The organism is Nostoc sp. CALU 1950 (assembly GCF_051172895.1).
GTDB lineage: Bacteria > Cyanobacteriota > Cyanobacteriia > Cyanobacteriales > Nostocaceae > Nostoc > Nostoc edaphicum_A.
The window spans coordinates 57,672-101,726 of sequence record NZ_JBDNJQ010000010.1; the positions used below are offsets into that span (position 1 = coordinate 57,672).

Annotated in this window: 43 protein-coding genes, 1 tRNA gene and 1 other annotated feature; of the genes, 17 read left to right on the forward strand and 27 right to left on the reverse strand. The window is 42.3% G+C overall.

The window, feature by feature from the left end; translation table 11 throughout:
* Positions 1-9 precede the first annotated feature (9 nt).
* Together ABF638_RS05135 and ABF638_RS05140 are read left to right on the forward strand one after the other, a co-directional pair.
* Positions 10-531 (forward strand): hypothetical protein, encoded by a 522-nt coding sequence (locus ABF638_RS05135; RefSeq protein WP_435020814.1) that lies wholly within the window; start codon positions 10-12, stop codon positions 529-531.
* A gap of 210 nt (positions 532-741) precedes the next feature.
* Positions 742-1,038, forward strand: coding sequence for a hypothetical protein (locus ABF638_RS05140; protein ID WP_435020816.1), 297 nt, complete (start codon positions 742-744; stop codon positions 1,036-1,038).
* Here the strand turns inward: ABF638_RS05140 and ABF638_RS05145 are convergent.
* From ABF638_RS05145 to ABF638_RS05160, 4 genes are all read right to left on the reverse strand, one after another.
* A complete protein-coding gene (locus ABF638_RS05145; protein WP_435020818.1) occupies positions 1,035-3,920 on the reverse strand; it encodes a DUF3769 domain-containing protein in 2,886 nt (961 codons plus the stop codon). The two genes, ABF638_RS05140 and ABF638_RS05145, sit on opposite strands and share 4 nt — an antisense overlap.
* A gap of 196 nt (positions 3,921-4,116) precedes the next feature.
* On the reverse strand, positions 4,117-4,233 hold the full coding sequence (locus ABF638_RS05150) for a photosystem II reaction center protein I (protein ID WP_041566417.1): 117 nt from the start codon (positions 4,231-4,233) through the stop codon (positions 4,117-4,119).
* 352 nt (positions 4,234-4,585) lie between these two features.
* Positions 4,586-5,287, reverse strand: coding sequence for an acyltransferase (locus ABF638_RS05155; RefSeq protein WP_435020820.1), 702 nt, complete (start codon positions 5,285-5,287; stop codon positions 4,586-4,588).
* A 645-nt stretch (positions 5,288-5,932) separates the two neighbouring features.
* Entirely contained in the window at positions 5,933-6,085 is a 153-nt protein-coding gene (locus tag ABF638_RS05160; RefSeq protein WP_435020890.1) for a hypothetical protein, read from the reverse strand.
* Positions 6,086-6,672: 587 nt separating this feature from the next.
* Here ABF638_RS05160 and ABF638_RS05165 point away from each other — a divergent pair.
* Both ABF638_RS05165 and glgP read left to right on the forward strand, forming a co-directional pair.
* A complete protein-coding gene (locus tag ABF638_RS05165) occupies positions 6,673-6,996 on the forward strand; it encodes a hypothetical protein (protein ID WP_435020822.1) in 324 nt (107 codons plus the stop codon).
* Between the two features lie 588 nt (positions 6,997-7,584).
* Entirely contained in the window at positions 7,585-10,149 is a 2,565-nt protein-coding gene (glgP, locus tag ABF638_RS05170; protein WP_435020824.1) for an alpha-glucan family phosphorylase, read from the forward strand.
* Positions 10,150-10,218: 69 nt separating this feature from the next.
* Here the strand turns inward: glgP and ABF638_RS05175 are convergent, their stop codons facing one another.
* The gene (locus ABF638_RS05175) at positions 10,219-10,686 is read right to left on the reverse strand and encodes a DUF29 domain-containing protein (protein ID WP_435020826.1); all 468 of its coding nucleotides are present in this window, start codon (positions 10,684-10,686) and stop codon (positions 10,219-10,221) included.
* Between the two features lie 37 nt (positions 10,687-10,723).
* Positions 10,724-11,455 carry a DUF429 domain-containing protein gene (locus ABF638_RS05180; RefSeq protein ID WP_435020886.1) on the reverse strand — a complete coding sequence of 244 codons (732 nt, stop codon included), beginning with the start codon at positions 11,453-11,455 and terminating at the stop codon, positions 10,724-10,726.
* 151 nt (positions 11,456-11,606) lie between these two features.
* Between ABF638_RS05180 and ABF638_RS05185 the strand changes: the two genes are divergently transcribed.
* The 3 genes from ABF638_RS05185 (at position 11,607) to ABF638_RS05195 (ending at position 14,176) form a co-directional block, all read left to right on the forward strand.
* On the forward strand, positions 11,607-12,869 hold the full coding sequence (locus ABF638_RS05185) for a glycosyltransferase family 4 protein (RefSeq protein WP_435020828.1): 1,263 nt from the start codon (positions 11,607-11,609) through the stop codon (positions 12,867-12,869).
* 257 nt (positions 12,870-13,126) lie between these two features.
* Complete coding sequence (locus ABF638_RS05190) at positions 13,127-13,993, forward strand: calcium-binding protein (RefSeq protein ID WP_435020830.1); 867 nt, start codon at positions 13,127-13,129, stop codon at positions 13,991-13,993.
* A gap of 24 nt (positions 13,994-14,017) precedes the next feature.
* On the forward strand, positions 14,018-14,176 hold the full coding sequence (locus ABF638_RS05195) for a hypothetical protein (RefSeq protein WP_435020832.1): 159 nt from the start codon (positions 14,018-14,020) through the stop codon (positions 14,174-14,176).
* Here the strand turns inward: ABF638_RS05195 and ABF638_RS05200 are convergent.
* Positions 14,166-15,746: a B12-binding domain-containing radical SAM protein gene (locus ABF638_RS05200; protein ID WP_435020834.1), complete on the reverse strand. Its 1,581-nt coding sequence runs from the start codon at positions 15,744-15,746 to the stop codon at positions 14,166-14,168. The genes ABF638_RS05195 and ABF638_RS05200 overlap by 11 nt on opposite strands.
* Before the next feature lie 804 nt (positions 15,747-16,550).
* On the opposite strand from ABF638_RS05200, the gene trpS reads away from it, so the two are divergent.
* The 3 genes from trpS to ABF638_RS05215 all read left to right on the forward strand — a co-directional run bounded on the left by trpS (position 16,551) and on the right by ABF638_RS05215 (position 19,487).
* A complete protein-coding gene (trpS, locus tag ABF638_RS05205) occupies positions 16,551-17,561 on the forward strand; it encodes a tryptophan--tRNA ligase (protein WP_435020836.1) in 1,011 nt (336 codons plus the stop codon).
* Positions 17,562-17,619: 58 nt separating this feature from the next.
* Positions 17,620-18,540 carry a methylenetetrahydrofolate reductase gene (locus ABF638_RS05210; RefSeq protein ID WP_435020838.1) on the forward strand — a complete coding sequence of 307 codons (921 nt, stop codon included), beginning with the start codon at positions 17,620-17,622 and terminating at the stop codon, positions 18,538-18,540.
* Between the two features lie 122 nt (positions 18,541-18,662).
* Positions 18,663-19,487 carry an Rpn family recombination-promoting nuclease/putative transposase gene (locus tag ABF638_RS05215; protein WP_435020840.1) on the forward strand — a complete coding sequence of 275 codons (825 nt, stop codon included), beginning with the start codon at positions 18,663-18,665 and terminating at the stop codon, positions 19,485-19,487.
* A gap of 38 nt (positions 19,488-19,525) precedes the next feature.
* Here ABF638_RS05215 and ABF638_RS05220 read toward each other — a convergent pair whose 3' ends face one another.
* From ABF638_RS05220 to ABF638_RS05230, 3 genes are all read right to left on the reverse strand, one after another.
* On the reverse strand, positions 19,526-19,771 hold the full coding sequence (locus ABF638_RS05220; RefSeq protein WP_069073686.1) for a hypothetical protein: 246 nt from the start codon (positions 19,769-19,771) through the stop codon (positions 19,526-19,528).
* 270 nt (positions 19,772-20,041) lie between these two features.
* Positions 20,042-20,599 carry a phosphate-starvation-inducible PsiE family protein gene (locus ABF638_RS05225; protein WP_181932268.1) on the reverse strand — a complete coding sequence of 186 codons (558 nt, stop codon included), beginning with the start codon at positions 20,597-20,599 and terminating at the stop codon, positions 20,042-20,044.
* Between the two features lie 82 nt (positions 20,600-20,681).
* Complete coding sequence (locus ABF638_RS05230; protein WP_435020843.1) at positions 20,682-21,605, reverse strand: tetratricopeptide repeat protein; 924 nt, start codon at positions 21,603-21,605, stop codon at positions 20,682-20,684.
* 266 nt (positions 21,606-21,871) lie between these two features.
* Here ABF638_RS05230 and ABF638_RS05235 point away from each other — a divergent pair, with 266 nt between their 5' ends.
* Both ABF638_RS05235 and ABF638_RS05240 read left to right on the forward strand, forming a co-directional pair.
* Positions 21,872-23,920 carry an elongation factor G gene (locus ABF638_RS05235; RefSeq protein WP_435020845.1) on the forward strand — a complete coding sequence of 683 codons (2,049 nt, stop codon included), beginning with the start codon at positions 21,872-21,874 and terminating at the stop codon, positions 23,918-23,920.
* A 218-nt stretch (positions 23,921-24,138) separates the two neighbouring features.
* The gene (locus ABF638_RS05240) at positions 24,139-25,014 is read left to right on the forward strand and encodes a prohibitin family protein (protein WP_435020847.1); all 876 of its coding nucleotides are present in this window, start codon (positions 24,139-24,141) and stop codon (positions 25,012-25,014) included.
* 301 nt (positions 25,015-25,315) lie between these two features.
* On the opposite strand, the gene ABF638_RS05245 is transcribed toward ABF638_RS05240, so the two are convergent.
* From ABF638_RS05245 to ABF638_RS05255, 3 genes are all read right to left on the reverse strand, one after another.
* Entirely contained in the window at positions 25,316-25,786 is a 471-nt protein-coding gene (locus ABF638_RS05245) for a hypothetical protein (RefSeq protein ID WP_435020849.1), read from the reverse strand.
* 257 nt (positions 25,787-26,043) lie between these two features.
* Positions 26,044-26,352: a PIN domain-containing protein gene (locus tag ABF638_RS05250; RefSeq protein WP_435020851.1), complete on the reverse strand. Its 309-nt coding sequence runs from the start codon at positions 26,350-26,352 to the stop codon at positions 26,044-26,046.
* A complete protein-coding gene (locus ABF638_RS05255) occupies positions 26,342-26,599 on the reverse strand; it encodes a hypothetical protein (RefSeq protein ID WP_435020853.1) in 258 nt (85 codons plus the stop codon). Before ABF638_RS05255 ends, ABF638_RS05250 begins: the two co-directional genes overlap by 11 nt.
* Positions 26,600-26,818: 219 nt before the next feature.
* On the opposite strand from ABF638_RS05255, the gene ABF638_RS05260 reads away from it, so the two are divergent.
* The gene (locus ABF638_RS05260; protein ID WP_435020855.1) at positions 26,819-27,556 is read left to right on the forward strand and encodes an SDR family oxidoreductase; all 738 of its coding nucleotides are present in this window, start codon (positions 26,819-26,821) and stop codon (positions 27,554-27,556) included.
* 226 nt (positions 27,557-27,782) lie between these two features.
* Here ABF638_RS05260 and rplL read toward each other — a convergent pair whose 3' ends face one another.
* The 8 genes from rplL to rplS all read right to left on the reverse strand — a co-directional run bounded on the left by rplL (position 27,783) and on the right by rplS (position 32,193).
* The gene (gene rplL / locus ABF638_RS05265) at positions 27,783-28,175 is read right to left on the reverse strand and encodes a 50S ribosomal protein L7/L12 (protein WP_181932255.1); all 393 of its coding nucleotides are present in this window, start codon (positions 28,173-28,175) and stop codon (positions 27,783-27,785) included.
* A gap of 94 nt (positions 28,176-28,269) precedes the next feature.
* Positions 28,270-28,884 (reverse strand): 50S ribosomal protein L10, encoded by a 615-nt coding sequence (rplJ, locus tag ABF638_RS05270; RefSeq protein WP_435020857.1) that lies wholly within the window; start codon positions 28,882-28,884, stop codon positions 28,270-28,272.
* A gap of 66 nt (positions 28,885-28,950) precedes the next feature.
* Positions 28,951-29,118, reverse strand: a sequence feature (ribosomal protein L10 leader region).
* 63 nt (positions 29,119-29,181) lie between these two features.
* Positions 29,182-29,895 (reverse strand): 50S ribosomal protein L1, encoded by a 714-nt coding sequence (gene rplA, locus ABF638_RS05275; protein ID WP_435020859.1) that lies wholly within the window; start codon positions 29,893-29,895, stop codon positions 29,182-29,184.
* Positions 29,896-30,011: 116 nt separating this feature from the next.
* Positions 30,012-30,437 (reverse strand): 50S ribosomal protein L11, encoded by a 426-nt coding sequence (rplK, locus tag ABF638_RS05280; protein WP_069071558.1) that lies wholly within the window; start codon positions 30,435-30,437, stop codon positions 30,012-30,014.
* A 6-nt stretch (positions 30,438-30,443) separates the two neighbouring features.
* Positions 30,444-31,085 (reverse strand): transcription termination/antitermination protein NusG, encoded by a 642-nt coding sequence (gene nusG, locus ABF638_RS05285; protein WP_069071557.1) that lies wholly within the window; start codon positions 31,083-31,085, stop codon positions 30,444-30,446.
* Positions 31,085-31,306, reverse strand: a complete 222-nt coding sequence (gene secE, locus ABF638_RS05290; protein WP_435020862.1) for a preprotein translocase subunit SecE — start codon at positions 31,304-31,306, stop codon at positions 31,085-31,087. The genes nusG and secE overlap by 1 nt, the downstream gene beginning before the upstream one ends.
* A gap of 299 nt (positions 31,307-31,605) precedes the next feature.
* Positions 31,606-31,678 (reverse strand) — tRNA-Trp (locus ABF638_RS05295).
* Between the two features lie 152 nt (positions 31,679-31,830).
* Positions 31,831-32,193: a 50S ribosomal protein L19 gene (gene rplS, locus ABF638_RS05300; protein WP_012412089.1), complete on the reverse strand. Its 363-nt coding sequence runs from the start codon at positions 32,191-32,193 to the stop codon at positions 31,831-31,833.
* A 153-nt stretch (positions 32,194-32,346) separates the two neighbouring features.
* Between rplS and ABF638_RS05305 the strand changes: the two genes are divergently transcribed.
* Both ABF638_RS05305 and ABF638_RS05310 read left to right on the forward strand, forming a co-directional pair.
* Entirely contained in the window at positions 32,347-33,291 is a 945-nt protein-coding gene (locus ABF638_RS05305) for a glycosyltransferase family 2 protein (RefSeq protein WP_435020864.1), read from the forward strand.
* A 285-nt stretch (positions 33,292-33,576) separates the two neighbouring features.
* Complete coding sequence (locus ABF638_RS05310; protein WP_435020866.1) at positions 33,577-34,635, forward strand: glycosyltransferase; 1,059 nt, start codon at positions 33,577-33,579, stop codon at positions 34,633-34,635.
* 51 nt (positions 34,636-34,686) lie between these two features.
* Here ABF638_RS05310 and ABF638_RS05315 read toward each other — a convergent pair whose 3' ends face one another.
* Positions 34,687-35,349 (reverse strand): hypothetical protein, encoded by a 663-nt coding sequence (locus ABF638_RS05315; RefSeq protein ID WP_435020868.1) that lies wholly within the window; start codon positions 35,347-35,349, stop codon positions 34,687-34,689.
* A 343-nt stretch (positions 35,350-35,692) separates the two neighbouring features.
* On the opposite strand from ABF638_RS05315, the gene ABF638_RS05320 reads away from it, so the two are divergent.
* Complete coding sequence (locus ABF638_RS05320) at positions 35,693-36,202, forward strand: hypothetical protein (protein ID WP_435020870.1); 510 nt, start codon at positions 35,693-35,695, stop codon at positions 36,200-36,202.
* A gap of 8 nt (positions 36,203-36,210) precedes the next feature.
* Here ABF638_RS05320 and ABF638_RS05325 read toward each other — a convergent pair whose 3' ends face one another.
* Positions 36,211-37,038 carry an ABC transporter permease gene (locus tag ABF638_RS05325; protein ID WP_435020872.1) on the reverse strand — a complete coding sequence of 276 codons (828 nt, stop codon included), beginning with the start codon at positions 37,036-37,038 and terminating at the stop codon, positions 36,211-36,213.
* A 641-nt stretch (positions 37,039-37,679) separates the two neighbouring features.
* Between ABF638_RS05325 and ABF638_RS05330 the strand changes: the two genes are divergently transcribed.
* Entirely contained in the window at positions 37,680-38,219 is a 540-nt protein-coding gene (locus tag ABF638_RS05330) for a DUF3172 domain-containing protein (protein ID WP_181932246.1), read from the forward strand.
* A gap of 64 nt (positions 38,220-38,283) precedes the next feature.
* Here ABF638_RS05330 and ABF638_RS05335 read toward each other — a convergent pair whose 3' ends face one another.
* The 4 genes from ABF638_RS05335 to ABF638_RS05350 form a co-directional block, all read right to left on the reverse strand.
* On the reverse strand, positions 38,284-39,105 hold the full coding sequence (locus ABF638_RS05335; protein WP_435020874.1) for an AMIN domain-containing protein: 822 nt from the start codon (positions 39,103-39,105) through the stop codon (positions 38,284-38,286).
* Positions 39,106-39,198: 93 nt separating this feature from the next.
* Positions 39,199-39,654, reverse strand: a complete 456-nt coding sequence (locus ABF638_RS05340; protein WP_435020876.1) for a hypothetical protein — start codon at positions 39,652-39,654, stop codon at positions 39,199-39,201.
* Between the two features lie 197 nt (positions 39,655-39,851).
* Positions 39,852-42,053, reverse strand: a complete 2,202-nt coding sequence (locus ABF638_RS05345) for a cation:proton antiporter (protein WP_435020878.1) — start codon at positions 42,051-42,053, stop codon at positions 39,852-39,854.
* Between the two features lie 326 nt (positions 42,054-42,379).
* On the reverse strand, positions 42,380-43,669 hold the full coding sequence (locus tag ABF638_RS05350; protein ID WP_435020880.1) for a cation:proton antiporter: 1,290 nt from the start codon (positions 43,667-43,669) through the stop codon (positions 42,380-42,382).
* Between the last annotated feature and the right edge of the window lie 386 nt (positions 43,670-44,055).

The following is a 44,055-nucleotide window of genomic DNA, read 5'->3' on the forward strand; positions in this document are numbered from 1 at the left end:
AAGAATCCTATGAAACTTACAAAATTAGCTGCCTCTGCACTTGCTGTTGCCTCCATTGTCCTTTCAGCCGGCATTGCATCCGCTCAAACAGCTGGTACTAACGGTACTAATGCTAACTACATCGGTGCTGGTGTTGCGGCTGGTGCAACCAGTGGCGGACAAGGAAACGATGAAGCACAACTTGGTGGCAATATCCAAGGACGTTACGCCATGCCCAATGCGCCTGTTTCACTACGGGGTTCTGTGCTGTATGGTGGTGATGCTGCTGCAATTATGCCCATAGTGACTTACGACGCGCCCATCGCCAGAAACACTAACGTTTACTTCGGTGGTGGTTATTCTTTTGTAACTGACGAAGGTCAAAGAACCCCATTGGGCAATCAGAATGCACCTGTAGTCACCCTTGGTATTGAATCAGAAGTTAGCAACAATGTCATAGCCTATGGCGATACTAAATGGGGCATTGACGCCTACAGAAATAGTGATGCTGATGCCGTCAGCTTCCAAGCCGGATTAGGCTATCGCTTCTAGTGATTACGAGCTAGAAAATAGCTGATTCGGAAACGAAAGCAATGATGTTTGCCAGCCGTAATAGTAATTCATTCTTTCATGCCTGAGTTTTTATACTCAGGCATGAATCATTTTTATTGATGATTTTGATAAAAAATTATATTGGCTATTCTCAATAGTTTTTCTTACAGTGAAATTACCAATTTTGAATATGTGTAAAAGATATTACTCATGGAAAAGATTAATCCCATTTCAGAAATACTTGGTGAAACAACTGACGTAGAATCTTGGCTGATTCGAGCGGGGCTAAGATTTTCAGACTTAGGTGACGATGCCGCCAGCAGAGCAATCCGCAAGCAATGGCGAGAGTACCAAGCCGCAGTTCAAAGATGCTGTGTAACCCTACACCAACCACCTTCACGTGTTCAACTAGGCGGCGACTATGCGAACCTGAGAATACCTGGTGGCACATCATCAACTAATTGTGAGATCGATCACCTGTCGAGTCGTCCCCAGTCCCTAGACTAATTATCCTGTTGCACGCCGCCCACTACTGGCTTAACTTCCGAAAATGGATCAGTGCCGCCACCCCAGTTAAAATCACTAATTCGGAAGCTGATGCCGCCTAACTCCAACACCGGATTGTAACGTAAGGTGATGCCATAGGTGCGACGGCTATATTCCAAAATGTAATCGGTGCTACTTTCTCTACCAGTATCCAAGTTCACAGATGTTTGAAAGCCTAAGCGAAAAGGGCCGTAGATTTGCTGTGATATTCCAGCGGTCAACACTTTGTTATCAACGGAGCGGTCAAACAAAAAGGGTGATAATCCGCTATTTAAGCCTTGAGAGAAACTGACATTAAAGGCGGTATAGTCGAAAAAAGGTCGAGAAAAATGACCAATTTGTCCTTGTAATCCAATTGTACCAGTTAGAGTGCTTTGGTTATCACCATTGGTATAAGAACTGGTAGTGCCTGTAAGGCTAGCGATCGCTAGCAAGTAAGGAACTACAGGGGTAGCTGTGTATCGTAATCCCTCAGTGGCAGTGGGTGGTAATGGTTTTCCCTGCCACAGTAACAACCCTCTACTCAGGGTAGCACTACCTTGTACACGACCAAGTGAAATGCGATTGTTTTCCCGTACTGGTTCTAGCAAGTCTAGGCGATCGGTGTTGGCATCAATATACTGGGCACTTGCCTGGTAGTTGAGGTTAATGCCACTTTTTCCTAAAGGAATCACAGGAGAGCTAATAATGCCGCCAAAACTGCTCTGGACAGTTTGAAAACCCAGAGTACCGTTGTAGAGGCGATCGCGGTAGTTATATTGCACATTCAATGTGTGGGGAAGAGAAGTGCCTAATGTTTGGCTCAGTCCTAAATTCACTCGCAAATTTTCTTCCACGTCATTCAAGTTAAAACTAGTTAACTCCCCAGTTCCCTGAATTATCGTCCGTGGACTCAAAACAGAATTTATCTTGGTCTTCACACCAAACAGTGCGCCTAAATCACCCGTGCCTTCTTGCACAGCTCTCTGTAATAAGAACTGGGGCGTGATCGTCCAACGTGTCTGCTCTGTATCGATTATTGGAAAGCCACGCTCAATATACAAACCTCCCCGATCTTCTCCATCGTAGCCGGGGGAGACTATTGCAGGTGAAACGTCCCGCTCTCGGCGGTCAATAGTACGCTCATTCAGGGGAATTGGTAAGGAGACTGTTTGATCCAATACCAAACGCTGCCCCTGTGTCCTGATCCGGTCTACCAAGGGTGATTCTCGCGTCAAAGTTACTGTATTTGCGCGTAATTCTAATTCAGGAGGCGAAAAAGGATCGTTGGTGATGCGGACATCCCTTGCTTGCCAGCCTTGTGGATAAAAGTCAATTTGTTCAGCTTCAAATCTGAGCCGATTGACTGCACCCCCAGCTTTCGGTGGCGGGATGTTGCTAGCGTCTGACTGACCACCAATTGTCACATCAATTCCTCCAGGGCTACTGACACCGGAAAGGGGTTGATTGGCTCTAATGCGATCGCTCGGCGGACGTTTTGAAACTCCACCAGCACTTATAGCTGTGGGTGAAAAAGCAAAATCTGTTTGTGCTGAGGGTACATAAATTTCTCCTCTACCATTTTCCAGTTCCCCACTATCTTGAACAAAGTTATAGGTAAAGCGTTGTCCGCGCAGTATTTGATCGCCCCGTGTTAACGTTACATTGCCTTCTCCCGCAGCAATCAAGTTGTCCAAATTAACTTGCAGGCGATCGGCATCTACCACTGCCCCATCAAATCGCACAATTACATTACCTACAGCTGTAATAATTCGCCGTTGCTCGTCATACTCTTGGCGATCTGAAGTGACTTCCACAATTCTCGGCCCGGTTGGCGGCGTGGTAGCTGGTGCAGTTGTACCAGATGGTTGACCTTGTGGCTGATTAGTGGTGTCGCCCTCTGGTGTCGGCGTTGGTGCTTGGCTTTGTTGCTGGACTTGCGACTTGAATTCTACAGTGATGGGCACTGAGAGTTGGTTTGTCGGGTTACGAGACGTGAATTTTATAAAATTTTGTACTGATTGAGAACTCGGTGCAAGATCAGCAGCGGATACAGAGATATTGTCTCTAACAGGAGACTGTTGTGCAGTAATATCAGTTTGCTGTTTTTGTGGCGTTAACTTCTCAGCTAAAATTTCCGCCTTGGACTCGACTAACTTGTTGTTTGTGGGAATTGGAGGAATTTGAAGAGGACGCGGAGATTGGGCAACAACAGGAATAAAGCTACCAGAGTCCAAAAAGGTTTGTTTTTTTCCACTAGAGTTGGAAATTGGCGTACACGCAAAGCGGCTTGTCGTTAGACATCGCTCACCGAGTTTTTCTGAAGGTTCACCTTTTGCGTCTAGATGGGAAGCCTCCGCTCCAACTTTTTTTGGCAAGTCAGTGGCTTCTCTTTCTATTTGCCGTTTACGCAGCGCCGACCTTAGAATTTCCGAGTGCCGAACGCCGACGCTCGAACCTATCTTTGTGTCTTCTTTCTCTTGGCGATTAGAGGTTTTAACCTCCTGCGTGGAATAACCAACGACGAGTGACTGCCTCAAAAGTGCGGCGGTTCCAGAATCGGTTAGTGGGGAAGTTTCTGGTGGTAAGGTTTCTGGTGAATGAGGTAAAGAGGGAGTTTGAGCAACTACCAAGTCATCCTGAGTTGAGTTGATCGGAGTTGGCAATTGCGGATCACTTTTGGTGTTATCCGCAATTGCCAACTGAGCCAAAAGCTTGGACTGCTTGGATTTGTCTGTCTTTTCGTGTATTCCAGTATCTACACCTGAAAGAAACTTTGTATGACTAGCAGATGAGGTGGGATTTACAGGTTGTAAAGATTCGACGATAGGAGGCGGATCGGGTGGCAGAACTGGATGAAGCATATTTGAGCAAAATCGGGCTAACAAACAGCCAAATGACGAAGGAAAGGTTTAAACATACATTTTGCCTTCCGACTGTCGCCTTCTGCTACCTACAGCAAGCTACCTGGAGGGAGAAACTTACTAGGCGTAAGTTAGTAAGTTTCCGTGGCGTTTAGTATTTTCCGCCTTCCAAAGTCGCGGATGATTTATCGCCCTTTTACTCTAAGTCCCGACGGCCGGGGTTACGAGCGGGATCGTTCGACAAAAATCCGAAGATGAAGATAGTTACGAAGAAGGCAACAACAATATAAACAGCGATTTTTAAAGTCAGCATAGAAATATCTCCAACGGGTAAAACAAAGAAAGCTTTTCTTTCAGTATCTGCCATGCAGAAAAGATAGCTACTTTATATTACCCAAATCTCGTCCCTTTTTTAGAAGACTCTGGGGACGGGGGACTGGGAATTGGAGACTGGTAGTGTCTATCCTATCCTACGCTTATTGAGAATAGTACAAGATACTCAGTTGTCTGACTTTTAGATGCCCTTAGGAAATAACTCAGAGACTTTTTACTCCTGTGACGTTGACTAACGGCAAAAGTTTCTAAAAAAAAGGGATAGGTTACAGAGGAAATAATTACTATCCCCATTCCCAGTCCCCAGTCCCCAATCCCCAATCCTCAATCCCCTATTTCTCAGCTTGAACCTTTGCTAGATCTTTGCCAATTCGGTTTTTGATTACTCGTGCAGGTATACCGACAGCAACGGAGAAAGGAGGAATATCTCTATTGACAACTGCTCCCGCACCAATAACACTGCCTTTGCCGATAGTAACGCCATCTAATACTGTTACCCCATGTCCTAGCCAACAATCATCCTCAATTACAATTCCCTTGCGAGTAACACCTTGGTATTTAATCGGCTTCATCGGATCGGCAAAATTATGATTATTGGCATATATTCCCGAATGGGCAGCAATCAAGCAGTGTTTACCAATTCTAATGTCTCCTGGTCCCTCAATACACACATTGGGAGCAATAAAGGTGTCTTCATCAATACGTATAGATGTATCTTCCAAAGACCCTATATCAACGTTACGCTCAATAGCGACTCTATTTCCTAAATGAATTCTATTATTTTTGTGTCCTCTAGCATCCATCCGCACACCCTTGAAAATATAGACTCCACTGCCTATCTCAATACAAGAAGTACCGTTAAATTCAACACCATTTTGAATATATACTGGGCTCCCTATCTGGGCAAAAATACTCCGATATCCCAAATTACGCAACTTTGGCCCCAGAATAAGTGTTGGAATATCTCCTAACACCGTAGTTACTAAAAGTTCTTGCACGCGCTGCAACTTTGAAAAATATTGCTCGTTATGCATGGCTACATATCTCTTAAATCAATTGTTGGTGACAGTGTTGAAAGTTGTTTTGGCTGTATTCTAATCTTCTGCCAACACCAACGGTATTAGTATTTACTAACACAGGAAATATGTTGGCAGTATTACCGAAATCCCCCAATATTTTTAGATGGTTTTCCAATATTTGAAAAACCAAATTCTGGCTTTGACTATGTGAGCAATTCTTGCACTTAGGTGTATAAAATCACTCAACTGATATGCACAATTGTGATAATTCGCTAGAAGCTTTTATACTATATGTACGAAAAGATTGGGCTTCTTCTCAAGCAGTTCAATTAACAAAACAATTTAAGTGCATTGCAGAGTCAAAACTCAGACTATTAAATTGTCTGATGGGAAAATTTGCTGGTTTAGATAGAGTACTTTTTTGGTTATCCGGCAAATTTGAAAAGCTTTTTACGTAACTAGGGATAGAGTTATTTACCTTGAGGCTATTTACTCTCAAGCGGTTTTAGTCTTTTAAAAAAAACTCAGTTCCACAAGCTATTTGCAACAAGAAATACATTTAACTAGACTATATTCAAAGTTTAGATAAAATTTATGCCTAGCATAACAATGTAATTATTGTTAGATTTCTCTGGGTATTTTTGCCCAAGTAAAACCCAATTAGGGTGGATTATCTCCCACATCGGCCATCACATTGAAGTTAACCATCGGTGCAAACAAGTAAGCGCTTCCCCGACTGCTATGACGGCTTTCTTGCAACGAATTTCTAGAGTATGCTGCTCCAATCATGTTGCACACGGATGATTTACACACTAGCCAATTCACGTTTGTAATTAAATGAATTGCTTTTAATAACAATTGTTTTTAACGATAACACATTTTATTTTTAGTGGAACACTCTCATGAAATAAGTTGATTTCTAGGCTGCTTGTTGATGAGAATACTGGAAACTAGTTAACTTTTTTACGGGAGTGATGCCTGCGGTGGGCAAAGTCTACGCTACTCTGAAATAATTGTATACACCTAGATACAATCTATTGAAGACGGTGAATTTAAAAAATGCTGTAAGTGGTTAATTAGCATTTTTGTCTATATTTCTACCGTTACTTGTGCAAGTAATTTTATGATTGAGTGTTAAATTAAGAATGATATCTACTATACTTATGACACTCTATTCTGAAAAAGCTCAAAATTTTCCTCTTCCCTATTACTGATATCTAAAAGTTTGTAAATCACCCATTCGGGTGAGCCAAGCGGGTGATGCGTCCTTGGTAGTACTTGTTATAAATTTTATTAAAAGAAAGCTGAAACGTAGCTTAGTTTCCAGGAGAAGCCCACAAAATAACATCAAATTGCTCGAATTGAGGTATCGGTTTTAACTCACACACTTGGTTCAAATTATGGCTTTAATTAAAGAAATTGTGCAACAAGCTCTAACTGTCGGCTATCTAAGTGTTGTAGCCGAAGACCAAATCCGATCGCAGCTTCAAAGTAATTATGACTCAGAAGACCTAGATGCCTGGATCATTTTACAGCGAGCTATTGTGGCGGGTGATGTCAAACAAGAGTCGCGCCGAAAAAAAGCTTCCCTCTCTCCTAAAGCCAAAGACGCTTCATCAAGTATCAAACTTGCTTATCAAATGGCAGCTGAGATTGCTTATGCAGCAGCTGTAGCTCTGACGATGACAAAGAATACTAAAGATCAGCCTTCATTAGGTGCATAAGATAACACCCTAATAGGTAGGTTATTTTCCTGGTTTAGTATCAATATTTAATACCAAGTAGTTAGCGTAGGCGTAGCCCGCCGCAGGCATCGCTTTTCCTGCTTAACTGCTTGGTACAGTTTTCAATCCGATTATTGATGGCATTTACGTTCTGCCTTATCTACAACACGCTGCGCGATCTGCCTATTGCCTTCTTACAGCGCTTCTTTATGAGTGCAATTTTATTAAGAAATAATTAAAAATTTAACTTTCCTGGACACAGTTATGAGGAATTTTCACCCTCAGCTAAGACCCAATAATTGATCCCCGGAAGCAATACTAAAATAAATATAAATTATTTATTCCAAACTAGATTTTTTTTAAGTGATATATGCCACTAAATGATTAAATTTTAATATACCAAGTACATGGCTGAGAGTAGGACACAGAATTAGAAACACCTTGGTGTAAACTTTAGCAACGAGGTTAAAAAAATTCTCAATGCTTAACAAAGTCATCGCTTTTTCACAAACTACAGTATAAAGAATTGGCAACATTGGTAAAGAGAGTAAACAATAACCATAGCTAAACTTGGAGTTTTGCCAACCTATGCAGCCAATTCGCACATTTAACGTATCCCCCTCACTACCACCGCGACTCGAACCACTGCGGCGGCTAGCATATAATTTGCACTGGGATTGGAACGTTGAGAGTAAAGATTTATTTCGTCGCTTAGACTCTGACCTATGGGAGTCTAGCCATCATAACCCGGTGTTAATGCTGGGTACCATATCTCAATCGCGGCTTCTGGAAGTTGTTGAAGATGAAGGCTTTCTAGCGCAAATGGATCGAGCTGACCGTCAGTTAGACGATTATTTGCAAGAGCGCACTTGGTATCAGAAACAACGGGAGCAAAAACCCAAAGAATGCTACGCCTATTTTTCGGCGGAATTTGGACTTGTAGATTGTTTGCCGGTCTATTCTGGGGGCTTGGGCGTTCTGGCGGGGGATCACCTCAAATCTGCCAGTGACCTGGGGTTACCACTTGTCGGTGTAGGTTTACTGTATCAGCAAGGCTACTTTGCTCAGTATCTCAATGCTGATGGCTGGCAGCAAGAACGCTACCTGCTCAACGATTTCTATAATATGCCCTTGCATTTAGAGCGCAATGCCGATGGTTCGGAACTGCGGATTGCGGTAGATTATCCAGGACGCAAGGTGTATGCCAGAGTTTGGCGCGTACAGGTAGGAACGGTTCCCCTGTATCTGCTGGACACCAATATTGAACCGAACAACACTTACGACCACGACATTACAGATCAGTTGTACGGTGGCGACATCGATATGCGTATCCACCAGGAAATCATGCTGGGGATCGGTGGCGTGCAAATGCTCAAAGCTTTGGGACTGAAAGTCACCGCCTACCACATGAATGAAGGTCACGCCGCCTTCTCCGCCCTAGAGCGCATCCGCTTGCTGATTCAGGAAGAAGGACTGAATTATGCTCAAGCTAGACAAGTGGTAGCTTCCAGCAATATCTTTACCACCCACACGCCAGTACCCGCGGGAATTGACTTGTTCGCTCCCGACAAAATGCTGTACTACCTGGGGTACTATGCAGAGATATTTGGGTTGCCCAAAGAGCAATTTTTAGGACTGGGGCGCGAGAATACAGGCGATTTATCTGGGCCTTTCAGTATGGCGGTGCTGGCACTGAAAATGGCAACATTTTCTAACGGTGTCGCACAACTCCACGGTGTGGTGTCACGGCAAATGTTCCAGGGCTTGTGGCAGAAAGTGCCAGTAGAAGAAGTGCCGATCGCAGCAATTACTAACGGTGTCCATGCTCGCAGTTGTGTAGCGAAATCGACCCAAGAATTGTACGATCGCTATCTCGGCCCAAATTGGTCATCAGCACCACCAGATAGCCCATTGTGGGAGCGGATGGATGCCATACCCGATGAGGAATTGTGGCGCAATCATGAACGTTGCCGTTTGGATATGATTTTGTATGTGCGGGAACATTTGGTCAAGCATTTGACCGATCGCGGCGCTTCCGCCTCCGAAATTGTCCAAGCCCAAGAAGTTTTAGATCCTTACGCTTTCACCATTGGCTTTGCTCGTCGCTTTGCCACCTACAAACGCGCCACTCTCTGGATGCGTGATTTGGAACGCATTAAGCGGCTTCTGCTGGCTAACAAAGACCGGAAAGTACAGTTTGTGATTGCTGGTAAGGCACATCCCAAGGATATTCCCGGTAAAGAACTCATCCGCGATATCAATCACTTTATCCGCGAACAACATTTAGAAAAACAGGTAGTGTTTGTTCCTAATTACGACATTCACATCTCCCGATTGATGGTTGCGGGTTGCGATATCTGGTTAAACACACCGCGTCGTCCACGGGAAGCCTCTGGTACAAGTGGTATGAAAGCCGCAATGAATGGCTTGCCGAATTTAAGTGTACTAGATGGCTGGTGGGATGAAGCTGATTACGTCCGTACAGGTTGGGCGATTGGACATGGAGAGAATTACGACGATCCTAACTACCAAGATGAAGTAGAAGCAAATGCTCTCTACGAGTTGTTAGAGAAGGAAGTTGTACCACTATTTTACGAACATCGTGATAGTGATGGCTTACCCCGTCCGTGGGTTGCCAAAATGAAGGATGCAATTCGGTTGAATTGTCCCTTCTTTAATACAGCGCGGATGGTAGGAGAATATGCACAAAGGGCTTATTTCCCGGCTAGCGATCGCTATCATACCCTGACTGTTGATAACTATGCCCCAGCCAAAGAACTGGCTGCTTGGAAAGAAAAACTCAGCGAACACTGGTTCAACATCAGAATCAAAGATGTTGACGTATCAGCAGCTTCAGACATTGAAGTTAATCAAACCGTTGCTGTCAAAGCCAAGGTTGACTTAGCAACTTTGACCAATGATGATGTGCAGGTGGAGCTATATCAAGGTGCGATCGATGCCAATGGTGAAATTGTCAACGCCATACCAGTGGTGATGGATTACCAAGGGGAAGATGCACAGCAATTGAGCATTTACACGGGTAATATTACCTATACCGCTTCTGGTTTGCAAGGCTTGTCTTTGCGTGTCTTGCCGAAAAATCCACACCTAGCTAATCCCTATGAACCAAGGTTAATTGCTTGGGCAGAATAAGAGTGCTGAGTAGTTATTGAATACTTAAGATTAGGCGTTGCTGATTTAAGTTTAGCAACGCCTTTTATTTTACAAGTTTTCAGGTAGATAATTAATATCTAGTAGCTGTTCTAAGGTATAAGTACAATATTGAGGCAAATTATCTAGTTTTCCCTCGGTTTTCTCAATTACATATCCTAAAGCATCATCATAAATTGATACTAGTTCATTTTCTAAAAATTGATATAAGTTTGTTGTCAAATTACGTTTTAATTGATTCCTAAAACTTCTAATTTCTGCTTTCCAATGTCCAGAATTATATTGAGTTTCTTCTGTCCAATATTGCAGCAATAAAAGATGTCTAATAATTTGTTCTAATAAACTAGCAACCTTGGCTTTGTCTCTACGACCCAAATTTTCTAGCTCCTCGATTAAATTTTCTAAATCTAATTCTTCTAAATGGTTAGCTTTCAATAGCTTGATTGTTTCCTCTAACCAGAGATGATCATCAATTTCATAAAGCTCTTTTAAATTCAAGTTAGAACTAACTCCTTGCATAAAACCTCTTTGAGTTAAATCTTACGATATTACAATTTTAGGCTAATATTCTTTGAGGGATGACAATGTAGCCAGTGGTGCGATCGCCTAATACGAGATTACGCTGTTCTCCCCAGTACCACCAGTATGCAGCAACATAAGCGCAAATTAAGCTATCTAGTTTATCTTCAGTTGCTTTGAGGGCTGCGCCTGTGGTGGGCATTTCAAGAACGAAGGAACCGCAGAGGCGCAGAGGAGGAGAGAAGGAGGGGAGGATATCGAGAAGATAATTTTGGAGTTTAATTAGTTCTAGGCGACGTTCACTGAGGCGTCCTTTTTTGTATTTGAGGATGCGTTCTAAGTTGAATAGGTTAACAATTGCTGGGTGGGGAAAGACTTCTATTTGATATCTGCTAAGTTTTTGCGGTTCAATGGTGGGTGCATGTGCAAAACCGCGTGATTCTAATTCTAAGCCAAAGTTGATGGTGCGCTCTGCAAAGGGTAAGTTTTGATTAGCTGGGTAGCATCCCGCATGATATTTGCCAAAGTACTTGTGGCTGAGTTTATCGGGGAGGCGGCTCCCGGTGGCGTTGGGTATGAGGGTAGGTGCGTCTACGGCGATGATGGCTGGTTCCTCTGGTTGTACACTTTCATCGATCCAGATGAGGATGTCTGCAATGGCTTCTTTGCGGTCTAGATCGAGTAATTGTAGTTGTCCATCTATCAATTCTAAACAGCATAGTCCACTTGGTTGCGATCGCCAGCCTAAATCAATGCCAATAAATTTCATGGTCATAACACGAATTTGCGATTATTTTCGCATTTTCGGGCAACCATTTACCTAAATTTACTTGCTAAAAGTTGTGATAAATAATCTTATAATCTTAAGCAGTTTGTCTTAATTTATTTTATCTGGCAATAATTTAATCAAGATTATTCCAATGAAAGTTTTATTTTTACATCCCAATTTTCCTTCACAATTTCGCAACCTAGCGACAGTTTTAGGTAAAGATCCTAATTGCCAAGTTGTCTTTGGGACAAATCGTCGGGAAGGCGAAATACCTGGCGTTTTCAAAGCTATTTATACCCCTTCTCGTGAAGCGGCTCCCCAAACCCATCATTACGTTCGCAGCCTGGAAAACGCTGTTCTGACTGCTCAGGCTGTCTATCGCGTGGCAGAAAAATTAAAAGCTGAGGGTTTCGTACCAGATATAGTTTATGGTCATTCTGGTTGGGGACCAACTTTATTTATGAAAGATGTTTTCCCCAAAGCAGAATTATTATGTTATTTCGAGTGGTTTTACCATGCTCACGGTTCGGATGCTGATTTTGATCCCAATGAACCACTGAATGCTGATGATGAATGCCGCATCCGCGTAAAAAATACGCCGATTTTGACTGATTTATATAGCTGCGATCGCGGTCTTTCTCCAACGAATTGGCAGCGGCAGCAGTTTCCCAAAGAATATCATAGCAAACTCACTGTAATTCATGATGGTGTTGATACCAATTATTTTGTTCCCAAACCAGGCGCAAAGTTAGTTTTACCAAGAATAAATCTTGACCTTTCTCATGTGGAAGAATTGGTAACTTACGTGGGACGGGGAATGGAACCTTATAGAGGTTTTCCGCAGTTTATGGAAACGGTGGCGCTACTTCAACAGCGAAGGCCGAAATGCCATGTAGTCGTTGTGGGAGAAGATCGGGTGGCTTATGGGAAGAATCTCCCCGATGGTCAGACTTATAAACAATTAATGTTGGAAAAATTATCTTTGGATTTATCGAGATTGCACTTTACAGATAGGCTTCCTTATAATGAGTACCTTCAAGTTTTGCAAGCTTCTTCTGCTCATATTTATTTAACCCGTCCTTTTGTTTTATCCTGGTCAATGTTGGAAGTAATGGCAGCAGGATGTTTACTAGTAGCTTCTAAGACTCAGCCAGTATTGGAAGTCGTACAGGATGGTGTAAATGGATTGCTGGTAGATTTCTTTTCTCCTCAAGATATTGCTAATAGAGTTGAAGAGGCGCTGAATCATCCTCAAGAGATGAATGCAATTCGGGTGAATGCACGAGAGACAATTCTGAAGCGTTATGATTTGGCGAAACTGTTACCACAGCATTTGCAATGGATGTTTGCTGGTAAAAGTTCTGAGAGTTTAAAAAAGCGCCCAAGTTCTAAAGGTTTTGGTAGGAGTCATTAGTCATTTGTCATTGGTCATTTGTCATTGGTCAATTGCATAAACATTTTCGCCTGAAGTAAAGGTGCAAATAAAAGCCTGAAAAGAAATATTTTTGCAACAAGTATATTAATCATTAATTATTGATTGAGAACAAATGAAAAACGACAAATGACCAATAAAACTTTTGGAGAGGCTGCACCAAATCTAAGCTTAGTACAAATGACCAATAACAAATGACACATGACAAATGACAAATAAATACAAAAGCGATATTTAAAATGCGAATTATTTTTACTATTGCCCATTTTTTTAAACCTAGTAGTGAAGGTCGTCATGCTTCCCAACACAAAGACCCGCAACCGCGTTTGCAGGCGTTAACTAAAAGCCTTACTGCTTTACACCAATTATTTGGCAAATCTCAAAGTATTATCAACATCGCTCAACGACTAGCTTTCCCTGCTAACCAGCCGCAGTCTCACGAACTAGATATTGTTATTTGTACAACTAAAGATAATCATCTTCTGAATCAGCTTCCCTTACCATCCCATTTATATAAGCATCATTCTACTAATGTAGAACCTCTGCTTTTAGGGTTTGAATGCCAAGCTGTTCTGCAAAGTTGTCTCGGTCAGTATGATTACTACTGCTTCTTGGAAGATGACTTAATTATTCACGATCCTTGGTTTTTTATAAAATTAAACTGGTTTACTCAACAAGCAGGTAATTTAAATTTGCTCCAGCCAAATCGTTATGAAATCTCCCCCCACGGTTTGGTTAACAAAGCTTACATTGATGGGGATTTGGCTTTACGAGTAACGGCTCCCTTTCAAAATCTGCAGGAGCAACAGGAACTCAAGGGTACAATTATGAATGCACCAATTACCTTTTGTCGTGCCCTCAATCCTCACGCAGGCTGCTATTTTTTGAATGCAAATCAGATGACTCATTGGGCTAATCAATCTTATTTTCTTGACCGGGATATTAGCTTTGTTGGGCCTTTAGAAAGTGCTGCAACTTTAGGAATTATGAAGACATTCCAAATTTACAAAACCTCCGCAGAACAAGCAAGTTTTTTAGAGATTCAGCACTTTGGAACAGGATTTCTGGGGTTAATTGGAGGAAAGGTGGGTTTGGGAGAAAGGTAAATTCAATTTAATAGTTTGGTTTTTGTGAGCAAAATGAATGCGATCGCTATTTATAAAAACACATTAGCGATCGCTCAACAATCAACTAATACTAATTCAATTAAAAGACGCGATGAATCGCGTCTCTATAAATGGTCTATTTGCCGCATTATTTTTTCAAATTGGTATAATCTCAAATTGTGACTAATGGTTTTTCAACAGAGGTAGGCGTGGTTAGCGGATCAAATCCTAACTGCTCAGTAATCCGCTCTCTGGCTAAAAGGCGGTATTCCCAAAAATGCTCCCCAGCAGCACATAAACCCAAATACATATTCACGAATTGGGGCTTGGTGCGGAGAATAGCCCAAAGCTGTTGCCAAAATTGACCCCGAATTTCCTGCCTTTGCCAGCCTTGACGCCAAAGTAAGTGTGCAAGTAGTCGCAGTCCTTTGCCAGGAGGAAAATACATCGTCTGCTGTAATTGGGGATTAGGTGTAATCTTTAGGCACTGTTCAAAACAACGTCTGAGATAGTTTTTAGGTTCGTACATTCTCCAAATTGCCTCTAAATATTCTTTAGCAACTTCAGCCATTGGCCGGGTAGGAATAAAATTCATTAAAGAATTCTGATCCCCTACCTCCGTACCTCCAAATCCTTCTAATAATCGCTCCTCTCGTTTTAGTCTTTCCCAGAGGGCAGTATTGGGAATAGCTTGCAGTATACCTAGCATCGGTTGAGGAATGCTGGTTTCTTCAATAAAAGCTTGAATTCGCTCCCCAGCGCCAGTTTTTTCTCCATCAAAACCAATGATAAATCCTGCATAGATTAACAATCCAGCTTCATTGATGGTACGACAGGCTTCTAATAGCGGATTGCGGGTATTTTGAAACTTGCGAGTGACTTGTAGGCTGTCTTGATCTGGTGTTTCAATACCTAAAAAGACTGCATAGAAACCAGCTTTAGCCATTAGTTCTAATAGCTCAGTATCTTCTGCTAGGTTGACGGAAGCTTCTGTCAGGAAGGTGAAGGGATAATTGCGTTCCTGCATCCACGGAATTAACTCTTGTAAGAGGCGTTTCACATTGCGTTTATTGCCAATGAAGTTATCATCCACTACGAACAGAGATCCACGCCAGCCTAAGTCATAAAGGGTTTGGAGTTCTGCTAGAGTTTGACTGGGTTCTTTGGTACGTGGTTTGCGACCGTATAGATTGATGATGTCACAGAATTCGCATTCAAAAGGACAACCGCGAGAAAACTGAATTGCCATCATTAAGTAATCATCTCGCTTGAGTAAATCAAAGCGAGGGATGGGGCTTTGGGTTACATCTGGTTTTTCAAGAGCGCGGAAGGTTCCTTGTTCTTCACCTTTAGCGATCGCATCTAAAAATTGCGGAACTGTAATCTCTCCTTCATCTAAAATCAAGTAGTTAGCTCCTGCTTTTTCGGCAGGTTGTGGCACTGAGGTTGGATAAGGGCCACCTACAGCAACTTTTTTCCCTAGTTGTGCTGCTTTGTGAATTTGGGCAAGAAAGTCTTCTTTCTGTGCAAGCATCGCAGAAAGAATCACCATGTCGCACCATTGCCAATCAGCATCCGTTTCTTGGTTAACATTGCGATCGTAAAACCGAACTTCCCAGTCTGTTGGTAGCATAGCGGCAACAGTCAGAATCCCTAGCGGTGGGATAAATGCCTTAAGCCCCGCTATTTTCATGAATTCGTCGTAAGACCAAAACGTTTTGGGAAAACGGGGGTAGAGTAAGAGTACTTTCATTGCTGTAGTCCTCTAATTAAATTTTGGTTGAAAGATTTTTTACTTTTGACAAATCCGTGTTTTGGATCATCATTGCAGAGATGATGCTACGATCCCACTACCATGATTTTTTCTCTATCTGTCTTTAGATAGACATTTGGATTTGCAAAGGTGATTTTTTAGTCAGTTGACAGTATTACCGCCGTTGTAATGTAGCCATTTTCAATCCGGTGAGGTTGCTATGCAAATAGACATAACCCCCTAACCCCCAACTCGTCGCAGGAAGGGGGAAAAGTTCAAAGTCTCTCTCCTTGTAGGCTACGGTCTACACACAAGTGCTGTCCACATAGGTTTCAACTCTTTTACCCACATTACCCGCATCCCGCCCAGAACTAAAGTTCAGGGCTAATAGCTGAAGTCCACTTAAGTGGACTAAATTGATTGTTCAGTCCACTTAAGTGGACTTCAGCTATGAGACTCGGAATTCATTCCGAGGCGGGATAGAAACGCAGTCCGAGATTTTTTAGACTGCGACAAGACTTGTGTGTACACCGTAGCCTTGTAGGAGAGAGAAATAGAAGTGAGGTTTTCCAGATGCCGTGAAAAGTCAGGTCGTTTTCCTTGGTGAAGAGTTTCCATAGCAATCGGAGTTGAGTTAAAATCTCTCGGCGAGTTGACCTGGAAAATGTCAAAATTAAATGAGTTTTGCGTAGGCGCATACTCCTACGGAGAAGCAAGCTACGCGCAGCGTCTCCAAGAGTTGCGATTTGTCACTAGACATCGCCACTTTACAAGCGCGGATTTGAGATAACTAAGTTGAAATTTATGGGCAAGCAACGTGTTCTTTCTGGAGTTCAACCAACCGGCAATTACCATCTAGGTAACTACTTGGGAGCCATTCGCAACTGGGTAGAAGGTCAGAGCGAATACGAAAATTACCTCTTTGTGGCTGATTTGCACGCGATTACAGTGCCACACGATCCAAAACAGTTGGCTGCTGATACCTACACTCTTGCTGCTCTCTATCTAGCTTGTGGTCTTGATTTAAATCACTCCACCATCTTTGTGCAATCCCACGTTTCGGCCCACAGCGAACTCACTTGGTTGCTCAACTGCATTACACCTCTAAACTGGCTGGAAGACATGATCCAGTTCAAGGAGAAGGCTGTTAAGCAGGGAGAAAATGTCAGTGCAGGTTTATTAGATTACCCTGTGCTAATGGCAGCTGATATTTTGCTTTATCAAGCGGATAAAGTGCCAGTGGGTGAAGACCAAAAGCAACACTTGGAATTGACACGGGATATTGCAGCTCGGTTAAATCACCAATTTGGTAAACCAGATCAACCAGTTCTGAAGTTACCAGACCCTTTAATTCGCAAGGAAGGGGCAAGGGTGATGAGTTTAGCGGACGGTACACGCAAAATGTCGAAGTCTGATCCTTCGGAGTTAAGCCGAATCAGTTTGCTAGATTCACCAGAACAGATTCAATACAAGATTAAGCGTTGCAAAACCGATCCGATTCGGGGGCTGACTTTTGATGATCCAGCGCGTCCAGAGTGTAATAATTTGTTAACGCTCTATACATTGCTTGCTGGGAAGAAAAAGGAAGATGTGGCCGTTGAGTGTCAGGATATGGGTTGGGGACAATTCAAGCCATTGTTGACGGATACAATTATTGAGTCTCTGAAACCAATTCAAGAAAAATATCAGTCGGTAACAGAGGATAAAAGCTATTTAGAGTCTGTGTTGCGGGATGGAGGGGAAAAAGCTAGAGCGATCGCAAATCAAACTTTATCACAAGTAAAAGCTGCTTTAGGATACTCTCTTCCTCTATAAGTTTTCCCTTTTAGGTGTGATTTGCTATACCATTTAAGAAATTGAAAGTCTTAATTTTATGCATCACACCCATAGCCACACAGCCTTCCACAGAGCTGTACAAGCAGGTGAATTTCTAGTTACCGCCGAGGTAGCACCGCCAAAAGGGGGAGATCCAGCGCACATGATTCAAATGGCGGCGACTCTTAAGGGAAGGGTTCATGCTGTCAATGTTACTGATGGTAGCCGCGCAGTATTACGGATGTCTTCGTTAATGGCGTCAGTGATTTTGTCACAAAACGGTATAGAGCCGATTTGTCAAATTGCTTGCCGCGATCGCAACCGCATTGGTTTACAAGCTGATTTGATGGGCGCTCATGCTTTAGGTATCCGTAACATTTTAGCTTTGACTGGCGACCCAGTAAAAGCAGGTGATCATCCAGATGCCAAAGCAGTATTTGATTTAGAAGCTGTGCGACTACTGCAACTAATTCGGAAGATGAATCAAGGCGTTGATTGCAACGAAAAACCCTTGACTGATGGAGCGCTAGATTTATTTGTTGGTGCAGCAGTAGATCCGCAATGTAAGAGTTGGTCAGGTTTGCAAAGTCGATTTGAACGCAAAATTGAAGCTGGAGCGCAGTTTTTTCAAAGTCAGTTGATTACCGATTTTGAGCGGCTAGAAAAGTTTATGGATACCATTGCCGCTGGTTATAAAAAACCGATTTTGGCAGGAATTTTTCTGTTGAAATCGGCAAAAAATGCCCAGTTTATTAATAGATGTGTTCCGGGTGTAGATATTCCCCAACATATTATTGATAGATTGGCAAAAGCCAAAGACCCTTTTGAGGAAGGGATAAAAATTGCCGCCGAGCAAGTGCAGATAGCACGGCAATTGTGTCAAGGAGTTCACATGATGGCGGTGAAACGCGAAGATGCGATCGCGCCAATTTTAGATTTGGCTGGGGTTGCTCCAGTTAATCAGCTGGTATCCAAGTAAATAAGATAATAAATCTTTTATGAAAGCAGATGGAACCATCTGCTTTTTTAATCCTGAATCAGACGCGTCTACACGATTTTTGATAGACTTTCAATATCCAATTTTTGCTTCACTAAATCCAGGTGAAAACTGACAAAATATTTTATAGCTTATTTCAAGCTTTTCCTAGCATCTTTTTTGCAATAGTTGGCGATAATACTGTTGATGTAAACGCCTATAAATTTGTTTCAGTTGAAGTAAAAGAAAATGCTTTTAGGATTGATGGGGTATTTATCCCCACAAGTGAAACTACAAACCAGCCACTTTACTTTGTTGAAGTCCAGTTTCAATTAGACTCAACTTTTTATAGACGCTTCTTTGCTGAAATCTTCACTTACTTTCGTCAAAACGAATCAGTCAATTTTTGGCGTGCTGTGGTTATCTATCCCCAAAGGAGTTTAGATCCAAGCGATCGCTTACCGTATGAGTTGCTTCTAGACAGTTCACAAGTGCAACGCATTTATCTAGATGAATTAGATACGGGGGAGAACTCACTGCAAGTTGCGATCGTTAAATTAATTATCGAAAAAGAAGAGACAGCCATTGACAAAGGTAGAGAATTGATTTTACAGGCTAGGCAACAACTGGCAGATAAATCTACCAGGAAGCAAATTGTAGAATTGATAGAGACTATTCTGTTGTACAAATTTACCCGGTTAAGCCGAGAGGAGTTAGCAGAAATGTTGGGTATAGATGACGAATTCAAAAAAACAAGGATGTATCAATCAATCAAGGAAGACGGCTTAGAAGAAGGTCGCCAACAAGGTCGCCAACAAGGTAAGCAGCAAGCTAAGTTAGAAGCTATTCCCCGGTTGTTGGCATTAGGATTAAATGTGGAACAAGTGGCGGTGGCTCTCGATTTAACAGTAGCGCAAGTACAGGAAGCAACCCAGAATTCGTCTGGCTAGATTCTGGGTGCTACTTGCGATCGCACTTCAAACCTAGGTTACATCTTACCGTGTTGCATCACTTCTTGTAGATGGCGGCGAACCTCTTGTGCTTGCTCAAGATCAGACTGGCGCAATTTCTGGAATAACTCTACACAAGGCTGAGAACCTACTTGTTGTGCATCTTTGATGTAAATATCATAAGCTTTGACGGCTTCAGCCTTGTTATGCAACACGGTTACAAAATCGTACTCCAGGTTGCTAATTGGTTCTTGAGACTGTCCGTTACCTGTATTTTTAGCCATTGTTTGAACCTCTTTTTAGAATTTATAATTAACTTTATACTCACCCTTAAAGAGCGATTCATCTTCCAAAAAGAGTATATTTCAATACGTCGGAAGTACCTTGCGAGGGTAGGTTATGATGTAAATTCGTAATGACGCTCGTGGACTCGCTACCGCCGCGCTAACGTAATTCGTAATTAATAGCCGTTACTCTATAACTACGTCAGGAGATAGGACAGACAAGGGAGAAAATTCTACCTCATCTCCCCCACTCTCTAATTTCATAACAATTTATCCAAGCGGTTGCTTCTCATCACATTGACGTGAATACTCGAATTCAAACTCATCATTTTTCCGTTCCCTACCTCCTCTATATACAACCGGACAAAATTTAGTGTTAGCGCTCATACAATCCATGTGTGGCGTCTTAGCACACACCACTAATAGTCCACCCAGAACAAATAACAAACCACAAATTGCCAGCGTATTAACCCAAGAAATTTCCAGCGCTCCGTGAACTACTACCTCTCGCAGTAGAGATACAATCGTTACCTCAACTGCTACTCCCACAGAGATACTATGTTCTTGCAAATAGACCATTAATAGTCGGAATAACTCGACTAAAATCAACACAAATAGTATTTTTGCAGTCACATATTTATAATCCAGTGGCTGCATGAGGGCCATAAGTAAACCCCACAATTGGATCAGCATGACGGCAAACAAACCCAAACACAAAACAATCACAATTAGGTCTTGAAAGGCTTCCATGTTGCGAACAATTGATTGCCGATCAAGCCAGCGATCACTAAATAAAAATCGACTTTTCTGGCGTTTTTGCATGTACATTCATTCCATTCGGGATAAGTTCAGACAACACCAGCGAGTCAACCCAATACTTTTATGTTATGCAATATTAAGCTGTTGCGCCTCAGCGAGGTTGGTAATTTAAATTTTGTGCTTGTTGCAACAATTGCTCGGCATTTTTTGCCCACTGGGGATTACCCTGAGCATTGTATAAATCTCTAGCAAATTGCAATACTTGTACTGCATCTCCATATTGCTGTAACTGCATAAAAACTAACCCAGCACCATAATAAGCATTGGGATAGTTAGAGTTAGCTTCGGCTGATTTTCTAAAAGCCTCTAATGCCTCTTGTAATTTGCGTTGCTGAAACCAAATTGAGCCGAGATTGTAGTAAGCTTCGGGATATTTCGGATTAATCTTTACTGCCTGATTAAAAGCATCCCTAGCTTGATCAAGTTTGCCTTGTTGGAGATAACACATTCCCAGATGGTAAGGAGGTTCTGGTGCATTCTTGCTATATTCTATGGCTTTTCTAAAAGATGCGATCGCTCGCTCACAATCTCGTTGCTGTTCTTGTACCAACCCTAAGTTATAGTGGGCAAATCCTAGTTTGGGATCAAGTTCTAAGGCTCGTTGCAAGTAATCGTTCGCTAACTGTAAATTATTCCCTTCTAACAACGCTCCGCCTAAATTGGCAAAAGCTGGAGCAAACTTAGGATCGGCTTGCGTCGCTCGATAAAATGCATCCGCAGAGGGTTGTAATTGTCCCGTTTGTCTGAATGCTAGTCCTAAATTATAGTGCGCTGGTGCTAATACCGGATCTAGTTTAGTTGCTTGTTGAAAGGCTGCGATCGCATCTTGTACCCTTCCCGCCTGAATTGCCTGTAAACCTTGGTTTAACCAGTCTATAGCAGTTTTCGGATTAGATTGTGCCAGCTTTGAGGCGATAGGAGAAGTTAGAGAAAGAGAGGGGGAGGAAATACTAACAACGAGCAGAGTAAAACTTACTAACCCGGCTATGCGATATTTAAAGAATGATAATGCCATTGATTTTCTGACTCGCAACAATTTCAGTTAAATTTACTTGATAAAAAGTTTTTTACAAAAGTTTTTAATTCGGCATAAAAATTTGTGATAGTTAACTTTTCTTAAGCTAAATCTTACGACAGGCTACAATTTTTTTAACTTTCGATTAAAGAGAGGATAATAACAAATTAAAGAAGGGGTAATTTTGACTCCAGAGAACCATTTTTTTATCCCTTGATATATACAGAATCATGCGGTTAGGAAAAACTTACTGCAAGGGAGGTTTTATGAACGAAAAAGTAAAATCGGGTTCGCGGAATGTTGCAATTGTCGGGCCTTATTTAAGTGGAAAAACCACTTTACTAGAAAGCTTGTTATTTGTCACAGGGTCAATTTCTCGCAAAGGGAGTGTTAAAGACAGCAATACAGTGGGAGATAGTGCAGCTGAGTCGCGCGATCGCAAGATGAGTGTAGAAGTCAGCGCCGCTAGCACTGAGTATAACGGCATTCGCTTCACTTTTATTGACTGTCCGGGAAGTGTAGAATTTGCCCAAGAAACGTACAATGCTTTAATCGGAGTCGATGCGGCAATTGTAGTTTGCGAACCCATCCGCGATCGCGTCCTCACCCTTGCCCCTCTATTTAAATTCCTCGACGATTGGGAAATTCCTCACCTCGTCTTCGTCAACAAAATGGATCGGGCAAATATTCACGTTTTGGAAACGTTGCACGCCCTGAAAGCAGTATCTAGCCGTCCCCTAGTAGCGCATCAATATCCCATCATGAACGGGGAACAACTCACCGGCTTTATTGATATGGTGAGCGAACAGGCATATCAATATCATCCAGGCGCACCTGCTGACCCCATTCCCTTCCCCGAAAGTTTAAAAGAAGAAGAACATATAGCGCGGGCAGAAATGCTTGAAGCCTTAGCAAATTTTGACGACCATTTACTCGAAGAACTTTTAGAAGATATTGAACCACCCCAAGAGGAAATTCTCAAAGATTTAAAAATGGAATTAGGGGCAGATTTAGTAGTGCCCGTTTTCTTTGGTGTAGCAGAACAAGATTATGGTGTTAGACCTTTATTAGAAGCCTTGTTACGGGAAGCACCCGAACCAGAAACCACAGCAGAACGTCGTTTAAAAAACATCAAAGGTGATACACCTTTAGCGCAGGTATTAAAAACTTACTACACTCCTCAAGGTGGAAAACTCTCTCTCGTGCGTGTTTGGCGGGGCAAATTAACTGATGGAATTGTCCTCAATGGCATTCGCACTGGTGGAATTTACCGCCTCATGGGACAACAGCAGCAGATAGTTAACCAAGTTAGTGCTGGTGAAATTGTTGCATTGAGCCGTTTAGAAGGAATTAAAACAGGCGATACAATCTCCACAGAACAGCAGTCGGCAATAAAATTACCCAAAGCTGTAGAGTTGGAACCTGTGTATGCCCTCGCCATTGCACCAGAAAAGCGCAACGATGAAGTTAAACTCAGCAGTGCCATCACCAAGTTATTAGAAGAAGACTGTTCACTTGCTTGGGAACAGCACGGCGATACCCACGAAGTTATATTGTGGGGTCAAGGCGAAATTCATTTGCAAGTCGCCCTAGACAGACTGCGCCGCAAATATAATCTGCCGATGACAACCCACTTACCGCAAGTGCCTTACAAAGAAACCATCCGCAAAACAGTGGCTTCAGTTCATGGGCGCTACAAGCATCAAAGTGGTGGTCACGGACAGTTTGGTGATGTTTTTCTCGAAATCAAGCCTTTACCACGTGGTACAGGTTTTAACTTTAATGAAACCATTGTCGGCGGCGTGGTTCCTAAACAGTACATTCCTGGCGTAGAAATGGGCGTGCGGGAATTTCTAACACACGGGCCTTTGGGTTTCCCAATAGTGGATTTGTCCGTAACTCTGACTAATGGTTCGTATCACAACGTTGACAGTTCCGAACAAGCCTTTAAGCAAGCTGCCCGATTGGCAATGCAAACGGGGATACCCCAAGCAGAACCTACGCTGTTAGAACCAATTCTGCGGGTGGAAGTGACAACACCTAGCGAATTTACCTCCAAAGTGCTGCAACTGCTGAGTGGTAGACGGGGGCAAATTTTAGGATATGAGGGGAGAAACGATTGGCAAGGCTGGGATAATGTCTCTGCATACTTGCCACAAGCAGAGATGCAGAATTTTATTGTAGAGCTGCGATCGCTCACTCTTGGTGTTGGTTCCTTCCACTGGGAATACGACCATCTCCAGGAAGTGCCGGAAAAGCTTGCTGAACGTGTCATTCACAACAATGGTAATGGTGGTAACGGCAACGGCAAGTAATTTTGGATTTGGAATTAATCTAGAGTAGCGTAGGCAATGCCTGTCGTAGGCATCGCTCCAAGGCTAAGATTCCTGACTTCTGAGAGAAATCGGGAATCTTTTTTACATCTGTAAAATGATTCGTAAATCGCTAACTTAGTGAAATGGTATTAGTTTTATAAAAGCCTTTGGGAATTATGTGATTAAGTATATTCGTCTTAACTACACAGAAAAAACTCATGGGCTTTATAGTCTCTCTTGTCACTAGCCTAATTGCAATTCTCGTCTATCTCAATACACATAGCATCTCTGGTGAAAGGTCACGTTTAGCTATACGCACAATTATGATGTTGATTGGCAGTATTGCAGTACTGAATTCTTTTTCTAGGTTTTTGGTGATTGTCCCACCTGGTAATGTCGGTGTCGTTAATTTATTTGGTGAGGTTCCCGAAACTACTCTTAATCCTGGTGTCCACTTGCTGAATCCCTTTAGCAAGGTGCTGAATTTTTCTACTCGCCTTAAGGATATAAAGGAAAATATAGATGCGACATCCCAAGAAGGTTTGAGCCTAAATCTTGATGTTAGTCTTCAGTACAAGCTAGATCCGCAAAAGGCAGCTACAGTCTATAAAACAATTGGAACTGATGAAACACAACTGGTGATTTCCAGATTCCGCTCTACTGTCCGCGCTATCACGGCAAACTACCCAGCCAATGCTATTTACTCTACCAAACGCCAAGAAATTGCCCAAAAAATTGACCAACAACTCACCAAAGAAATACCGGCTTTGGGTTTCATCGTTGAGGAAGCTCTTTTACGAAACATCAAAATGCCTGATATTCTACAAGCTGCAATTCAAAATAAACTCAAGACAGAGCAAGAAAATCAGCAGATGAAATTTGTTTTAGAGAAAGAGCGTCAAGAGGCAGAACGAAAGCTTATCGAAGCGCGAGGTATAGCTGATTCTCAAAAAATTCTCTCAGGTGGACTTAGCAACCAAGTGCTACAATTACGAGCGATTGAAGCCACAGAAAAGCTAGCTCAATCTAATAATTCTAAGCTGGTAATTATTGGTTCTGAAAAAGGCTCAGTGCCTATTATGATCCAGCCATAAACAGGAAGCTCAAAGCCCTAAAATTTTTTTTATCGGGTCAATGGCTTGACATAATGCTAATTGTATGGATTATACACTATGTATTATTTGCTAGTGAGGTGCGTAGGCTTTGCCCGCCGTAGGCATCGCTCACTCTTGGCGTTGGTTCCTTCCACTGGGAATACGACCATCTCCAGGAAGTGCCTGAAAAGCTTGCCGAACGTGTCATTCACAGCAATGGTAATGGTGGTAACGGCAACGGTAAGTAATTTTGGATTTGTCTGAAATCAAAGCCCTGCATTTAAAAGTGCAGGGCTTTTTGTTAATGAATATTTAATACGCTTTGGACGTGCTGTTGAAACGCTAATCCTTCCGTACTCCACCGTTCTTGAAATGCTCGTATTTTTTCCAATCTTATTGCTTTTCCATTGGGAGGGAAGTTAATTGCACAATCAAATACTTTACTCTTATCTGGAGGATGATCCCAATCATTCGTCATCCAAATCACCTGGACAAGACGATAAATATTAAATTCCTCTCCAGCATTTCCATCAGGATAAAGTTGCCTATTCAGCATTTGAACAACATGCGTTACTTTGCTACGTTGTCTTAAAATCATCAGTTCACCTTCTTGTGGAGTCTTGGCATTTATTTCATCTTTATTTTCTAAATTTCTCCAATGTATAGCAAAAATCTTTAATTCTGGATGTATAGTAAGTATGCTTTGATAAGCCCAATGTTCACCATTTAAAGGTTTTACGTTTTTAGTCCAAATTAATCCATTTAAATCCATAACTATTTTTCAATCTTGTTTCAAAAGAGAAGCTACATTAATAGTTTTCCCGAAAATATTGCTAAAATAACAAAACTTTGTTTTTGTAAATATCACCAAGACTGAGATTCCCTAGTTCTTCAATAAGTCGGGAATCTTTTTCAATCTATAAAAGGATTGGTAAATCGCACGCCCTCAACCGTCGCACCTGATGCAAAATCCTCAGTGTAAACTTCTTCAATTTGGTTGAGTCGCGCCGTTGCCCAAATTTGCCCGTCTCAAAACCCGAAGTGATGGGTTTCCACACCGCGAATTGCTTCTAGGGAAATGAGCCGTGTAATATCAACGACATGGCAAGCAGCTAAATAGTTACGCATTCGCACCAGCGCCTCAGCAGGAGTTAAAAGCAATCGCCGAGTCCGGGTTGTAGCCATAAAAAACTCTCCCAACACCTGGGTACTAATTACTGCCTTCCCAGAACGAATCAATTGGTCAGTAATTGCAATCGCTCGTTCCTGTTTTACTATATCTAGTGGGTTGTAGATGTAAACGAGAATATTAGTATCCAGTAAAACCCTACCGTTCATAAAGGTCTTCACGCTGCCAATCCCGACCTCCAAGTTGAGCAGGTCGAGTTTTGATTTGCTCAATAAATTCTCTTTCGGTTTCCCACATTGCAAGATTGGTTTGAGGTGGAGTTATTTTACCAAGATGAAGATCAATAGCTTGGCGAATAATCTCTGCTTCACTTACACCCGCCTGTTGGGCGATCGCTTTTAGCAAATGTTCTTGACGTGGTTCAATATAAATCTGCTTGCGAATTTTACTCGACACAATTTAAGTTTTATATGATGTATACATTACGTTATACGTTATATGTGAGTAAGGTGCGATCGCTCTTGTTCAAGGAAAAAGGCGTTACTGAACGAGGGTATGATTAGCTCAACAGTTGATCCAGCTACAAGCTAGTTGATATGGTTGACTAATGCTGAGTTCAGTTTAAACAGCACTCAGTATTTCATAACCCACACTCAACAACCCTCATTAATCAATATGTCTGAGATTCAAAACAAAGTGGTAATCATCACCGGAGCCAGCAGTGGTTTAGGTGAGGCGACTGCGAAGCGACTTGCAGCTAGTGGAGCCAAGTTGATGCTGGCCGCCCGCCGAGAAGATCGGCTCAAAGAATTGGTTGCAGCGATCGCTAAATCAGGAGGAACTGCAACCTACCGAGTGACGGATGTAATAGATCGCGCACAGGTAGAAACTTTGGCGAAGGAAACTTTGAGTACTTATGGCCGTATCGACGTGCTGATCAATAATGCTGGGCTGATGCCGCTTTCTCCCCTCGACCAAGTAAAAGTGGAGGAGTGGGATCGGATGATTGATGTCAACATCAAGGGCGTTCTCTATGGGATTGCTGCCGTGTTGCCAATTATGCGTCAGCAAAAGTCTGGTCATATCATTAACCTATCGTCAGTGGCTGGACATAAGGTGTTTCCGGGGGCAGCAGTCTATTGTGCAACCAAGTACGCAGTGCGAGCAATCTCTGAAGGACTGCGGCTAGAGTCAAACGGTGAAATCCGTTCGACCAATATCTCACCAGGAGCCGTTGACACTGAACTGACTACCACGATTACCGATCAAGACACAGCAGCGGGAATTAATCAACTTTATGCGATCGCCATTGATGCAGATGCTATTGCCTGTGCGATCGCCTATGCTATTGAGCAGCCCAGTGATGTTGATGTGAATGAAATCATCATCCGTCCAACACGTCAAGAACTTTAGTTGACATCCTCACTGTAGCTTTAGCTTTTTTCTTGAATCTGTGGGTGACTTCATACCATTCGCTGATGAGCGAGTGCCCCTATTTATTGAGCCGATACGATTTTTTCTCGTGCGAACGCTACCGCGAACGCGCCACTTGCGGGCAAGATTTTGAACCTTTACTTTTTTGATAAAAAAAGGAGCCTAAGTTAGGCTCCTTAATAAAAAAGTGGTAAGAAAATTGTGACTACTTGATAGTTACCTTACCGCCAGCTTCTTCGATCCGCTTCTTAGCATCTTCAGCGGCATCCTTAGCAATACCTTCTTTAACTGCCTTGGGTGCAGCTTCTACCATGTCTTTCGCTTCTTTCAGACCCAAACCGGTCAATTCGCGGACAATCTTCAGCACGGCAATTTTCTTATCAGCTGGGACTGATTCGAGAATCACTTCAAACTCAGTTTGCTCAACAGCTTCTTCAGCAGGAGCAGCACCACCAGCACCAGGCATCATCATCATGCCACCAACGGGTGCAGCAGCACTCACGCCAAAAGCTTCTTCAATTTGCTTAACTAACTCAGAAGCTTCCAGCAAAGAAAGGGTTTTTAGTTGTTCTAAAATTTGATCGGTTGCAGCAGACATTGATATAACTCCTGTAATTTTGATTATTTATTTGTCATCGGTCATTGGTCTTTAACTATAGACTTTTGACTTTTGACTGAGTGAACCACGAAGTCTATTCAGCAGCAGTTTCAGTGCTACTATCAACTTCAGTCGCGGTTTCGGTGCTGCTATCTTGTACAGCAGCAGTTTCGGTGCTACCACCACTTTGCTCTTGGTCAGCCACAGCTTGCAAAGCACGAGCCAGTGAACCAGGAACTTCGTTGATACCCACAGCAATCTTGGTAGCCAAAGCGTTGATAGCCCCAGCAATTTGTGCAATGAGTTGTTCCTTAGATGGCAAGTCTCCCAGAGCCTTGACATCTGGTTCTTTGAGTAGGCGACCTTCCATAACACCGCCACGAAGTTCTGTCTTCTTGGTGGCTTTTTGGAAGTCTTGGTAAGCCTTAATTGCAGATGAAAAATCTTCTTTGACCAGCAAAAAGGCTGAAGAACCTTTGAGTAGTTCTGACAATGGCTGCCATTTTTCTTCACCTTCAATAGCAATGCCCATCAAAGTATTTTTAGTTACTTTGCAGACAGCACCACTCGGACGTAGCCGCCGCCGTAAATCGGTAATCTCAGCAACTGTTAATCCTTGATACTCTATTACCAGTGCCAGAGTTGACTCACTCAAAGTTTCTTTGAGGTCAGCTACTATCTCTTTTTTATTTTCTAGTGTTCTACCCATTCCAATCTCACCTCCTTAAAACAATCGGTGATTGCCCTACTTGTAAGTTTTTTCTCAACCTGAACCAAACAAAACAACAAACCCCAGCTAACATAGCCGGGGTTGAGAGTAAGACTCGTGATGCCATAGTTATCACACCTTCATGGGTGGTAATTCTGACAATTAGAGTTTTAACCTCGGCAGGATATTTAAGCTATTAGCACCTGCTGTCTCCGGCTTTGCCTATTTAATTTTTTCGTTTGTCCTTTGTCTTTTGTCATTAGTCATTTGTAAAGACAAAGGACTAATGACTAAAAATTAACTTGCTTCGCTCAGTTTCAAATCTCGTAGGGCGGCGACATCAATTTTAATTGATGGCCCCATAGTGGCTGACACATAAAATGTGCGCCAATAACGACCTTTAGCTCCTGAAGGACGGTTACGGTCAATCGTCTCCTGCAATGCCTTCAGGTTGACTAACAAATCTTCAGGCGAGAAAGTTGTCTTACCAAACATAACATGGACAATACCAGTTCGATCAGCTCGGAATTCTAATTTACCAGCTTTGAATTCTGCGATCGCACCTGCTAAGTCAAATGTCACGGTTCCACCCTTGGGCGATGGCATCAAACCACGCGGCCCAAGCAATTTACCCAGTTTCGCTACCTGTGGCATCACATCGGGTGTGGCAATCAGCTTGTCAAAATCCATTCTACCTTTCTGGATTTCGTCAATCAGTTCTTCTGAGCCGACTATATCAGCACCAGCGTTGCTTGCTTCGTTTACCTTTTCGCCTCTGGCTATCACCGCCACCCGGACGATTTGTCCTGTACCTTTGGGCAGTGCTACCGTTGTCCGCAACTGTTGGTCTGTATATTTGGGGTCAATTCCCAGCCGGATATGGGCTTCAGCAGCTTCGGTAAATTTAGCTGTTGCTGTCTCTTTAAGAAGGGCTAAAGCCTCTAAAGGATGATAGTCCTTCTCTTCTACTTTTGCTTGCAATCCCTGCAAACGACGCGATATTTTTGGCATTTTGTTCTCCTGGGGTAATTCCGAAGCTTCGCCTCTCCCCCGATAATTTTTAGTTATTTGTCCTTTGTCCTTTGTCCTTCGTCAGTTACCAATGACTAATGACTAATGACCAATGACTAATCCGTGACTGTTATACCCATATTTTTAGCCGTTCCTGCCACAATCTTCATTGCCGCGTCGATGTCGTTGGCATTGAGGTCAGGGAGTTTGGTTTGGGCTATTTCTTGCAGTTGTGCTTTGGTAATTGACCCAACCTTCTTTTTGTTGGGTTCATTCGAGCCTTTCTCAACTTTCGCCGCCTTCCGAATCAGTACTGATGCGGGTGGCGTTTTGAGTACGAATGTAAAACTCCGGTCTTCAAAAACCGAAATTTCTACAGGTATCACCATTCCAGCTTGGTCTGCTGTTTTGGCGTTGTACTCTTTACAAAACATCATGATGTTGACACCATGTTGACCCAATGCGGGCCCCACTGGCGGTGCTGGGTTGGCTTTTCCAGCATTCAAGGCCAGTTTAATGACCGCCACTACTTTCTTCGCCATTTGTATTTAGCTCTGTTTCTCTACCTGATTAAATTCCAATTCAACTGGTGTATCTCTACCAAAAATTGAGAGCAAGGCTTTAAGCTTACTCCGCTCTGGAGAGACTTCAATCACCTCGCCTTCAAAGTCTTTAAATGGACCAGAAAGCACCATTATCTTATCACCAGTAGCCATGTCAATTTTGACAACAGCTTCTTGTTCGCTGGTTTGTTTGAATATACGTTCTACTTCTGAAGAACTCAGTGGTATGGGATGCACGTGACCGCGACCCTTACTACTACCACGTTTTTGTTCTGAACCGACAAAATTAATTACATGAGAGGTGTTTCGTACCACCTGCCAGGTATCATCATCCATCATCATCCGCACCAACACATAGCCAGGGAAAACTTTTTCCTCTGTATGCTGGCGACTACCGTCTTTGCGGATTTTCACCGCTGGCGTCTGCGGAATTTCTACTTGGATAATTTTGTCAGCTACATCAAAAGTTTGAATGCGTTGTTCTAAGTTTGTCTTTACACGTTTTTCACAACCTGAGGCAACTTGCACTGCATACCAGCGTGCTTCTTTTGACGCTGTTTCTGCTGCTTCTGCTGTGTCCTCAGACTGGAAGGTTGAGTTGCGAGGTTCGTCTGTTGCAAAAGTCATCAGAATACCTGTTTGGCTGCCCAAGCAAACAATCCATCGACCAAGTATATCAAAGATGCGGAGAGTGCCACCATTAACAACACAGCGGCGGACTCGCTCACTATCTGTTTCCGACTGGGCCAAACTACTTTTTCAAGTTCTTCTTTGGTTCCCTGTATGAAGTTGCTAAAGCTAAACCCGTTTGTGGTTTCTGGCAATTCTGCTTCATTTTTTTTGGCCACGACCGATTATCCCCCGTTTCTTACTCAATTTTGGATTTAGGATTTTAGATTTACCCCATGCTTTAAGGCAAAGGTACTCAACTTCAGATTTTGGGTTGTCTATTTATTTAAATTTTTTGTCAATCCCAAATCTAAAATTTAAAATCTAAAATTTGTTTGTCCAGTTTTGCAGTTTCGACTCTATTTCACTTGCTGAAAGCAAAACAACTACAAACACAATAAGTTTACCCGAAATTATTATCGCTAACTGCTATATTAACAGTTGCGTAATTATTTCGGGCTTAGTTTTTGCTCTTGAGCGCGCCCTGGAGGACTTGAACCCCCGACATCAGGTTTTGGAGACCTGCGTTCTACCAACTGAACTAAGAGCGCACAAGCTGTTTTTGATTCAGTGATTGCGCTGAACTAAATTTCAGTTTAACGCAATATGAGATTTATATCATACCTTAATTTTGTCGGGAAAACAAGTCAGCGGCAGATGCCGCTTGAGGCTTGAAATTTCTCCCATACTTTTGAGGGACGAATCACAAAGGGCGGTCAAACCGTTGCTTGATTCGGGTTGCCTTACCTACGCGATCGCGGAGATAATAAAGTTTAGCACGGCGTACCTTACCGCGACGTAATACCTTGATGCTGTCAATTCGGGGAGAATGCAACAGAAATACCCGCTCAACACCCACGCCTTGAAAAACCTTACGAACTGTAATCGTTTCGTTGATGCCACCATTCCGCTTGGCAATCACTACTCCCTCGTAGGGTTGGACGCGGTATTTTTCGCCTTCCTTGATTTTCACTCCTACTTTTACGGTGTCGCCCACATAAATGTCGGGCAAATTTGATTTTAACTGTTCCGCTTCAATGGAGCGGATAATCTCTTGAGCGCTCATAGTCTTTCTGTCTGCTTAAAAAAATCTCACGATCATCAATGATAAATCGATAATCCTATTTCAGTCTACTTGTTGGGATTGATAATTTTACTGATACAACAGTTTAGATATCAAAGCTATATTGCAGAACGTTGTACCACAGAGGTGAAATTTATGAAATTTAGCGTCGTCATCAGTACCTATAATCGCTTGAATCTGCTGCAAAGAGCAATTGACTCGGCTCGGAACCAAACAATCGAGTGCGAGGTGGTTGTAGCCGATGATTGTTCATCTGATGACACCCAAACATATCTCAACAGCTTAGGGGACAAGGTTGTTTACCACCGTAATGAAGTAAACCTTGGTCATGCGGCAACGGTGAATGCTGGAGTTGCCAAAGCTAGCGGCGACTGGATTAAGTTTTTAGATGATGACGACTATTTAGCGCCTAACTGCATAGAAGAGATGGCAAAGGCGATCGCACTTCGTCCCGATGCTGTAATCTGCTCTTGTGTCGCGGCTCAGGTGGATGGTAATGAAGTTGAACTCTCTCGCACTCCCCAAGTTGGCCCCGGTTTAGCTTTTTATATCCCACAAGCCGATATTCACTACGGTATGCTTTTAGAGCTTGTACCCTTTGGCACACCTGTACAAGTAGCTTGCCGACGTGATGCTTTCCTGCAAACTGGTGGTTGGGACTCTACACTCGATGCTAACTGTGATGACATCGATTCCTGGATTCGGATTGCTCAGTTTGGCGATGCTATTTTCTTCAACCATTGTCTTGCTTACCGCACTATCTGGCCCGGTGCGTATAATCAAAAGTTTTCTTTGTCTCGGCGGTTGGCGACAAATATTTTGATGAAGGAAAAAATTTATGCTTTGGTAAATGACCAACATCGCTCAAAGATTCCCGTCTTTCAGGATATAAAAAATTACCTGAAACTTCATTGGATTTTAGTAGCGCTGAAGCAAAAAAATCTCAAGAGTTTCCTTTCAATGATCGATCCGTCTATACTTTCTCCTCAGTCTTGGAAGTTTTTGCTAACTGCTGCCTCATCACGCCGCTCTCAGGGAAACAATTCTCAGGTTCGCAAACTTGTATTGATTGAGTCGTAGCTGTACTCGATTCCGATGCCAGGGTATTGGGAAATAGAAAATAAGGTTGTAGCGACTGAAATAGCAGATTCAGTCTTTAGAATTTTGGAGTTTTACCCCGATTTATCAAGCCGTTACTGAATAAGTCTTTAAGCTAAGTAACTAGTTAGAAACGCTTTTAGTCAGTAGTAAGTGGTCATTTTTACGCACTACTGACTAATTTTGAGTTGTCACTGAAGAACTCAATAATTATGTAGATTCACACTCAGTTACTTATCTTTATTTTTTATACACATCTTAAAGATTATGCGAATCATACATATTTTGAACCACGTTCAAGAAATAGGTAACGGTATTGTGAATGTGGCTGTGGATCTGGCTTGTCTACAGGCAAAATCTGGTTATGAGGTAGCGGTTGTTTCTGCTGGTGGTGAATACGAGACTTTACTAGATATTTATGGTGTCAAACACTACCAACTAGACCAAAGCCGGAAACCGATAAGTATGATCAAAGCAGCTATACGTTACCGAGCGATCGCAGCAGAATTTCAGCCGGATATTGTTCATGCCCACATGATGACAGGAGTGATATTAGCACGTATTTTTAAAGGAAACAAATATGCTTTAATTTCTACAGTACACAACGAATTTCAACGTGCAAGTCTGCTGATGGGTTTGGCTGACAGGGTAATTGCTGTCAGTAAAGCTGTGCAAGATTCTATGTTTAGGCGCGGTATTCCAGAAAACAAGTTGCGGGTGGTATGTAACGGAACTTTGGGCAGTCCCCGCACTCGACAAATACAAGATTATCAACCTCTACCATTACAGCATCCAGCGATCGCGACTGTAGCTGGGATGTATCAACGTAAGGGAATTGCTGAGTTAATCGCCGCCTTTGAACAAATTGCCTCAGATTTTCCCCAAGCGCATCTTTATTTGGTAGGAAATGGCCCTGATAAACAGCTATTTGAGGCACAGGCACAAGCAACTTCTATAAAAGAACGCATTCATTTTGAAGGTTTCCAACCAGAACCTCAACGCTATCTAATATCTTGTGACATATTTGTGCTGGCTTCCCATCGTGATCCTTGCCCTCTGGTACTTTCAGAAGCGAGGGAAACTGGAACTGCGATCGTTGGTACTCAGGTAGACGGGATTCCTGAAGCTTTGGATAATGGGCAAGCAGGTCTTTTGGTGCCAGTAAAAGATAGTAATGCTTTGGCTGGGGTCTTAGTGCAATTACTGAGTAATGCCGAAATGCTGGACGAGTGGAAACAACGGGCAAATAAAAACCTAGAGCGTCTTAGTGTTGCCCGCGTCCATCAGGAAACAATGACAGTCTATCGGGAGTTAATTACAAAATGAGGGCATGGGGCATTGGTGATTATCAGTTATCACCAGTCCCCAGTAACAGCTTTAACAGTGTAGCGATCGCTTTAGTTTGAAAGCTACGCCTAAAGCGCCAAAGACGAGTACACCCAAAACATTAGTTGATTCAGGAATGGCGGTGTAAGAAGCACCCACCCGAATCGGCCCATCTTTATCCTCTTGATCTGCTGGTATTGCTGGAATGATTCCACCACCTGGGGTTAAATCGGGCTTGGTAGAAAAGAAATTGTAAAATGTTTCTCCGTCTGGGATTACGCCACCACTATAAGTGATCAGGTTGCCTTTGACGGTAACATTTGTAAAGATATCCTCTAGACCAGGAATACTAGAGAAACCAATCTTTCCATCTCCATCAACATCTCCCCATTCTACCGGCTCATTATCAAATGATGGATTAGAATCGGCATTAGTATAGAACAGCGTTTTTAAGTCAAAAACAAAGCTTCCTATATTATTGCCAGTGCCATTTATTAAGTTGTTAGCTCTATCTGGGACACCATATTCTATTCTTTGTCCTGGTAGAATATTTGGGCCAAGGGTTCTTGGTTCTCTCATTTTGAATATGTCTTTATTCACAGTCGTCACTATGGGTTCTACAAAGATGACGGCTCTTGCTGGTGTCCAAGACAAAAGACTAATTCCTGCTGCTCCTAGAACAGATAAGGCTATTTTGGTTGCAATTGTAGTCATATTTTTGTCCTTTTCATATTGGTTAAGAGAATGCTATACCGCATGGGTTAAATCAAACAGCAAAAACTCACTTTTCAACTGCTATCTATCTGCTAGATAAATAGTGGTTAATGTATGCTTGCTCACTGAGTTGATATCTACTCATAGGTTGATTTATAAAGCAATTCTTGTAATGCTTTATCACGATAACTAGTAATTTCACGCAATCTTTATAAAAAATCTAAATTAGAACTGATATGTTGACAGATTAGACAATATGTGAATTATAAAATTATCCTGACTCTTAATAAACCGTTGTTCATTGCTGTCTTAACGCGGCACTAAGTACCAGGCTTGATATGAAATGGTTATAAGATTTCGAGACTATAGCAAACGGCTTTCTGATTTTGAGCAAGAAATTTTAATTCGTTGTCCCCAATGCGATAGCATTGCCAAGATATTGACTGTGAATTCTGAGCAATCAAGTCCCAGTTCCATCAAAAGAATTATCTGTCAGCACTGTACCTATACAAAACAACAGTCAAATGTTGCCAAAGGAAAACTTGCACTGCAATTGTGGCAGAACAATTATATGGCTCAAAGAAATTCTAGCTATGGAATATTAGACCATTTTTTTGGCTTGCCCTTGTGGCTACAAACCTCTTGTTGCGGTCACGTGCTATGGGCGTATAATGAAGCACATTTGAACTTCCTGGAAAGTTATGTGCAATCAAAGTTGCGAGAACGTTTGCCAGATGACACATTAGGCTGGCACAATGGCAGTCTTGCCAGTCGCCTACCCCGATGGATCAAACTGACGCAGCATCGGGAAAAAGTTTTACAGAAAATCCAACAGTTAAAGCACAGGCTGTAATGAAGGTTTTAATCCTGTTGGTGAGCGAATTTATAACCACCCCACAAAGAAAGAGCGATCGCAATTACCAGCAAAATCGGTATGCTGTACCAAGGAAACTGGGACAAGGGTAAATGAGCCGCTGCACGCAGTCCGATGCTGGCGTAGGTCAACGGTAACAGGTAAACTACAACCTTGAGGGCAGCTGGTAATGTCGTAGGGTCAAAGAAAGTCGCTCCTAAGAATGACATAGGGATAATTATAAAATTGTTGTAGAGTCCAACTGATTCGAGCGATCGCACACTCAACCCCACAATCACCCCTAACCCAGCAAATACCGAACAATTCAGCACTACCAACAGTAGAAATAGTGGGTTGAGAAAATTCCAGTTTCCAGTCAACAGCAGCGCTACCAAAATCACCGAACCGGAAGTCATCAACCCCCGCACGACTCCCGCCAGCATTTTACCTATGTGCAGCGCTAAGGGGTGTATAGGAGTTAACAACAATTCCTCGAAGGTTTTGCTAAATAGTCTGTCTCCACAAATTGAAAATGTCGTTCCCCCAAAGCTAATCGTCATGGATGATAGCGCCACCATTCCCGGTAATATGAATTCCAAATAGTTGTCATAATTACCACTAATCCCTGAGCCGGGTTTGATAGAACTACCCAAACCCAAGCCAAAAGCTAAAATATATATCAGTGGAGATATTAATCCTGATGCAGCAACTTGTACAATTCTCACACGTAAATCTAACCAATCTCCCCAAAAAATAGTCAGAGTATCAGCTAGGAAGATTTGAAGTTGCGAAGTTTTGAACCTTTTGCCCGAAAGTAGCGCTCTTTGAGATGTCACGTGCTTTCAATTACTTATCAAAATTTCATTAAGTGTAATTTACATTGTTTTACACATCAATTACTAGGGGTAACAAAAATATCTCATCCTAAAAATTGAAAAGTAACAACAAAAGCTAGAGAGTCTAAGCATTCTGACTGTTTTAATAGTGAAAATTGAATTAAGACCATCTGATAATCATCAAAAATGTGCTATCATAATCCATCAATACGAAGAAGTTAAAAATTAACTAACAAATCAAACAAAACAAAGGTCATAACTAATAACAATTGGTTAACGATCAAATAAATAAAAATACTAACCAATTATTCAAGATAGAAGCAACAAGACATAAAGTTGAACTTCTGTCCAGATATTATGTGAAGTCGGCAAGAATAAATTTAGCTATGTAAAATTAATAATATTGGGAGGAAGCCCAAAGAGTGATATTTGGAATCTCCCACTGATTTAAAGTATTGAATACAGTGCTGGGAGGATATCAAGACCACTAAGTTATCTAGATAAATTCATATTTTTCTCAGTTACCGTGAACGTAGCACAGAAAATCACAGACAATTGCATTAAAGACTAGGCATACTGAAAAGAGGGAGCAAACTTTAGACCACTCCCTGCCAAATAGGCGTGAAGGTGATTAAGCAACAATGAGACGTAAAACCACTGGTAGATCGGCTACTACTTCTAAACCCTCTATTTTCCAATCCCCTATGTTTAACCTCTTCACCATCGCCATTATGGGAGGGGTATTGATTTTGGGAATTGGGATTGGCATTGCTTTTAGTTCTACAACCACGTTGGCGCCATCAAATGTGGCTTCCCGTGAATTCATTGACACCAAAGCACCAAACCCTGAGATTTGTGTGCAGTACGGAGCTAGCGCGATGGTGATGGACGCTAGACTGTTCGTCACTCTCAACCCCTTCAACGTCTATGTTGCCCAACCCAGTATGCGTCCTGGATGCGTAATCCGGCAAAATAACTGGGCGCTTTTAGAGCAACGTAAGCTGGTGACTAACGATCAGGTAAGAGATTGCAAAAATCGCTTGAATACCTTTGGTTTCACAGGTAACTTGGACAGTGACAAACCTGATATTAGGTGTATATATCAGAATGAAGCTGCTCAGAACTTCTTCACGGCTCAACCTGGAGCAGTTGGAACACCTCAAGAAACGGACAGATTTTAGATTTGGGTATGGGGCACAATAATTCCTGCTTGTTCCCCTTGTCCCCCTCATCTCCCACTGCTTCCTATCTATTTTTAGGAAGGGGTTGACCAAACTCGATCACCTGGACATCGGGAACATTCGGGACTGTTGGAACTGGAAATTCCGACATACCGAAAGGGGGAATGCTATTCAAATTACCGGGTTGATTTGGGAAAGAAGGAGGGGGAAGAATCAAACCAGGTTGTTGAGAGGATGTATTCGGAGTTAGGGGAGGTACAGTTACAAAAGGCTGTCCTAAGTTATTAGTAATTGTTGAGGGCAGTTCATTGGATGGAGGTGGTACTGTCAGTAAGGGTGGTTGTGCGTTAGTAGTAGTTACGGGTAGGTTAGTAGGCGGTTGAGGTGGTTTCTTGGGTGAAGGTGGGGAGTTTGCTGGTTTGACTACAGCAGTTTTACCAGAAATAACCGGACGTAATACCCAGCGAGTGGAGTTTTTTGGGGAAACGGGTTGCAGTTTTACTTGTTTGGGATTAAAAGCTGTGCCCGATGCTAAATCTAGGACAATGCGTGTGTCGTTCTCATTCAATTGAGAAACGCGAATGCTTTTGATTGATCCAGAATAATTTTGTTGTGTGGTAACGTTGCCCAACTTAGTATTTGGTAAATCTACAACAAGGCGAGGAGGTTGGGCTAAGTAAAAATAACGGGGAGTTGTGCCTGCTGATAGGGTGATTTCGAGTTGCTGTGTTTTGGTAGAAAAACGCCATTTATTTAGCTTTGCCACTGGTGTAGCAGCAGTAGTGAAAGTTTCGAGGGCGATCGCTGCACAAAAGCCTAATAGACTGATGCTAAATAGCTGCTTGCGCCATTGGCAAAATTGCCTAGTCTTTAGTCCCTGATCCATTCTTTTTATTTGCTCCATAAAACCCATACAATGCGCTCACATTGCTGTTTACTTCGCGCTTACGATTACTATCCCCAGCCCCCATTCTCCAGTTCAATGGCTGTTTAACTTATGAGATTTTTCCTCAGCTTTTTGGGGCATAGCGGTAAATGTCAGAGTTGGTGGGATGCCATTTATGCTTAATTGACCTGTCATGCTACCTTTTTCCACAAGTTGCATTTGAATTGTGACTGAGTTCAGAGGATCATTTTGGGGGCGAGGAATATCACAAAGGATTGATCTACCAACTTTCCCAGATAAATTTAACTGTTGATTTCTAAAGATGCCTGCCAGAGAGTGCTTTTCGTCAGTATCGGCGTTAGCGCTTGCCGGTAATACAGAGGCATTTAAGTAAATACCCGACTGTTGAATGTTTAACGTCAGGGTATCCGATTTTTCACAGTTCGGCAAATTTTCAGCCAGGGTTAGACGATATCTGCCGTTAACTGGAGGAGGAGCCTTGAGATTTTTTTCCCCATAAACGCTGACAGTTTTAAACAACAGTAGCACTGAACTTATTGCTACTCCGTAAAAAGCTAAAGATTTGAAGTTGAAATGATTCATGTGTTTGAGTGGAGAGATGAGGGGGATGAGGGAGACAGGGAAGACAAGGGGGACAAAAGAGAATTTACTCCCCCCTCTCCCTTGTCTTCCCTCTTTTCAATGCCCAATGCTCCGTGCCCAATGCCTCTCTTGTGCAGACTGGGTTACCACAGCGCTGGCTCCTCTTGATTACTAACTTCAGGAAGCATGGAAGTTAGATGAGCGGTGACTTGACTGTAGCGGCGAGTAATTAGCAGAGAGGAACGGCATTGGATAGCTAGTTGATCTGTATATCTTCCCAAGGTTTGACGCTCAATACCCCAAGTGCGGCTGGTGCCAGCAATTGTCAGGTCTACACTTTTTGAGGCTTCGATTAAGGCTTGGATTGGCTCTGGGGACTGGACAATTTTGATTTCAATGCGATCGCGTACACTTTTCGGTAATTGCTCGATCATCATGTCGAGTTCGTAACTCAATTTATCTTTGAGGCGATTTTCGGGTAAAACGTGTAAAACCTGCAACATACAAGTTTCATGATTGATGAGCAGTCTGAGCGCAAGTATAAGCGCCAAATCATCATGGATATTTGCAGAATAAGGCACTAACAAACTTTCTAAGCGATCGCTTCCACGGTCTACAAATACTGCCACATCAACTGGTGCAGTGGTGAGAATTTGGCCGACTTTTCCACCTAAACGATTGCGACTAAAAGCTGGACGATGCCATCCCACGAGAATTAAATCAACTTGGTCTAGTGCGGCAATCTGTGCTGTTTCCCGTGCCACATTGCTAGATATGCGAACGATAGGATGCACATAAGAGCGTGTTTCTCGCGGTTCCAGAGTATTTATCAATTCATCTAGCTGGTGGCGGCGCTGGGCAACTAATCGGTCTGCTTCATCTGGAGTACTTTCAAAGGCATAATCTTCTTCAAATTCAATCAGGCTAAGAGGGTTAACAATGGCGGGATGTCGGTAGTTGAGAGCAATACCTACTGCCAACTGTACCAACCCTTTTTGGGTACTCGGATTAGCCACTGGCACTAAAATTCGGTAGGGATGAAGGTAACTTACACTTCCAACAGTGGCATCTGTATCTATATCGTCTGTTTCTGCTTCCGACTCCGGTTCCATGACATCTAACCTGATCAGCTTCTTCGGGTATGTCCATTCCAGCAGTGGCGAGGTCATGAATGTAGTTACCAATGCCATAATTACCAGCATGGTAAATATTAAGGGGGAAATGACCCCTAACTCTAGACCAATGTTTAGCACTATCAGTTCGGTTAAACCGCGAGTATTCATTAACCAACCGAGTGCCGAGGCTTCCCGTTTATTAATGCCGCTGACACGAGCCGCTATATAAGTGCCAAAATATTTGCCTGCGATCGCCACTCCTAAAACCAACGCACACAACAGCCACAATTCTGGACGGTTGAGCAAGCCAATATCCGTCCGTAAGCCACTGTAGGCAAAAAATATTGGCAGCAAGAATATCAGGACAAAATCTTCGGTTTTTACTGCCAATTCCCGCACTAAATCTTCATTTTTGGGCATGGCTGCTCCCAGTAAAAATGCCCCAAAAATTAAGTGAATACCAATTAGTTCGGTGATTAGTGCCGATGCAACCACGCCCATATAAATCCCAGCTATCAGTAATTGGCTAAGGCGTCCTGCACGGAGGTAGTGTTTGACAAGACCTTGGAGAAACCAACGTCCTAGTGTCAACATCAAAACAACGTAAACTATACTGGCGATAATTGTGGGTATAGCACCAGCAAAGTCACCAGTCCGAGCAACTGCGATCGCTACTGCCAAGAGACACCAAGCTGTCACATCATCCACCGCGGCACAACTTAACGCTAACGTTCCTAAACGCGTTCCTTGTAAATTGTTTTCAGTAATGATTCGCGCCAACACTGGAAAGGCAGTAATCGACATCACCGCCCCTAAAAACAAGGCGAAGGCGGTAAAGGATACACTTGCACTGGCAACTAGAGGATAAAGTAGCACCGCTAGAAATGTTCCTAGAGAAAACGGCACTAAAATGCTCACATGAGAAGTGAAAACAGCTACTTTTAGCTGACTATTGAGGTATTTAGGATTTAGTTCTAACCCAATCAGAAACATGAAAAATATTAGTCCCACCTGAGACAAAACATTTAGAAAAGGAAAAGTTTCTGGTGGAAACAAGGTAACTGCTACATGGGGAGCAACTAAACCAAATAAAGATGGGCCGAGCATAATTCCGGCGACAATCTCACCAATTACCAGCGGTTGCTTAATGGAACGAAATGCTAATCCTACTAGCCTTGAAAGTCCAATAACAATCAGCACCTCAACCAGAACTAGAATAACTATGTGCATGGTTTCCTCACAATTAACTATCTGGTTTCTCGAAGATGATTCTTTAAAAAACTGGAAAATGTCAAGTTCGTTAGATCAAACCAAGAGTAATTTGTGCTTTGTTGTTATGTCAATTGCTGTTACGATGCAGGAGCAGGCAGGAAACAAGAATTATGATGATTTTCGCAGCTAAATCTCTAATTATCGGTCTTAAAAAAATTAAGTAATAGTTAGTCAGTTTATAGTTGCGCTTAAACGCAACTATAAACAAAATAGCGGTTATAATGAAGCTGAAAGCAGATAATTTTACCCAAATACTAGGTAATTAATTTTATATTTAAATCTGCTTAAGCGGAAGATTTATCGTAGCTTGTATTATGTAACAAAAAAGCAACGAGTGGTGATGCCATGAGGGTAGTAATGACTGCCATAATCACCATAATCGTAAATAAAGTGGGGGTAATTATCCCTTGCTCCAGACCAATATTGAGGATGATTAACTCCATCAAACCACGAGCATTCATCAGAGCGCCGATAGTTGCTGATTCCCGCCAATTTTCCCCAGCCAATTTTGCAGCCAACATGCAAGCAATACCTTTACCGAGAATTGCGATCGCAATAATTAAGAACGTAATCCCCCACAAAGTCGGTGTATTTACCAGTCCAATTTGAGTGTTCAATCCAGAGAAGACAAAAAATATCGGTAACAGAAAAGAAGTAGTTATAAACTCTGTATATTGGCGAATTTGTTGGGCAAATTCTCCGCGTGGTGTCACTGCTCCGAGGACAAAAGCACCAAATATTGCATAGATGCCTGTAACATCGGTAAACCACGCACAAAACATTAAAATTATCAACATCAAGGTCAAGGTTTGTCTGTTCACACCTGCATCACGTTTTGTCATGCGTGTGAATGCTCTCAGTAGAGGTTGTCCGATAAAAATCGCAAATAGCACGTAGCAAATACCACCACCAATTGCTAATATGGCAATGCTCAGAGAATTTTTCACACTAGCAAGGACGATCGCTAGTAAACACCAAGCAACTGCATCATCTACTGATGCTGCACCTAAAGCCAAAGTCCCAAAGCGGGTTTGTGCAAGACCGCGTTCGTAAAGAATGCGAGCTAACATCGGAAAAGCCGTAATTGTCATCGACGCACCTAGATACAATGCGGCTGACCAAGGCGTAACTTTTGGTTGAAAGAAATTACCATTGTGATAAAACCAAAAAGATGCGATCGCCCCTAAAATAAAAGGAGTGATAATTCCGGCAGCAGATAGCAAACTTGCACTTTTGATATGATGTTTTAAGAGTTTGGTGTTGAACTCTAAACCAATCAAAAACATATAAATTGCCAACCCAATTTGGCTGATAGCATATAAAATCGACATTGATGGATTGGGTATCTTGTCTCCTAAAGCTGTGATGATTGGAAGTTTAGGAAACAGCCATTGCTGAAAATCTGGTGCAATCAATCCTAAAAGAGATGGCCCTAGCATTACACCTGCAATCATTTCGCAAACAACATCGGTTTGACCAAGATAGCGGCGTCCTAAAATCGTGACAATGCGACAAGTGACTAAAATAACAGTGAGTTGTAGAAATAGCTGAATAACCAGATCAAAATTTGACATTGCACTTCCTTAATTTGCGTCTCTGCATTGAAGAATTGCTCCAGACTCCAAAACTTGTCCTGTTTTTCTCATTAATACATCAACACAAGTCCCAATTTTGAGAACAGAAGATAGCTGTTTTTAATTTGATGAGATACAAGAGGCAATGCGTTGCTTTGGTTTCCAAAGTTGTAGTAATTGTTATGTTGTTCTTAATAACGCACACAACTGTACGTCAATACAACATATTGCATCCAAACTAAAACCGCCATATATGATTTTTTATGATTTATTAAATTGCGATTTATAAACTTTTTCATCTATTTCAACCACAATCTGCTGTAGAGATATATATATAGCAATCCTAAATCATTCGTGAAAAATTAGATCCCCGACTTCTTCGAGAA

Coding starts and splice junctions, on each gene's coding strand:
- ABF638_RS05135 (WP_435020814.1), top strand. CDS start 10: ATGAAACTTACAAAATTAGCTGCCTCTGCACTTGCTGTTGCCTCCATT.
- ABF638_RS05140 (WP_435020816.1), top strand. CDS start 742: ATGGAAAAGATTAATCCCATTTCAGAAATACTTGGTGAAACAACTGAC.
- ABF638_RS05145 (WP_435020818.1), bottom strand. CDS start 3,920: ATGCTTCATCCAGTTCTGCCACCCGATCCGCCTCCTATCGTCGAATCT.
- ABF638_RS05150 (WP_041566417.1), bottom strand. CDS start 4,233: ATGCTGACTTTAAAAATCGCTGTTTATATTGTTGTTGCCTTCTTCGTA.
- ABF638_RS05155 (WP_435020820.1), bottom strand. CDS start 5,287: ATGCATAACGAGCAATATTTTTCAAAGTTGCAGCGCGTGCAAGAACTT.
- ABF638_RS05165 (WP_435020822.1), top strand. CDS start 6,673: ATGGCTTTAATTAAAGAAATTGTGCAACAAGCTCTAACTGTCGGCTAT.
- glgP (WP_435020824.1), top strand. CDS start 7,585: ATGCAGCCAATTCGCACATTTAACGTATCCCCCTCACTACCACCGCGA.
- ABF638_RS05175 (WP_435020826.1), bottom strand. CDS start 10,686: ATGCAAGGAGTTAGTTCTAACTTGAATTTAAAAGAGCTTTATGAAATT.
- ABF638_RS05180 (WP_435020886.1), bottom strand. CDS start 11,455: ATGAAATTTATTGGCATTGATTTAGGCTGGCGATCGCAACCAAGTGGA.
- ABF638_RS05185 (WP_435020828.1), top strand. CDS start 11,607: ATGAAAGTTTTATTTTTACATCCCAATTTTCCTTCACAATTTCGCAAC.
- ABF638_RS05190 (WP_435020830.1), top strand. CDS start 13,127: ATGCGAATTATTTTTACTATTGCCCATTTTTTTAAACCTAGTAGTGAA.
- ABF638_RS05200 (WP_435020834.1), bottom strand. CDS start 15,746: ATGAAAGTACTCTTACTCTACCCCCGTTTTCCCAAAACGTTTTGGTCT.
- trpS (WP_435020836.1), top strand. CDS start 16,551: ATGGGCAAGCAACGTGTTCTTTCTGGAGTTCAACCAACCGGCAATTAC.
- ABF638_RS05210 (WP_435020838.1), top strand. CDS start 17,620: ATGCATCACACCCATAGCCACACAGCCTTCCACAGAGCTGTACAAGCA.
- ABF638_RS05220 (WP_069073686.1), bottom strand. CDS start 19,771: ATGGCTAAAAATACAGGTAACGGACAGTCTCAAGAACCAATTAGCAAC.
- ABF638_RS05225 (WP_181932268.1), bottom strand. CDS start 20,599: ATGTACATGCAAAAACGCCAGAAAAGTCGATTTTTATTTAGTGATCGC.
- ABF638_RS05230 (WP_435020843.1), bottom strand. CDS start 21,605: ATGGCATTATCATTCTTTAAATATCGCATAGCCGGGTTAGTAAGTTTT.
- ABF638_RS05235 (WP_435020845.1), top strand. CDS start 21,872: ATGAACGAAAAAGTAAAATCGGGTTCGCGGAATGTTGCAATTGTCGGG.
- ABF638_RS05240 (WP_435020847.1), top strand. CDS start 24,139: ATGGGCTTTATAGTCTCTCTTGTCACTAGCCTAATTGCAATTCTCGTC.
- ABF638_RS05245 (WP_435020849.1), bottom strand. CDS start 25,786: ATGGATTTAAATGGATTAATTTGGACTAAAAACGTAAAACCTTTAAAT.
- ABF638_RS05250 (WP_435020851.1), bottom strand. CDS start 26,352: ATGAACGGTAGGGTTTTACTGGATACTAATATTCTCGTTTACATCTAC.
- ABF638_RS05260 (WP_435020855.1), top strand. CDS start 26,819: ATGTCTGAGATTCAAAACAAAGTGGTAATCATCACCGGAGCCAGCAGT.
- rplL (WP_181932255.1), bottom strand. CDS start 28,175: ATGTCTGCTGCAACCGATCAAATTTTAGAACAACTAAAAACCCTTTCT.
- rplJ (WP_435020857.1), bottom strand. CDS start 28,884: ATGGGTAGAACACTAGAAAATAAAAAAGAGATAGTAGCTGACCTCAAA.
- rplA (WP_435020859.1), bottom strand. CDS start 29,895: ATGCCAAAAATATCGCGTCGTTTGCAGGGATTGCAAGCAAAAGTAGAA.
- rplK (WP_069071558.1), bottom strand. CDS start 30,437: ATGGCGAAGAAAGTAGTGGCGGTCATTAAACTGGCCTTGAATGCTGGA.
- nusG (WP_069071557.1), bottom strand. CDS start 31,085: ATGACTTTTGCAACAGACGAACCTCGCAACTCAACCTTCCAGTCTGAG.
- rplS (WP_012412089.1), bottom strand. CDS start 32,193: ATGAGCGCTCAAGAGATTATCCGCTCCATTGAAGCGGAACAGTTAAAA.
- ABF638_RS05305 (WP_435020864.1), top strand. CDS start 32,347: ATGAAATTTAGCGTCGTCATCAGTACCTATAATCGCTTGAATCTGCTG.
- ABF638_RS05310 (WP_435020866.1), top strand. CDS start 33,577: ATGCGAATCATACATATTTTGAACCACGTTCAAGAAATAGGTAACGGT.
- ABF638_RS05315 (WP_435020868.1), bottom strand. CDS start 35,349: ATGACTACAATTGCAACCAAAATAGCCTTATCTGTTCTAGGAGCAGCA.
- ABF638_RS05320 (WP_435020870.1), top strand. CDS start 35,693: ATGGTTATAAGATTTCGAGACTATAGCAAACGGCTTTCTGATTTTGAG.
- ABF638_RS05330 (WP_181932246.1), top strand. CDS start 37,680: ATGAGACGTAAAACCACTGGTAGATCGGCTACTACTTCTAAACCCTCT.
- ABF638_RS05335 (WP_435020874.1), bottom strand. CDS start 39,105: ATGGATCAGGGACTAAAGACTAGGCAATTTTGCCAATGGCGCAAGCAG.
- ABF638_RS05345 (WP_435020878.1), bottom strand. CDS start 42,053: ATGCACATAGTTATTCTAGTTCTGGTTGAGGTGCTGATTGTTATTGGA.
- ABF638_RS05350 (WP_435020880.1), bottom strand. CDS start 43,669: ATGTCAAATTTTGATCTGGTTATTCAGCTATTTCTACAACTCACTGTT.